Source organism: Ignavibacteriales bacterium (assembly GCA_026390815.1).
Lineage (GTDB): Bacteria > Bacteroidota > Ignavibacteria > Ignavibacteriales > SURF-24 > JAPLFH01.
This window is the reverse complement of the sequence record JAPLFH010000015.1, coordinates 57,672-106,086: the sequence shown is the minus strand read 5'-3', so window position 1 is coordinate 106,086 and position 48,415 is coordinate 57,672. Positions and strand designations below refer to the sequence as shown.

Annotated in this window: 44 protein-coding genes (1 of these 44 running past the window's edge); 3 read left to right on the top strand and 41 right to left on the bottom strand. The window is 31.4% G+C overall.

Annotated features, from left to right (window positions below; translation table 11 throughout):
* Positions 1-102: 102 nt before the first annotated feature.
* From NTX22_06600 to NTX22_06565, 8 genes are all read right to left on the bottom strand, one after another.
* A complete protein-coding gene (locus tag NTX22_06600) occupies positions 103-852 on the bottom strand; it encodes a hypothetical protein (protein MCX6150174.1) in 750 nt (249 codons plus the stop codon).
* The gene (locus tag NTX22_06595) at positions 849-1,118 is read right to left on the bottom strand and encodes a hypothetical protein (protein MCX6150173.1); all 270 of its coding nucleotides are present in this window, start codon (positions 1,116-1,118) and stop codon (positions 849-851) included. Before NTX22_06595 ends, NTX22_06600 begins: the two co-directional genes overlap by 4 nt.
* A 215-nt stretch (positions 1,119-1,333) precedes the next feature.
* Positions 1,334-2,302 (bottom strand): hypothetical protein, encoded by a 969-nt coding sequence (locus NTX22_06590; protein MCX6150172.1) that lies wholly within the window; start codon positions 2,300-2,302, stop codon positions 1,334-1,336.
* A gap of 131 nt (positions 2,303-2,433) precedes the next feature.
* Complete coding sequence (locus NTX22_06585; GenBank protein MCX6150171.1) at positions 2,434-2,631, bottom strand: hypothetical protein; 198 nt, start codon at positions 2,629-2,631, stop codon at positions 2,434-2,436.
* A 149-nt stretch (positions 2,632-2,780) separates the two neighbouring features.
* Positions 2,781-3,797, bottom strand: coding sequence for a tyrosine-type recombinase/integrase (locus NTX22_06580; protein ID MCX6150170.1), 1,017 nt, complete (start codon positions 3,795-3,797; stop codon positions 2,781-2,783).
* Positions 3,798-4,020: 223 nt separating this feature from the next.
* A complete protein-coding gene (locus NTX22_06575; protein ID MCX6150169.1) occupies positions 4,021-4,710 on the bottom strand; it encodes a tetratricopeptide repeat protein in 690 nt (229 codons plus the stop codon).
* A gap of 180 nt (positions 4,711-4,890) precedes the next feature.
* Entirely contained in the window at positions 4,891-5,391 is a 501-nt protein-coding gene (locus tag NTX22_06570) for a thioredoxin fold domain-containing protein (protein ID MCX6150168.1), read from the bottom strand.
* 32 nt (positions 5,392-5,423) lie between these two features.
* Positions 5,424-6,461, bottom strand: a complete 1,038-nt coding sequence (locus NTX22_06565) for a glycosyltransferase family 9 protein (protein ID MCX6150167.1) — start codon at positions 6,459-6,461, stop codon at positions 5,424-5,426.
* 29 nt (positions 6,462-6,490) lie between these two features.
* Between NTX22_06565 and NTX22_06560 the strand changes: the two genes are divergently transcribed.
* Positions 6,491-7,618, top strand: a complete 1,128-nt coding sequence (locus tag NTX22_06560; GenBank protein MCX6150166.1) for a glycosyltransferase — start codon at positions 6,491-6,493, stop codon at positions 7,616-7,618.
* A 34-nt stretch (positions 7,619-7,652) separates the two neighbouring features.
* Here the strand turns inward: NTX22_06560 and NTX22_06555 are convergent, their stop codons facing one another.
* The 14 genes from NTX22_06555 to NTX22_06490 form a co-directional block, all read right to left on the bottom strand.
* Positions 7,653-9,068 (bottom strand): oligosaccharide flippase family protein, encoded by a 1,416-nt coding sequence (locus NTX22_06555; protein MCX6150165.1) that lies wholly within the window; start codon positions 9,066-9,068, stop codon positions 7,653-7,655.
* Positions 9,069-9,076: 8 nt separating this feature from the next.
* On the bottom strand, positions 9,077-10,153 hold the full coding sequence (locus NTX22_06550; protein ID MCX6150164.1) for a hypothetical protein: 1,077 nt from the start codon (positions 10,151-10,153) through the stop codon (positions 9,077-9,079).
* A 25-nt stretch (positions 10,154-10,178) separates the two neighbouring features.
* The gene (locus tag NTX22_06545) at positions 10,179-11,150 is read right to left on the bottom strand and encodes a GNAT family N-acetyltransferase (protein MCX6150163.1); all 972 of its coding nucleotides are present in this window, start codon (positions 11,148-11,150) and stop codon (positions 10,179-10,181) included.
* A 3-nt stretch (positions 11,151-11,153) separates the two neighbouring features.
* Positions 11,154-12,056 carry a PorV/PorQ family protein gene (locus tag NTX22_06540; GenBank protein MCX6150162.1) on the bottom strand — a complete coding sequence of 301 codons (903 nt, stop codon included), beginning with the start codon at positions 12,054-12,056 and terminating at the stop codon, positions 11,154-11,156.
* A gap of 48 nt (positions 12,057-12,104) precedes the next feature.
* A complete protein-coding gene (locus tag NTX22_06535; GenBank protein ID MCX6150161.1) occupies positions 12,105-13,097 on the bottom strand; it encodes a hypothetical protein in 993 nt (330 codons plus the stop codon).
* A 76-nt stretch (positions 13,098-13,173) separates the two neighbouring features.
* Positions 13,174-14,772: a hypothetical protein gene (locus tag NTX22_06530; protein MCX6150160.1), complete on the bottom strand. Its 1,599-nt coding sequence runs from the start codon at positions 14,770-14,772 to the stop codon at positions 13,174-13,176.
* Positions 14,769-15,563, bottom strand: a complete 795-nt coding sequence (locus NTX22_06525) for a hypothetical protein (protein MCX6150159.1) — start codon at positions 15,561-15,563, stop codon at positions 14,769-14,771. The genes NTX22_06530 and NTX22_06525 overlap by 4 nt, the downstream gene beginning before the upstream one ends.
* Before the next feature lie 44 nt (positions 15,564-15,607).
* The gene (locus NTX22_06520) at positions 15,608-16,621 is read right to left on the bottom strand and encodes a site-2 protease family protein (GenBank protein ID MCX6150158.1); all 1,014 of its coding nucleotides are present in this window, start codon (positions 16,619-16,621) and stop codon (positions 15,608-15,610) included.
* Position 16,622: 1 nt separating this feature from the next.
* Positions 16,623-17,450, bottom strand: coding sequence for a DUF1207 domain-containing protein (locus NTX22_06515; protein ID MCX6150157.1), 828 nt, complete (start codon positions 17,448-17,450; stop codon positions 16,623-16,625).
* A complete protein-coding gene (locus NTX22_06510; GenBank protein ID MCX6150156.1) occupies positions 17,447-18,448 on the bottom strand; it encodes a radical SAM protein in 1,002 nt (333 codons plus the stop codon). Before NTX22_06510 ends, NTX22_06515 begins: the two co-directional genes overlap by 4 nt.
* A complete protein-coding gene (locus tag NTX22_06505; protein ID MCX6150155.1) occupies positions 18,448-19,539 on the bottom strand; it encodes a glycosyltransferase in 1,092 nt (363 codons plus the stop codon). Before NTX22_06505 ends, NTX22_06510 begins: the two co-directional genes overlap by 1 nt.
* The gene (locus NTX22_06500) at positions 19,527-20,162 is read right to left on the bottom strand and encodes a polysaccharide deacetylase family protein (GenBank protein ID MCX6150154.1); all 636 of its coding nucleotides are present in this window, start codon (positions 20,160-20,162) and stop codon (positions 19,527-19,529) included. The genes NTX22_06505 and NTX22_06500 overlap by 13 nt, the downstream gene beginning before the upstream one ends.
* On the bottom strand, positions 20,163-21,299 hold the full coding sequence (locus NTX22_06495) for a glycosyltransferase (protein MCX6150153.1): 1,137 nt from the start codon (positions 21,297-21,299) through the stop codon (positions 20,163-20,165). It lies immediately after the preceding gene.
* Positions 21,296-22,273, bottom strand: a complete 978-nt coding sequence (locus NTX22_06490) for a lysylphosphatidylglycerol synthase transmembrane domain-containing protein (GenBank protein ID MCX6150152.1) — start codon at positions 22,271-22,273, stop codon at positions 21,296-21,298. The genes NTX22_06495 and NTX22_06490 overlap by 4 nt, the downstream gene beginning before the upstream one ends.
* A 165-nt stretch (positions 22,274-22,438) precedes the next feature.
* Here NTX22_06490 and bshC point away from each other — a divergent pair, with 165 nt between their 5' ends.
* Positions 22,439-24,064 (top strand): bacillithiol biosynthesis cysteine-adding enzyme BshC, encoded by a 1,626-nt coding sequence (bshC, locus tag NTX22_06485; GenBank protein MCX6150151.1) that lies wholly within the window; start codon positions 22,439-22,441, stop codon positions 24,062-24,064.
* Positions 24,065-24,138: 74 nt separating this feature from the next.
* Here the strand turns inward: bshC and aroA are convergent, their stop codons facing one another.
* From aroA to NTX22_06455, 6 genes are all read right to left on the bottom strand, one after another.
* Positions 24,139-25,419: a 3-phosphoshikimate 1-carboxyvinyltransferase gene (gene aroA / locus NTX22_06480; GenBank protein MCX6150150.1), complete on the bottom strand. Its 1,281-nt coding sequence runs from the start codon at positions 25,417-25,419 to the stop codon at positions 24,139-24,141.
* On the bottom strand, positions 25,419-26,009 hold the full coding sequence (locus NTX22_06475) for an RNA methyltransferase (protein ID MCX6150149.1): 591 nt from the start codon (positions 26,007-26,009) through the stop codon (positions 25,419-25,421). Before NTX22_06475 ends, aroA begins: the two co-directional genes overlap by 1 nt.
* Positions 26,006-26,233, bottom strand: coding sequence for a hypothetical protein (locus NTX22_06470; protein MCX6150148.1), 228 nt, complete (start codon positions 26,231-26,233; stop codon positions 26,006-26,008). The genes NTX22_06475 and NTX22_06470 overlap by 4 nt, the downstream gene beginning before the upstream one ends.
* On the bottom strand, positions 26,233-26,991 hold the full coding sequence (gene deoC, locus NTX22_06465; protein ID MCX6150147.1) for a deoxyribose-phosphate aldolase: 759 nt from the start codon (positions 26,989-26,991) through the stop codon (positions 26,233-26,235). Before deoC ends, NTX22_06470 begins: the two co-directional genes overlap by 1 nt.
* A gap of 6 nt (positions 26,992-26,997) precedes the next feature.
* Complete coding sequence (locus NTX22_06460; GenBank protein MCX6150146.1) at positions 26,998-27,885, bottom strand: bifunctional 5,10-methylenetetrahydrofolate dehydrogenase/5,10-methenyltetrahydrofolate cyclohydrolase; 888 nt, start codon at positions 27,883-27,885, stop codon at positions 26,998-27,000.
* Between the two features lie 137 nt (positions 27,886-28,022).
* Positions 28,023-28,826, bottom strand: coding sequence for a TIGR00282 family metallophosphoesterase (locus NTX22_06455; protein ID MCX6150145.1), 804 nt, complete (start codon positions 28,824-28,826; stop codon positions 28,023-28,025).
* A gap of 195 nt (positions 28,827-29,021) precedes the next feature.
* Between NTX22_06455 and NTX22_06450 the strand changes: the two genes are divergently transcribed.
* Positions 29,022-30,728 (top strand): exonuclease domain-containing protein, encoded by a 1,707-nt coding sequence (locus NTX22_06450; GenBank protein MCX6150144.1) that lies wholly within the window; start codon positions 29,022-29,024, stop codon positions 30,726-30,728.
* Positions 30,729-30,734: 6 nt separating this feature from the next.
* On the opposite strand, the gene htpG is transcribed toward NTX22_06450, so the two are convergent.
* From htpG to NTX22_06385, 13 genes are all read right to left on the bottom strand, one after another.
* Entirely contained in the window at positions 30,735-32,642 is a 1,908-nt protein-coding gene (gene htpG / locus NTX22_06445; protein ID MCX6150143.1) for a molecular chaperone HtpG, read from the bottom strand.
* Positions 32,643-33,217: 575 nt separating this feature from the next.
* Entirely contained in the window at positions 33,218-34,867 is a 1,650-nt protein-coding gene (locus NTX22_06440) for a S41 family peptidase (protein ID MCX6150142.1), read from the bottom strand.
* Positions 34,867-35,496, bottom strand: coding sequence for a dTMP kinase (gene tmk, locus NTX22_06435; GenBank protein MCX6150141.1), 630 nt, complete (start codon positions 35,494-35,496; stop codon positions 34,867-34,869). The genes NTX22_06440 and tmk overlap by 1 nt, the downstream gene beginning before the upstream one ends.
* A 3-nt stretch (positions 35,497-35,499) precedes the next feature.
* Positions 35,500-36,411, bottom strand: a complete 912-nt coding sequence (locus tag NTX22_06430) for a hypothetical protein (GenBank protein MCX6150140.1) — start codon at positions 36,409-36,411, stop codon at positions 35,500-35,502.
* A 116-nt stretch (positions 36,412-36,527) separates the two neighbouring features.
* On the bottom strand, positions 36,528-36,965 hold the full coding sequence (ruvX, locus tag NTX22_06425; protein ID MCX6150139.1) for a Holliday junction resolvase RuvX: 438 nt from the start codon (positions 36,963-36,965) through the stop codon (positions 36,528-36,530).
* A gap of 17 nt (positions 36,966-36,982) precedes the next feature.
* Positions 36,983-39,139, bottom strand: coding sequence for a bifunctional (p)ppGpp synthetase/guanosine-3',5'-bis(diphosphate) 3'-pyrophosphohydrolase (locus tag NTX22_06420; protein ID MCX6150138.1), 2,157 nt, complete (start codon positions 39,137-39,139; stop codon positions 36,983-36,985).
* A gap of 92 nt (positions 39,140-39,231) precedes the next feature.
* Positions 39,232-40,251 carry a tetratricopeptide repeat protein gene (locus tag NTX22_06415; GenBank protein ID MCX6150137.1) on the bottom strand — a complete coding sequence of 340 codons (1,020 nt, stop codon included), beginning with the start codon at positions 40,249-40,251 and terminating at the stop codon, positions 39,232-39,234.
* Complete coding sequence (upp, locus tag NTX22_06410; GenBank protein ID MCX6150136.1) at positions 40,238-40,864, bottom strand: uracil phosphoribosyltransferase; 627 nt, start codon at positions 40,862-40,864, stop codon at positions 40,238-40,240. Before upp ends, NTX22_06415 begins: the two co-directional genes overlap by 14 nt.
* A 140-nt stretch (positions 40,865-41,004) precedes the next feature.
* Positions 41,005-42,315, bottom strand: coding sequence for a ribosome biogenesis GTPase Der (der, locus tag NTX22_06405; GenBank protein MCX6150135.1), 1,311 nt, complete (start codon positions 42,313-42,315; stop codon positions 41,005-41,007).
* An 11-nt stretch (positions 42,316-42,326) separates the two neighbouring features.
* Positions 42,327-42,716 carry a hypothetical protein gene (locus tag NTX22_06400; GenBank protein MCX6150134.1) on the bottom strand — a complete coding sequence of 130 codons (390 nt, stop codon included), beginning with the start codon at positions 42,714-42,716 and terminating at the stop codon, positions 42,327-42,329.
* Between the two features lie 20 nt (positions 42,717-42,736).
* On the bottom strand, positions 42,737-43,618 hold the full coding sequence (locus NTX22_06395; protein MCX6150133.1) for a hypothetical protein: 882 nt from the start codon (positions 43,616-43,618) through the stop codon (positions 42,737-42,739).
* A gap of 67 nt (positions 43,619-43,685) precedes the next feature.
* Entirely contained in the window at positions 43,686-46,796 is a 3,111-nt protein-coding gene (locus tag NTX22_06390; GenBank protein ID MCX6150132.1) for a biopolymer transporter Tol, read from the bottom strand.
* A 120-nt stretch (positions 46,797-46,916) separates the two neighbouring features.
* A protein-coding gene (locus NTX22_06385; protein MCX6150131.1) for a T9SS type A sorting domain-containing protein crosses the window boundary here: on the bottom strand, positions 46,917-48,415 show its final stretch. 1,537 nt of this gene lie beyond the right edge of the window; 1,499 of the gene's 3,036 nt are visible here — the last part of the coding sequence; the start codon falls outside the window, past its right edge; the stop codon is at positions 46,917-46,919.

The following is a 48,415-nucleotide window of genomic DNA, read 5'->3' as shown; positions in this document are numbered from 1 at the left end:
AAAGGTTTTGAGAAATATTCTTTTTGAAATTTACCTGCTATTGCCGGAATGCTTTTAATATCATTCAGCATGCATGATAAAATCTGCTTTTCTAAAATCTGCTTAATTTGTTTCTTGGTTTTCATAAAAACGTAACTCACTTAATTTATTTTCTTGGTTTATTTGCTGTGGGTTACCCGCAGCTTTTTTGTTCTTCTTATAATTATTTTTTGCAATTTCTAAATCAATAAAGTTTTCAAGCCCTTTGGAAAGAAAATCTTTGAGCGTCCATTTATAAGTGAAATAATAATCTTCACTTTTTAGAATGATGTTGTAATTGTCTATTGCTGTTTTTATTTCTTCGATGTTATAATCTTTTAATGTTGCCTTGATTTTACTTTCAGTTTTGGAATCTAAGTTCTTGTGAACCATTATTTTCTTATCATTCCAAAAATTAAAAATCTGTGTATATATGTTATTTTCATTATTACCATTATTGTTTGTGTCCCTTCTGTTGTCCTTCTGTTGTCCCTTCTGTTGTCCAGTGTCCTGATATAAATTCCAGTTTAGTATTGATATTATTGTGGTTAAACGTGTTTTTCTGTTGTCCACCATTTCACGGTTTTCTAAAATCAATAAAAATTTATCAACTGTTTTTCTATTCCATTTCCATCTATCAGCTAAAGACAATTGACTCCAGCACAATTGACCTGGTTTTAAGTTTATTTCATTTCCTCTTATAAATATTGTTCTTGGTTTATGAGTTGCTAAAAGTAGCAAGTCAATCCATGCCTGTGCTTTTGTAAACCTTTCAGAAAGCCAAATTTCGTTTTCTGTTATTTGCCTATGTAAACTTATCCAACCTTCCATCATTCCGAATCTTCCAAATCCAGCAAATCATTCAAAAGTAAAAAGTCACCATCGCAATTTTCAATCTCTAAAAGAAAATCATAGAAAATCACGTGATCTGCTAAAATAGTTTTCAAATATTCAAGTGTTCTTAATTTTAATCTTTCATTTGTTCTTGTTGAAGTGGTTAGATTTTCTAATCTTATTCTTTGTGCATCAAGCGAACCTAAATGAACATTAATTCTTTCACTAAGGTCTTTATGGAATGCTAATAAATCCTGGTTTGACATATATACCACCATTGATAAAAATAAAAGCCTAACAGTGTAAAGATTAATATCGGTGGTGATAACACTAATCCTGTTAGGCTAAAATTAAATTTCTTGCTATTTGTGTTTTTTTCTTTCATCGAATATTAATTCTTTACGAAAGAAAACTACGAAGTAATAAGTAAGGTTTCTGTAACTATATTTACACAAAATTTGTGTAATCCTTTACACAAAATTTATTGAAAGAGTTGTCTCCATTCTGGAAAAAATGTTTTATAATTTGTCTTCCAATTCCTAAATCTTATATAAAGTCCCGGAATTATGTTATAAAAATATTTTTCAGAATGTAGATGACATTCCTCATCTTTATTAGCATCGGTTAAAGCATCCTTTAATTCATATTTTCTTTTACTTATTTCTTTTATTTTTTCAAAGTACTTAAACTGTGCAAATAAAAATAATTTATATTCTGGATTTTCTTTTGTGATTCGTAAAATATATTGTTCTTTATTTTTTTCTACTAATTCATTTTTTTGTTTCTCGAATATAACTTCAGCATCCTTAAATCTTTTACTAGCAACTGCAAATATAAACTCATATTTACCTAAAACATTATCTAAAATATTATAAAGTTCGGGTGTTATCATTAATGGCTTTTTAAAATCAGGATGTTTACTTTTTCCTAACAGCAATTCATTATTTAATTCCTTTACTCTCAATATTATTTCCCTCTTATATTCTTTTCCACTAATTCCTAAATCAGAGGGATTAAGTTTATTGTATTTATAAAAAATGCTCTCAATAACTTCATTAATTATGTTGTAAATTAATCCAGCATATAGGTTATAACTTTTATCGTCATCAAGTTTAAACTTAACATCTTCACAAAAAAGCCCAATTCTTTTATCAAAAATCTGAATGAATTTTTTCAAGTCGAAATATTGCAAAAATGTTTCATCAAAAGAATTGTAATAATTTATAAAAATACCTTTACTGAAATAGTTAAGGAAAGTATCTTCATAAACTTTTGTAAGGTCTCTTTGATATTCTGCAATCCTTTTTTTTCTTTGTTCTATTTGCTCTGAGTATTCCGCTCTCCTTTTTTTCCTTTGTTCTAATTGATCTTTGTATTTTGCAATCCTTTTTTCCTTTTCTAATAGCTTTTTAATTTTTACCCGCTCAATATCTGATTTTTTATTTTTCATTTCTATCACCAAATAAAAAAACCTTTACCCGCTTGCTAACCTATTGCTGTAGGTTTCACCTGTGAAGGTGAACGGATAAAGGCTTCTTAAAAAATCTTATTTAGCAATTATTAGCAAATTTATAACACAAATTATTTTATTAAATCTTTGTTGTCAAGTAATATTTTTTTTCTTATAAAGTAACCTACTGGTTTTTCATTTTCACCCGATACGTCAAGGAAGAAACCAACTGTAAAACCAAGTTTCTTAATTTGTTCAATTAACTTATCCGGTAATTGATATTCTTTAGGCAAGGTTTGTTTTGTATTATCCTGGTTTGTAGTAAACATTTGAAACTCCATATTTGTGTTTAAAAATTAATTATAAGCGATTTAAAAGGCTTTCTATTCCTAGTGGTTAGTTTATACGAATCCAGTATAATAGTGCCTTGTAGCCCTGTTTCCATTCGTTCTCATTAATTTTAGCCCTCTATCTGTTTTCAATATTCCAATACCTTAACAGCTTCTCTCAAATTTTCTACTTTTAAGTGTGAATAGATTTGAGTTGTTTTAATATCCGAATGTCCTAACAATTCCATAACAGTATAAATCGGGATTCCTTTCATAATAAGGTTTGATGCAAATGAATGTCTTAAGCTGTGGAAGTGAAATTTTGAATCGATATTAATTTTCCTAACTGCTTTCTTAAACTGCTTACTAATAAATTCATCATTGTATTTAATGCCATTCCTATTGAACAAATAAACGTCCTTGTTAATATCCATTATCTTAGGAAGCCTATTAGTCAACATTAAAAACATTCTTTCGTTTATCGGAATGATTCTTTCTTTCTTTCCCTTCGTTGTAAAGTCCGCTGTATTAGTAACCTTGATTATTCTTTCAACTAAATCAATTTGATTCCATTTAAGATTTGTAATTTCTGCTAATCTCATTCCAGTATGAAAGGCAAAGGAATAAACATCTTTAAGCTGTGGGTTATCTTCTTTGCCGATTATTAAATTTAGTTCCACTTCATTAATAAATAACGGATTGTTTTTCGGAATTTTTGGAAGTTTAATTTTACTTATCGGATTTTCTGAAATATAATTCCAGCTTATAGCTTTATTGAATGCACTTCGTAAAGCAATATAATAAGTTCTTGCTCCCTGTTTTGTTCTTTGATAGGTATCGGCAAAATATTTTTCTAATTGTCTTACTGAAATTTGAGTAATAGGAATATTACCAATTCCTTTTTCAAGTAAAGCAAAGGATATTTTTACAATCGCCTTATAATTTTGGGAATGAGTTTTTTCAAGTTGCTGGAGATATAGATTTGAGAAATCGTGTAGTAATATAAATTTCAATTTGGGCTTGTTACTTAATTTCCTATTGAAATCCGTTAAGAAAGAAATAGCTTCGGTTTTCTTTTTACACCTTGTAGAAATTCTCCTAATCCGATTTTCAACCTCATCAAAGTATTCAAGATGATAATAACCATCACGTAAAAATAGAAACATAACTGCCTCCTCTCATTCTCCGAAATGCAGTGTTAAAATCGATTTTTACTGAACGAATTACTTAATGATAAGCTAAAAAGATGTATTTTTGATAGAAATTTGAACTATACCTGTTCGTTGCGAACGAACCGCTCTCCCAACTGAGCTATAGCCCCAGTTTTGGTTAGCTAAATATCCCCATTTCCAAAATAATTTCAAACACAAAATAATTTCAAACACTTTATTACTTGCAATATTTTTGTATTGCAAGTGCTGCTTCAGGATAACCTAATTGAGATGATTTTTTCAAATCAATGCATCCACCCAATTTGTCTCCAATTGCAATTTTGCAAATACCACGGATGTAATAAGCAACCTGGTGATTTTCAGAATATGAAATAAAAATATTAAAATCCTCAATTGCTTCTTTATAGAATTTCAACTTAGCTAAGGCATTTCCTCTGTTAAAATATGCAATAGTGAGCTTTTTATTAAATTCAATTGCCTTAGAAAAATCATCTACAGCTTCCTGATACATTCCTAATTTTGCTTTTGCATTTGCCCGATGAAAATAAACATTTATTAGCATAGGATTCAATTCAATCGCTTTATCAAAATCCAAAACTGCTTCTTCAAACTGTTTTAATAAGTATTTTGTAAGTGCTCTTCGATTATAGGCTTCAGCAAACATAGGATTTAAGGTTATTACACTTGAGTAATCCTCAATAGCTTCAACATGTTTTTCTAAATTATCCTTTGAAATTCCTCTATAATAATAAGCTTCAAAATAATTTGGATCAATAGTTATTGCTTGAGATAAATTTTTTAAAGCACCATCATAATCACCGGTTAAATATTGCTTTTCTCCCTGGATACAATATTCTTCAGCATTCTCTGCTTTTAAGAAAAACTTTGAATTGAAAAAAAATTTCATCTTTGCATTATAATTTTAATAAGTTAATTACAACTTAGAAAAGAAAAAAATCTTTTGGTGTTTAGAGATGCCCCAAAAATCACAATAAAGCATTTAAAACACAGCCGTAAAGTATGGAATTTTAAATTCAACATCAATTTATGCAGATTCTAAATACAAACGGATCCAAATTAATTTTTATCAGGAACCCAAGGATTTCAAGTATTCATCAAAACTTTTTGACTTATAAATATCTTCACCGATAAATTTAAGAATTTTAATAAACTCAGCTGGTTCCAAATAACCGGGTACAACGGTAATTAATTTCCCTTTTTCATCAACAAATAAAGTTGATGGATAACCACTGATTCCAAGATTCCGCGAAAATTGCTGTTCACTATATTCTTGTCCTTCAAAAGTTAATTTGGTTGAGGATTCCGCATTCAATTTAACCGGAATATATTTTTTACTTATATAATCAACAACATTTTGATTTTGGTATGTGCTCTTATCCATTTTCTTGCACCATCCGCACCAATCAGTATAAACATCAATAACCAGTTTTTTATTTTCTGATTGACCTTTAACTATTGCTTTATTGAATGAATCCCATTTAAGTTCCGATTGCGTTGAACTAAAAAGAATTATTCCACCGGCAATCAGAATCATTAAAATAGAACCGAACAAAATATTTATTTTCATTGATTTGTATCCTTCATTTTTCAACATATGATTCAATTTGCATTTAAAAGATTCTGCTTTCCAGAATTTACTTTGTTCATTATTCTTTCGAAAATAAAAGAATAGTTAATTCCTCCGCTACCTGTAAATGAACACCTTTTAGGATCACCAGGACATATAGTCTGACAATATCCATCTTTAGGTAAAATAATTTCTGCTTCATTTCCTAACGGTCCCCATAACTTTGGAGAACAGGCAGTTAGCGGACAAAACATAGAAAGAGTATCCACTTTTAATGCAGCAGCAATGTGCATTGGTCCTGTACTTGAAGAAAATAATAAATCCAAAGCAGCAATATTCAAAATCGCTCTTCTTAATTGAACGGATTTATTGGGATATTCAATTCCAGGAAGATTATCTAATATTTCGGCTGGATTATTATCCGTTACAACCAACTTAATATTTTTAACATCATTTAATTTTAATATCAGTGCAAGGTATTCTTCCGGTTTCCAGTTTGGTGCAGAATTTCCGCTTGATGAATGAATGCCGAGGACAAATTCATCATTTGGGGCAAGCTTTGCTTTCATCTCCTTAACAATTGCTTTTTCGATATCAGAGAGATGAATTTCAGTATCCAAACTTCTCGGATTTACTCCAACCTTTCTTGCAAGCTCCATACAATAATCAGCTTCGTGCCTAAGTGGAATGTACTTTTTTCTATTAACATATTTTGTAAAAGTTAAATACTGGAAAAGCTTATGACCAACTCCAATTCTTGTTTTGATTCCAGCAAAAAATAATACCCAGTTTATTCTTTCATTTGGCAATAACATTAAAGCGTAATTGAATTTATACTTTCGGATTTTCTTAACCAAACTCCAGAAGGAACTATCTTCGTTTTCTGGATTAATAATTATTATTTCATCAACATTGGGATTGTTAACATAAACATCCTTAGTGTACGATCTGAGTAAAACAGAAATAAAACTATCCGGGAATTGTCTCTTTATTTCCCTTGGAAGTGGTGTTGAAAGAACAACATCCCCAATTCTGTCAGGTCTGGAAATTAATACACGTAATTGCTTCATCAGTAGAATAAAATTTGTTATTTTCAATTATGCAAAAAATAGCAATAGTAACTTCTGGTCATCCACCTTTTGATGAAAGGATCTTTTACAAATTTGGCAGAACCTTGGCAAAAAAAGGATATACAGTTTCTATCATTTGCTCAACCAAAAAAACAGATACTGTTGAAGATACTATGCATATCATCGGCTTTGACGGTGAAAACATAAATAAAAGAGAAAAGATTTCCAAGTTATCAGCGGAAATTGAGAAATTTAATCCGGAGGTAATAATATGCTGTGAACCTTTAACAATTCTGGCAGCTCGAAAAGCTTCAATATCAGTTTCGCAAAAAATAAAAATATTTTATGATATAACTGAGTGGTACCCTGAAAATGTTTCTTTCAAAATGAAGGGATTAAAAAAAATATTTTCTTACATCTTACTATTTCTCTTTAATATTTATTCATCAAATCTTGCTGACGTTCTCATTTTCGGAGAGAAACTGAAGAAGAAAAGATATCAATACATTGCCCCAATTAAAAAGAAACACATTATTGAATATTACCCGGTTTTAGAATTTTTCCAATACTCACCTCCCTTATTCGATGGTAAAACTTTTACAATAGCCTTTACTGGTTTAATTACTGTCGATAGAGGAATCCTTAATATTCTGAAGACTGTTGAATTACTTGCAGAAAGAAATCCAAACGTTAAAATAAGATTGAAGTTAATTGGCAAATACACAAATCTTCCTGAAGATGAAATGATAATCAAGAAAATAAATTCACTTACAAAAGTACTGGTTGAAATTATTGACTGGGTTGGCTATAAGGATTTTTCTGCACAGTTTACTGATGTTGATCTTTGTCTCGACCTAAGAGAAAAGAATTTTATTTACAACAATTCCCTGCCGATTAAATTATTCGATTATCTCGCTTGTGGTAAACCAGTAATTTATTCTAATATTAAAGCAATTAGAGAAGAATTGGATTTTACAAAATTTGGTTATTTAGTTGAACCATCAGCCGCTGAAAGTATTGTTTCCAAAATTGAAAAATATATTGAGAATCCGAATTTGCTCCGGGAGCATTCCACAAATGCACGATTTGCTGCCGAAAATTATTTTAACTGGGAAAAAGTTGAAGGTAAATTAATCAAACTGATTAAAGAGAACTGATTAAAGAGAACTGACTTACTGAAAATAATCTTTTTTATTTCATTACATCTCTGTACGAGATTCGATTCAACTTTAAAATTGAATTTATTAGGTAGAAGTAAGAAAGTAATAATGCAACATCAACCAAAAACATATTGAAATAGCTGCCTATAAAAAAGAAGATCACCCCCAAACTAACAATAGAGGCAATCTCAATTTTCTGAAATTCCGTTTTAATCCCTTTCGAAACAATCATCATGTATAAAAAGCTAAATGCAAAACTTAGTGTGGTTGCTAACGCCGCACCTGTTAAATGCCAAACAGGAATTAACAACAGGTTAAATACAATGTTGCTAACAAATGCTATTCCGTCTGAAATTAGGAAATGATAACTCTTTCCTGATAAATATGGGTATACAGAATAATATGAAACTAATCCACTAAATATATAGCCTAACATAATAAATGGGATTATCCCAATTCCACCAATATATTTTGGATTAAGGAGACTCAGATGATAAACTTTAGCAGAAAATAAATCATCAGCTAAAAGAGAAACAAAAAGAAAAATAAGGAAGGAAATAGCTATCAGCTTTGTTAAATTGGCACCGAAGTATTCAGCATACTTTGGTTCGGTTTTATAAACTCTTAATGAATATGGAGTCCACGCAGTTCTGAATGATATTATAAACACGTTCATTATTAAAGCAATTCTGTAAGCAAAGCTGTACAAACCAACTGCTTCTTTATCCATTAGATTATTTAATAAAAACCTATCAGCAACATCAACCAGGGTGGATAATATTCCAGAGAGAAGTAATGGAGCCGAAAATAATAATATTTTTTTTAACAGCGGGTTGTCAATCTTGAAATGATAATTCTCCTTTAAGACTGGCAGAACGATAAATAAAGAAAATATTCCAGAAATAAGTTGAGCTTCGAAAATGCCTTTTATTCCATGATGAAGAAAGAAAACTAATACAATATTAAAAATAAGATTGATTATAGCTGAGTAAGATGAATAATAAATTACTCTCTTTGCTTGTTCTTTGGATTTTAGTAAATGCAACACTGTATAGAATAGATTATCGAAAAATAACATCCATATCGAAATTAAAATTATATCAAACCTGTCAGCATTATTTAATATCAGTGATGAGATTTCTTTTGTGAAAAATGAAAGAAGAATACTTATGGCTAAGCTGAATATTAAAATAGAATTCATTAGTGTAGAAAAAATATATTTACGATACTCTTCATCAGACTTTTCAAAATAGACTTTAGAAAAGCCAGCATGCAGACCGCCCTGGTAAATAGCAGCAAGAATAACATAAGCTGACATTATCAAAGAGTAATTTCCGAATTCTCCAATTGGAATCAGGTAGGAATAAAGCGGTAAAAGCAGAAAGCTAAGTGAGCGTGAAAAAATATTCCCGATGGTATATAAAAATGTTGAACGGAATAAACTCATTTAACTACTCAAATAATTTTGGCTTCTTTGTAAAGTTGATACAGTTTTCTATTAACGCTTTCAAAATTGTGATAGTTTTGAACCCACAATTTTCCCTTCTCACCAAATTCATTTCGAAAATTTATATCAGCAATCAGCTCATTCAACTTTAAATATAATTCATCAGCATTGTTTGCTACAACAAAAGGATTTTCTGGCAACCACTTTTGATACTCAACAGTCATATTTGTGATTGTTGGAATTCCCATTGCCAGGGATTCTAATCCAGCTTTACCATAACCAGTACCACCCATTGTTCCGCCAACCTGGTCAATGCATATATCGCTTTTGCTTTTTTCTTCAAGAACTATAGAACGCGGCGTATTTTCCAGAAGTATAAATTCAATCTTCTTTTCTTTATTGATTTTTTCAATTACAGAAATAATTAATTCTGTCCCTTTGTACTTTCTGTTTGTTGGAGTATGAATAATTCTGATTTTATCATTTTGTCCATTTTTCTTTTTAGGAAGCTCGCTTGAATCATAAGGATAAAACAAATATTGCAAATCTTTCTTCAAAGCAAGATGATCAAATTCCGAAGTTATATTCAAATCAGAAATTTCATCCAGCTCTTTTATTATTCCACGCGTCCTTAAATCGCTTCCAAAGTAGCAGCATACAATTTTCTTTCCTTCATTTTTCCATTTCTTTGCCTGGGAGGAATCGCGATAGAAATCTAAACCTGCATCGTAATGAATTATATCAAAATCATTAAGATTGTATTGCTCAATTGTTTTCTCAATTATATTTCTTTTCAATTTATCATTGAATTGAAAATAGTATTTCTCCAAAATATTTTTTGGTTCGAAAGCTGGAACAATTGATGGATTCTCTGCTTCCCTTGAAACCATTTTCTTTCTGCGCCAAAGCTTTGCTAATTTATAATTAGGTAATGGCAGATTAAGACAAATATCTTCCGGAAATGTGTTAGGATTTTTGTGAAGAGTAATTAGCCGCGATTCGTCTCCGCACTCGATATGCATTTTGTAAAAATCATAAGGAACACCGGCATAATTTTGTGGAGCAATGTGGAGAATTTTCAACATAATTTTAAGTTAACAATTATAAGTATTACAAATCCTTATAAAAATAATCTCTAAAAATTCCACGCGATCCAAAATTTTCTTTGAAGCGAGCTAAGCCCCAATTAGGATCCATATTCACAGTAAAAATACCAAAGTCTAAAAACTTATAACCTTCTTCCTGGTATCGTTTCATTATCTCATAGAATAAAAGATTAACCGCTCTGTACTCCTGGTAATCATCATCGTGACTTATATAAAAAGCCAGAACAACTTTTGGATTAGCGCTGAAGTTACAAACACCGGCAATAAGCTTATCGCCAAGGAAAGCGCCCCATAACCTAATTCTTGTTGGAAACATCTGCTTCAGTTTCAATAACTCATCCAAAGTATGAGTTGGATTTACATTGTGCCGCATTCTTAAGTTCTTTTTTAAGATTGCATAATATTCTTCAAACCTTTCACACTCAACTATTTCAATTCCCATCTTCTGCGATTTTTTTAATGCCGTTCTTGCTTCCGGTCGATATGTATAAATCAGTTTATCTTTTTCAACATCAAGCTGAACTACGCTTGATACTTCCCTTTTCAAATATTGGAATCCGTTGCTTACCAAAGCAAAATCGATGTAGTTGCTAAGCTTTGACTGATAAATTATTGGCGGTGGAGTAAGCTGGATTCTATCGCATTTCAATTCCTTGGCATAAGCTAAAAGAATTTCAACTAAATCGAATGCTTCCCTGAAATTCAAATCGGAATCATAAGCAAAGCTGCCATAAGATGCTCCTGCATGCGAAGAAAGAATTTTCTTATCATCCCGTTCAATAACTACTGCAGGAAGCAAAGAAAAAATACTATTCTTCTTTTTTATTACTAACGAAACATCCTTGAATCTGTCTTTGGGATGATAGGATAAAAATTTTCTTGTGTGAAAGATAGTTCCGTTATCAGAAGATTCAATAAATTCATCCCATTCTTTGGGAGAAATATTTGCTGATTTTAATGGTAAGTGATCTAACATATTTCAGAATATAAATTTTATTGATATTGTGTGTGCTATTCCAAGGTTATATTTGAAAGGTACAAAAGCATAATCAAAGTTCAGACTTCCCCACATAAGTCCAAGTCCTGCAGAAATATTTCTTGCATCATCTTCGGATTGTATCCGGTACCCTAAGCGAATCGCTATTAAATTATCGTATGAAAATTCTCCGCCAACATTTATATGATTGCCGCTTTCCCTGGTATATTTTTGATATTCCGCTCCAACAGTAACTAATGATTTCAAATTTTCCACAGGAGTTGAATACAATGAACCAACACTAAATTCAGTAGGAAGTTTTGTTGCATCGTGTCTTAGTTCATTCATACTACCAAGATTTTTAATTGCTGCACCAAATACTAATCCTTCAACGGGACTTTTATAAAAAGCTCCGAAGTCGAATCCCCAGCCAGTCGCTTCATCAGATAACATTCCCTCGTACAAATATTTTATTGTCATACCAAAAGAAATATCATTAATGATTTCAAATCCAGTAGATAAGCTGCCATTGAAATAATTAGCACTAAATTTTGAAAGCGGTTCGCCAGGTTTTGTTCTTGATTCAATATCAGAAACAGTTGTTGTGTTTAAGCCAACCGCAAATGGTAGATTGAATGCTTTAAAACTAGCTCCAAGCAATTCGCTTCTAACATCTTGTATCCATTCGTTGTGTGTAAAAACTATTTCTGAACTTTTAAAGTTGGAAAGTAAAGCTGGGTTATAATTCAATGCAGTTACATCATTAGAATTTACAACTCCAATTTCTCCCATTGCAATGTTTCTTGCGCCAAAGCCAAACTTTAGGAAAGACAATCCATCATTACCTGCTCCTTGAGCATAAAATGTAGATGAAATAATAATCAAACAAACAAAAATCTTTTTCATAATTCTCAATATTTACTTTTCAAAAATATGTCTTGAACAATCTATTTCCTAAAAATTAAAATTTACCCCAACAATATGCTGATCTGATGAAGAATATGGTTCAATTACAAATGCATAGTCAATTCCAAAAGTCAAATTATCAACATTCTTAAAATAAGAGAAACCAAAACTTGGTCGTGCTGGAAAGTCGGAATTACTTAAATTCCATTTATCCAAACCGCCGCGTAAATAAAGCTGGTCGTAAATATTATACTCAACCCCAAACCGTAAAATATTTGTTTCAGCATTGCTGTTTTCAAATTCTACTGAAGCAATAAGTTTCGGATTATCCATCCTGTAGCTCATACCAATCTTTTTTAACAAAGGGAATTTGTTTTCTGATGTATTTCCCGAAGTTTCATAAATCGGAGATGTATCCCATTTATATTTGGAATTTAAATCTGATAACATAAATGAAATATTTATGTTAGAATTTATATTGTAAAGAAGTCCAAGATCAACACCAAGTCCGTTGGAAGTAATTTTCTCATATAATTTGTAGTAATAAAACTTAACTGCAATTCCTATTGCCAGCTTAGCAGAAAACCTATTGGCAAAACTTAGAAAGAATTGATTCTCTGAAGTAGTAAGATCACCAATTTTAATTCCCTGGTTATCTCTTCCATCAATTTTTGTTACGCCGGCGTTAATTATCCCTGCACTTAATCCAGCAACTGGAGTAAATTTTCTTATAGAATTTGTATCACTGCTTTTAAATTGAAATCTTTTTGTAAAATTTATAAAGTTAAGTTTTCTATCAAAAGATAAAAATGAATAAGAAGCCTGGAATGAGTTATCTTTTTGAAAAACTGATAGCGCCGGATTATAATATGAAACCAAATTTCCATCAACAATGGATGAAACTGCATTACCCATCCCCATTCCTCGTGCGCCAAAACCCAGGCGACTAAATGCACCCGGTGTACTACTTATTTCGCTCGTTTTAGGTTGTGAGCAAATAATAGAAGTAAACAGGAAAATGGAAATAATAACTTTTCTCAACGCTTCCTCAAATTAAAAATCAGACTACTTTAAATTAAAGTCTGGAAATTGGATGAACATTAGTTAAAATTATTTATTACATCAGCACTATAATCTTACCAAACACTGGATCGCCGGAATCAAAATCAACTCTATAAAAATAAACTCCATTCGGAACTATGTTTCCAAATTCGTCTTTCCCATCCCAATCATCAACTACACCTCCTGTAGATGAACCATCAAATCCATCAACAGTATGAATTAAATCTCCGCGCTCAGCATTCTGGATAACAGTTTTTACAAGGTTCATTCCGAAATCTAAAATTCTAATCGTAACACTTTTGCGTTTACCGCCAGTGCTGTATTTTATTTTAATAGTTTCAGCATCTGGTGAAAAGGGATTTGGATAAGCATACGTTTCAGTTTGAGAAGATAATGATTTTGAAGCGAGATAAACTTTCCACTCACCTTCCCACATATTTCCCGTTTCACTCAACTTTGCTAATCCGGTTTCAGAACCAACCCAAATATCATTTCCCTGGCTTGCTGCGGAATAAAAAACTTTTGTACTTAAAGAAATTTCTGTTTTACTATCAATTATTGAAATAGGCAAAGTCCAGGTAGAACCATTATTATTAGTTCGGAACAAACCATTGTCTCTTGCCGCCATTACTTCTTCATTCTTAAATCCAAAATTATGTGTTTTCTGTCCTTCAAGCGCAACTTCCCAGGATTCACCATCATCAGCAGAATAACTAACGGCATTAAACTCACCTTGCAGTTCAGCCATCCAGGTTGCAGCCCAAATAGTTTTAGAGGACTGATTATATCTCAGTGCAACTACGAAGTTTCCACTAATCGGTTTAGATTGATTTTGATGACTTACTTTTTTCCAGCTTTTACCACCATCTACGGATATATTTATTCCTCCGGCTGTTCCAACTATAATTGTAGCATCATCAACAGCGATAACCGAAAATACACGGTGGTTTAGGTAACTTTCCTTTCCAAAATTTCCAGCAACCGGCTGAAGAGAAAATTTTAATGTATCGGTTGGCTTTATAGAATTTAAGTTATCAGGTGGAAGAACAATTCTTTCCCATTTTGCATTTTGATTTGTAATAAGACTATCAATTCGGATTCTTCTTAATCCACCTGCAAAGTTTGCTGTCCAAACATAATTCGTGGTCAAAGCAACATCATATGAAATATTATTTACTGCTACGGTTACTGGTAATGCACGAATTTTATTTATACCATAAGTAATTACAGAATCTCCGTTGTTATCCAATGATTGTGGGATAGAGAACCAGTTGTTTCCATCATCAGTTGAAAATCTAATTCCACTTCCAACTGGAAACGAAGAATTATCTTTTTCAATTGAGTGCGCAGTAGTTGCACAAAATATTCCCTTTCTGTATGCGATTCCGGAAACATCTTCTTTACCGAAAGTTTCAGTATCAAAGTAGTTAATCCAGGATGCTCCTCTATCTGTTGACTTGCTTACTCCTTTACTTGTGGCAATCCAAACAGTATCACCAACTGTAATGATGTCGTTAATGCTATTGCTTACCGGAGTTTCAGCAGAAATTTTCTTCAGTTCATTTTTTTCGAGATGAAATGATTTTGGAGTAAACTGAGCAAATCCAATATTGGGCACAGATATTAAAAAAAGAATTATGATACTTAATTTCATTTTATTAGTAAATTATGAATAATAATATTACTTAAAGAATCACTCCTATCCTTAGCCTGAAATTCCCATCTATAGATTCCTTTTGTAACTCCCGTTGCCGGTAATCTGACTTGTGTAGTAAATAGCCCATCACTTGATGCAATGTCTCCATGGCTCCCATCATCATACATAATTATTGGATTTGACTGGGACGGTCTTCCATCCGGTGGAATATAAGAATTAAAAAAAGCAGTTTTTACATCACTTAATCCATTATAATCCACAACTAAAAGTGATAAGGTAATAATGACTTCTTGGTTTGTTAACTGAATACTATCTGGTGCCGATAGATTAGAAATAATTGGCGGATAATTTTGCTGGTTATTAAAATATACCAGATTATGCTCACCAATTTTGGTGTAATGATTCAAGTTATCTGTAATAAAATATTCAATCAAATATTTTCCATTTGGATCATATTTGCTTAAGCTCAATTTTACAGAAAAAACATTATCTCCACCTGTAGAATCACCTTCTGAAAGATTACCGCTATCAACAAGGTTAATTGGATTTGAATTTATCTTCTTACCATCAGAAGAATAATAATCCAGCCATACTTGCCTAATATTATCGGAATAATTCATCTTAACCGATGTTGTGAAGGATGAATCATTTTGATTATAAACAAAAATCTCAGGAGCTATGATCTTATAAGCCTGAAAATTAATTGGTTTGGAATCTACTACCCCTGATGGAATTTTATCACATCCAAAATAAAACAATGGAATTATCAGCAAAATTATTTTTTTCATTGCTTCAATTATATTTTCATGTTGATTGTTTTTCAAGTGCAAAATTATATACCTAAAGATAAAGATATTGGTGAAGGTGAGAAAGAAATTATTAGAATGAAAATGCTCATATATCCAATAAACATTCTCTTTCTATCCAAAGGATAATATTCAGCTAATGTTGGATGTTTAACTTTTATAAATAAAAAAAGAACCAGACCCCAAAATAACCAGCCAGTCCAGCCAAATCCGGTATTCCAGTTTAAAAATGAGTCTCCTATTCCAATCAAACCTAAGATCACAAGAATTCCCATTGAAACCTGTGCAATCATAAAATGTTTTTTTTCTCCAAACATACTATAAATGATATGACCACCATCCAGCTGCCCAACAGGAATCATATTCATTGAGGTTACAAAAAGACCAAACCATCCTACACAAAGAAACGGATAATGATATATCTCTGACATTGGTGGTACAAACTGCGAATGGTTTGTAAAAACAGTACGTAGGAAAGAGAATAAAATTGAATCTCCGAATTTTAATGCTAAACCAGATTTACCATAAGTTGGCAGGAAGTAATCCGGATGAATAGAAAGAATAAAACCAACACCGGGTAAATGAGTAAATCCATAAATTAAGATTGCAACACTGGCAATGAACCCGGCAATTGGACCCGCAACACCAATATCAAACATTGCTTTATTATTTGGTACTGCTGTTTTAGTTTTAATTACGGCACCCATAGTACCAAAATTAATAAAAAATCCTTCAACCGATGGAAGCGGAATAAAAAAAGGCAATGTAGCTTTTACTTTATGGTACATCGCTGCAAAGTAATGTCCAAATTCGTGGCTGGCTAAAACAAACAGGATAGAGATTGAATATGGAAGACCAATAACAAATGAACTTATTTCGTATGGTCCCCCAAAACCTTTAATCCATTGCATCCCTGAGATTGTAGTTGTTACAAAAGTTATAATAAAAAGGAAAATATGAAGTACAAAATTGTGTTTCTCTTTTTTCTTTTCTCTTGGTTCGTTAGTAGAAAAATATGGTTCGCTGAAATAATCCGGCATATTATAAATCCAAATTGAAACCTACAGCACTGTAGGTTTTGTAATAATCAAAATATTCCCCGTGAATACTTCTTCCAGAATAATAGTTGTAATAAATACTAATTCCTCTCCCTCTCGAATTGCCAATTTTAATTCCAGCAACAAATGAATTATTACCGGTGTATTTATCTATTTTAGATATTTTCAAATCATACCCTGCATACGGATGTAAATAATCGCTTAAAATATTATTAAAAAAGTAATCAAAACCAAACTGGTAGCTGTTCCTGCCAATATAAGTTGGATCGACATGGAAAAGATAGGAATAACCTAAATATACCCGTAAATCGCTTAGACTATAGTAAGGCGCTATTTCTATAAATTCCCTGCTATAAACCCTGGGATCTCTTCCATCGCGCCATATAGCTTGCCGGTGATCGAAATGCCCATCAACAAAATGTGCACTAATGTGGCTTAATCTTAACCTAATACCATAGTCTGAAAAATCAGCCTTTGCTTTAATTCCAATATTAATTCCAAATAGATAATCAACGGCATCAACTGGAAAGTGAAATTCTTTTTCACCTCTAAGTAAAGTATAAGTAAAAAAATCGGCTCCGGCTGAATATGTAATGGAATTTTCCGTAGAATAATGTAGTATATCCAATGAATTTCCAATGTCTAATCTTAGTTCATTATTATTTAGCTGGAAAAGTGTTCCTACCCGTGGTTCCAATGTGTTAGCAGCAAACGGATGTATATTCAGCGCACTCGGAAATAATTCAAACTTAGATTGCGAAAAACTTCCAACAGAAAGAACAACCAAGAATAATATCAAATTAATTTTCAATTATGTGTTCCAATATTTTTTTCAAAGATCTTCTTTTTAATTTTTTGTTTAATCAGCTTCTGATAACCGTATTTAAATTTTGAAATTAAGCTTTGAACAGCATAAATATTTGTTGGAAATGCGAAAGATGGCTCAAAGTAACAATTGATGGTACAACCCTCACAAAAATTAAATCTTCCTTCCATCGATTTATAATATTTTATTTCTGCCGAATTTCTTATTTCATTAATTGGTCTATCAATTTTAATCGCCTTGTTTGACAAATGATAGCAAGGTAAAATTATTTTATTATCAGGTGAAATTACAATAACACGTGAGACAGCTTTACATGAAGGATTATTTATTTTATTTCCTCCATCTCGCCTCAATTTAATGTATGCTGAATTTAAATAAACATCAGGTTTTCCAGCAATAAATTCTTCGATGTAATCAAGAGCAAAATTATTCAAACCTGGATTTCCAAAATAGGAAAATACTGGGTTTACAATAAGTACAAGTTCGTTCTTTTTTGCAATCTCATACATTTCCGGCAGCTTTTGAAATGTATCGTTAGTTACAGTAAAAATGATATCCGGGTATTCTCCAATCGATTTAGCAATTTTTATGCTTTCCATAACAGATTTATAACCGTTTACTTTCCTAATTCTATTATGTTCTTCTTCATCGGGAGAATCTAATGAAAAGTGCAGCAAGTTAATCTTTCCAGCAAGAGCTTTAGCATATTTAGGATAAAGCAATGCATTAGTTGTAATACTTGTTTGAATTCTTAAATCTCTCGCCAGACCTGCCATCTCTACTATATTTTTATTCAGCAGAGGTTCCCCACCTGTCAGATCAATAAACTTTACACCAAGTTTAGCAAGCTGAATTATATTCGATTTATAATCTGTTATACTTGCATCGGAAGAATTTTTATATCTTTGATGATCTGCAAAGTGGCAAAATTCGCAAGATGCATTGCATCTGTAAGTAACATAATAATTGCAAAGAAGAAGCATTAATAATTCCTGCCTTTCCAAAGAACTTTTCTATTGGGCAGTACTACAAAAGGCAGAAGTACAACATAAATGATGAAGAATAATTCAAATGCAAAGAAATGTTTTAAAGTTGGAGTTAAATTAAATTGTTTTAAGATTGGATAAAGAAAAAGAAAATCAGTTGCTAATTTAAATACAGTTATATAAACGGCAGAAGCAGTAAAGAAAAATGCTAATAATAAAATACAAATATGAGCTACAAAACCACTTGCCATAACAAGAAAACCAATAATACCGCTGTCTAACCCGCCAACTCCCCACCGTTTTTTTTGCCAGAAAACTGATTTAAGATTTTCGCAAGGTTTAGATACAACATGAGCTTCTGGTTCAAGAGGGAAAATAATTTTGTACTTCTTTAGATTAAAAAATGTTTTAAGAAGTTTGAAATCTTCTGTTACGCTGAATGGAATATTTTCATAACCGCCAACTTCATCATAAACTGATTTTCGATAAGACATATTGTTACCGATACAACTTAACGGCATATTTAGATTCATCGTTCCGGCTGCAACTGTAAGCAAGTACATAAAATCAAGGGATTGCATTCCAGAGAAGGAATTATAAACTTTCTGGGAAGTATAACCACAAACCATTGCCACATCTTTTTGGTAATATGAAGCGATAGCTTTTGCCCAGGTTGGTGAAACAGCACAATCAGCATCAGTAGTTAAAATTATTTCTCCGGTTGCTATTTCTAATCCGTTAGCTAATGCGTTTGTTTTTCCTTTAAGGTTGCCAATAATCTTTTTAGTTGTAAGACATTTGAAACGGGGTTTGTTTAAAATAAATTTTTCAATTAACTCTAAAGTTTTATCAGTGGAATTATCATTAATAAGCATAATTTCAATTCTACCATTAGGATAAATTACTTGATCAAGTGACTTTAAACACCGAACAATATTATCTTCTTCGTTCCGCGCAGCAACAATAATACTTACAGTCGGCAACTCTGCTTCAGAAATTCTTTTAAATTTTCGGATAGATCCAATTAAAAAAATAACCGATTGCAGAAAATATATACTTACTGCAATTAGAAAAACTATCTCAAACATTCTGAAGGTTCTCCAAACTCAAAACCTCTTTGCTTAGCTTCTTTAATTATAAAACGAATTGAATCTACTATTATTTGTTGACATTTTGGGTTATCGTGCAGAACAATAATAGAATCCACATTCAAGTTTTTTTCTACTGCAAATTTAACAATATCTAAGTTATTTTTATAATCGTAAGTTAGTAAAGACCACATTACCATCTGCAGATTTCTTTGATCCATAAATTTTTGTGTTCTAAAACTAAATCTACCGTCTGGCGGGCGAAAATAATTAATTTGATAACCATATTTTTCCAATAGTAAAGTCGTAACCCAGTCAACTTCATTCTCTCTTTCTAAATGATTCAGATTTGCAATTCGTTTATGGCTTAATGTATGGTTTCCGATAGTGTGACCATTTGCCAGAATATTTTTTACTAGTTCAGGATATTTTTCAATATTCTCACCTACACAAAAGAACAAAGCTTTAATTTTATGCTTATCTAACTCTTCTAATATTTTATTTGTAATTAATGGATTTGGTCCATCATCAAATGTAAGAAGTATTTTCTTGTTAGAGGAATTCCAATAAAATTTTGAAAAACATTTTTTGATAAACAAAGGTGGATTGTACTTAATTTTCATTTACCTTTTTATTTTCCTTTCTTTCCAAGTAAAATTACCAAATGCTCCCGCAATTGCGGCGATTACGATGTAAGGGACATGGAATAATTCGGCAATGATAAAATATTTCATCAAATTCTTTGTGAATAAAAATTCTTTTCCATTAAGGAGAATTGAAAACTCTACCCAACCTTTAATAATTAAAGAAATTATCAGGGAAACAAAAAACAATGGGGACAAAACTATTCCTAGTAATGCTTGCAATAATAATCCTAGGTAAAATGAAAATATTATAATAAGTTTTAACATCAGCAGTTTGTCAAAGTAAAATAGTCCTTTGCTAGCCCATCTTTTTCTTTGTTGAAAGAAATCTGAAATAGAATTATTGGAAGTTGTAAGCACTAAAGCATTCTTATTCCAACAAAACTTTATATCATAAGAAGTATACTTAGCTATTTTCTGCATTAACAATTCATCATCACCGGATGATAGATTTAGTGTATCATCAAATCCACCAACTTCCTTAAAAATCTCTTTACGAAATGAAAGATTTGCAGCATTACTGATAGTAGGTTTGCCACTACCAATTAAACCAGCCCCTGTTAATATAAGACCGGCAAATTCAAGTTTCTGAAGTTTAGTGAAAAGTGTATCATCATTAAAATACGCGACTGGTCCGGAAACAAAACCAGTGTTTTTATCATAACTTTTTAAAAGAGTACTTAGCCAGTTACTGTTATAAGTGCAATCACAGTCCGTAGTTACTATTATTTCACCCTTAGCTTGTTCTATGGCAAACTTTAGCGCTTTCTTTTTATGCCCACAAATTGATAAATTCTTTGCAACAGAAATGATCCGGACATTATCTGGTTTGGCAGCATTACAAATCTTTTCAAATGAATCGTCATCGGAAGAGTCATTCACATAAATAACTTCATACTTCTCTACTGGCAAATCTTGCTGAGCAATACTTTGTAAGTTTCTTAAAATATTTTCACTTTCATTTCTAAATGGAATAATAACTGAAACATATTCTTCAGGCAAATAACCAGTTATTTTCTGAAGTTTAAGCCGTCTTAAACCTCTATGAATTCCAAGTAGAAAAAAAATATAGCAAAGGAGTAAGGCAATAAAAAATAATATTACAGCAATTATCACTGGCGATCCCTCTTTAGTAAAAAGAATATTCCAACTATTGATGGAATAAGAATATTAATAAGAAAAAGAAATATTGCAGCATTAAATCCAACCGCGGCAACTAACCCCATCTTAGTAATATAAAATACTGAAGCACTTTCCCTTATCCCGAGCTCCCCGAATGTAATTGGTGGAATAATTGTTTTTGCAAATATTACAAGGATACCTATCCAGACATAATTTATAAAATTAAATTGATGCGAGAATGCAGAAATTAGTAATGCAAATTGCATTATATAACATCCAAAAATTAGCAATGATAGAAATATAATTTCTAAAATTAGACCTTGAGAAATATTTTTTAGTATTTTCAATTCATTAAAATACTTTGTGAACCATTTGAATTTTTTAATTCTTGTTTTAAAAATATCTCTAAAATTCCCGTTTATAATTAAAAGAAAACATAAAAAGAAAAGAGAAATTAGTAATGTTGCGATTAAGAGTACAAAATAAATTGAAAGATTATAATAAAATTGAACGAACAATAATGTGGCAAAAGATCCTACCAAAAGTATAATAAATAGGTTACAGATTTTATCCACAAATGTTGCTAAAGATATTTCAATAACAGAATTGTTTTTAAAAGGTAAATTCCTGCCGATATATTCTCCTGCTCTAAATGGAGTAACCAATCCACCAGCAATACCAATTAAAAGAGATGATAAAATCTTTCGATCACTTTTTTCATCAATTACTTTGTTACAAATAATCTTCCATTTGAAAAATTGCAAAAGAATATTTGCAAAACTCAATAGAAAGGAAATAATAATTAATAAATAATTAGCTTCTTTCAACGAAGCTGAAATCTTTTCCACCTTTATATAATTAAAGAGAAAGTAAAGAAATGTAGTTGCTAAAACAATTTTAGCAACCCAGAACAAATTATCTTTGTTAAGGATTTTTAATGTATACGTTTTGATGAGAATTGAATTCAAACTAATGTTTATTTTTTCAGTTGAAAAATAGTAAAGTCAACCTTAAGAAGCACTACGGAAATCAACACAGAAATAAAAATTATAAAATGATAATCTATTTTACTTTGAAGACTTTATTACCAACCTATTTTTATCTATTTTTTAATAAGATATTTTGGAGTAGCGATGTTTATTAATTTTAGCGATATACCTGGTCATCAGAATCTTTTTCTCGATTATCTTTACGAATTTAGTAATGTAAAACGTTTTTACGGAAAAGATTTTAGGGATAAAACCTTTTATCCACAACATTTTAATTTGCTTGCTCAAAAAGAAAAGCATCATACCTTAGAACTTTTAGAAATTATTCACAATCAATATTCTAATCTTACTCCCGATGAAAAAACAATTAGAAATATTGAAAGTTTGAAACAGAAGAATACACTTGCTATTGTAACTGGTCAACAACTCGGAATATTTGGTGGACCGCTTTATACGTTTTATAAAATTCTTACATCAATAAAACTTAGTTACGCGTTAAATGAAAAATATAGTAACTACAATTTTGTTCCAGTCTTTTGGCTTGAGGGGGACGACCATGATTTTGAGGAAGTAAAATCATTTAATTTGATTGACGAAAATAATGAATTAGTAACTATGGATTATAACGATGGAATTGGTGAAGAAATTAATAGAGGTAGTGTTGGTAAGATTAAATTTAATGGAGCAGTAGAAATTTTATTAGATGAATTACAAAAACAATTAAGAGATACTGAATTCAAACCGAAATTAATGGACTTACTAAAATCATTTTATAAAGTTGGAAGTACTTTTAAAGACGCATTTAAGGAACTTATCTTTTACTTCTTTGATAAATTTGGAGTGATAATCTTTGATCCATCGGATCCAAAAGTTAAAAAACTTTTAAAACCCATCTTTAAGAAAGAAGTTGAAGAATTTAGAGAACACGCAAACGAGGTTGTCAGTATAAGTGCTAAACTTGAAGAATCATATCACGCCCAGGTAAAAGCAAGACCAATCAATCTGTTTATGTCTGAAGAAGATGGACGGCATTTAATTGAACCAATTGAATCCGAATTTAGATTGAAAGGAAAAAGAAAAAAATTCTCTAAGGAAACACTTTTAGAACAAATTGAAATATCTCCAGAAAAATTCAGCCCGAATGTTCTGCTTCGACCAATATGCCAGGACTATTTATTCAGAACGGCGTTTTACGTTGGTGGTCCTAGCGAGATAAGTTATTTTGCACAGGTAATACCGCTTTATAAAATGTTTGATATTGAACAGCCAATTATATATCCACGATCCTCATTAACGATTGCTGAAAAAAACATCCAGAAATTAGTAGAAAAATTTAATTTGTCTTATTCGGATTTTTTTAATGATAAAGAATCAATTACTAAAAAAATAATTGGCAATCTTTCTGAAGTCAATTCGGAACAAGCGTTTGATAATTGTTCAAAAGAAATTACAATTGCATTGGATAATCTTAAAGAAAAACTTTTTGCAATTGATAACACTCTTGTTGACTTAACAAACAAAACATCAGAAAAGATACTTCAAAATTTAGAATTGCTGAAAGAAAGATCATCAGATGCGCAGAAAAGAAAACACGATGTAACTATTCGCCAAATAAACAGAGTTTCCAACATCCTTTATCCCAATTCAAACCTCCAGGAAAGAGAACTGAACTTTATTTACTTTGCAAATAAGTACGGTTTAGACATTGTGAAGTGGATGTTTGATCAAATTGAAATTGAAAAGTTTGAACATCAGGTAACGGAATTGTAAAAATCAAAAAGGTTTCTTTTTTTTTCGCTACAAAAGAAACCTTCAAATGAATTATTGTTCGGCTAAGTTGTAAATTATTTTAGAATCGATTTAAGCTGTGATAAAAAATTTGGATTAGAAATACTTACACACTCAAAATTATTTACATTTCCTCCATCTTTTAACAACATAGAAAGAATGCTCATCGCCATTGCAATCCGGTGATCATCATAACTTTCAAATTTAATAGCTTTGTTTTTTATATCTCCATAAACAGAAAATCCATCATCAAATTCCTCCGCATTAAGACCTAACGCTTTGAAGTTGTTGCATAAAGCTTTGATTCTATCAGTTTCTTTAAATCTTAATTCCATCGCGCCGGAAATTTCGAACTTACCCTCGGCAAATAGTCCAGCAATAGATAAAGCAGGAATTTCATCAATTATATTTGGAATAAGATTTTCTTCAATTTTAACATTCTTTAAGCGACTGCTTTTAACCATAATATCGCCAATGTGTTCTCCCATTTTTCGTTTTTCATTTTCTATCGAAATCTTTGCACCCATGGCTTTAAGAATATCCAATATTCCAGTGCGGGTTGGATTTAAGCTAACATTCTTTACTTTCAATTCAGAATTTTTTGATAACAGAGTAAGAACAATAAAAAATACAGCAGACGATATATCAGAAGGAATTATGTATTCCCCTTTTTCCGGATAATCCTTTTTAGACACAAATATTTTTCTCTGATTCTCTTCATAAATTGTCTTCAGATTCAATAAAACTTCAGTATGATTTCTGGAAGGAATTCCTTCAATAACAGTTGTAGTTTCTTCAAGATGAAGTCCTGCAAGCAGAACAGCACTCTTTACTTGTGCACTTGGTACCGGCAGTTCATATTCAATTGGATGAAGTTTTGCTGAAGGTTTGATCGACATAGGTAGAGTAAAAGTATCTGTGGCTTTTATCTTTCCACCCATTTCAGTCAATGGTTCAATTATCCGCATCATTGGTCTTGCAGAAAGTGAAAGATCTCCAATAATTTTTGTTTCAAAATCTTGTGCAACAAGAATTCCGCTTAACAATCTTGCAGTTGTTCCTGAGTTATCGGTATTCAATGGTTCGATAGGTTTTTTAAATTTTTTAAATCCTTTACCGGTTATCTTTAATAGATTTCCATCTTTCTCAACTTTACATCCAAGCTGCTTAAAACAGGAGATCGTAGAATTGACGTCTTCTGCATTTGAGATATTTTCTATAGTTGATGTTCCTTTTGCAAGTGAAGAAAACATTACTGCACGATGAGAAATGGATTTATCACCAGGTAAGTTTAATTCACCTAATACTTTTTTTATTTTGTTGAATGATTGCACCATTATTTTTTACACCACTCCTCTATTAATTTTTCTAATTCAGTTTCATCCATTTGGTTTTTTGTATAAAAACCTTTCTTGCGTCTTTGTCGCAATATTTCATAAAGGATTACTGCGGTTGCTACAGAAACATTCAGGCTTTGAACCATTCCAAACATAGGAATTCTGAATATTTCATCCGCTTGTTCTACGGCATCCTTGGTTACTCCACGATGTTCGTTGCCAATTACAATTGCTGTTTTTTTTGTAAAGTCTAAATCATAAAAATCTTTTGAGTCACCATTTAGCGAACTGGCAAAGATTCTAAATCCATCCTTACGTAAAGAGCCATAACATTCATCAACACTTTTGAACTTTTCTTTTTCCACCCACTTATTGGCAGATGCAGAAGTAATTCTACTTAGCTTAGGAAATTTTTCTACCGTGTAAAGCAAAGAAACTTTTGGTACACCAACAGCATCACACGTTCTTAATATTGCGCTCACATTATGCGGATCGTGGATGTTTTCGAGAACGACTCTTAAAGAAAATTGCCGCGCTCTAACAGTTGAGGTAATTTTATTTATTCTTTGTTCTGTCTTAAATGCCTTCACGGCTTTTTATTAAAAATAATTTTGTAAAATATTTTTTCATCAATCTTCCTCGATCTCTCAATTGCAAAGTGAGGCAAAGGAAGTTTTAAGTAAAAAGCAACCAAATCAAGCATCTTATCAATTACAGTTTCTTCGTCGTGTGCCCAGGTTTCGCATCCTTTTATTGTTGGAACTTCAGCAGAAAAACCATCATCAGTTTTTATAACAACCATTGTAAGAACCATCAGTAACCAACCGCATTGCTTTTAGAACCATTAACTATTTGAACGCTTGCGCTGGCACCGATGCGGTTTGCTCCGCTTTCGATCATTTTAACAGCATCTTCGTAAGTTCTAATTCCACCGGAAGCTTTTACTCCAATCTCCTTTCCAACTATAAAACGCATTAAAGAAATATCCGAAGCAGTTGCACCACCTTTGCTAAATCCGGTAGAAGTTTTTACAAAATCGGCTCCGGCTGATTTTGCAATTAAACAGGCTTTTACTTTTTCTTCATCACTAAGCAAAGCCGTTTCGATAATCACTTTACAAATCCCATTATTTTTTTTTGCAACCAAAACAATTTGGTTTATTTCTTCAAAAACATATTGATATTCATTTTGTTTTAATCGTCCAATATTTATAACCATATCAATTTCTTCAGCACCATTTTGCATGGTTTGCTCTGCTTCAAACTTTTTTACGTCTGTAATTGTTGCACCAAGTGGAAAACCAATTACTGTACAAACTTTTACCGGCGAATTTTTCAATAATGTTTTACAGAGCGGAACGAATGATGGATTTACACATACAGTTGCAAATGAAAATTCTTTAGCTTCGGAACAAATTTTTTCTACTTCTATCCGAGTAGCTTCTGCTTTTAAAATAGTATGATCGATCATGGAAGAAAGTTTTTCTTTGTCAAAAGGAAAAACTTCAGGAGATGTTTTTGAATATGCGTTCATTAATTCATTAGTTAATGAATCTAAGTTTTCTAATTTCATTATTGCTTATACCTTCATATTATTCTGCATTAAATAAGCTTTGTATGTATTCATTAAAAGCATTGCTCTTGTCATAAGTCCTACACCACCAGGTACCGGAGTAATAAATGAAGTTTTAGGAGCAACATTTTCAAAATCAACATCGCCAACAATTTTATATCCTTTTGGCAAACTTTTATCTTCAACCCGGTTTATGCCAACATCAATCACAACTGCATTTTCCTTAACCATATCTGCCGTTATGCAATTTGGTTTACCTATGGCGGCAATAAGAATATCTGCCGATCTGGTATATTGGGATAAATCTTTTGCGGCTGTATGGCAAATAGTAACTATTGAATTTGCAAAATCTTTTTTCTGAAGCATAATGTTTGCGATTGGTTTTCCAACAATGTTGCTGCGCCCAACAACTACAACATGTTTCCCAGTTGTTTCAATGTTATATCTTTTCAATAGTTCTTGGATACCGGCTGGTGTACAGGGATAAAATGTTTCCAGCCCAATAACTAATTTACCTACACTAATCGGATGAAATCCATCCACATCTTTAGCCGGAAGAATGGCTTCAATAATTTTATTTTCGTCAATATGTTTTGGTAAAGGTAGCTGGACTAATATACCGTTAATATTTTTATCCTGATTATATTTTTCAATTAAAGCTAAAAGTTCATTCTCGCTAATTTCTTCTATTAATTTTTCAACAACTGAAAACATACCAAGTTCAATACAGTCTTTGCTTTTACTATTCACGTACGATACTGAGGCGGGATTTTGTCCAACGAGAATGGTTACTAAACCAGGAACACCCTTTCCATCTTTAATTAATAATGCAACCTTTTCTTTCAATTCCGCTTTTATCTGATCGCTAACTTTTTTACCATCAATCAAATTCATCAACAATAACCTTTGTTTTACTGGAAGAAAATATAATAAGAATACAAACTAATTTCATTCAGTTAAGAAAAAATATTGAGCGGGTTGTATTTCTACAAAAACTTTTTATTGGAAAGAATTTATCAATTAAAATATTATCAAGAATTTTGGCGTGTGAATTCTGGTAATAAAATTCTCTCAATCTCAACAGTTTTTCCAGAATCTGTATCAATTTTATAAACCATTCCACACAGATGAACATCATTTTCTGCTGTTTGATATTTTTGCGGAGTCTGGTAAACGAATCGATTTATTGCAGCTTCTGTTTTCATTCCAATTACAGAATCATAGGGACCAGTCATTCCAACGTCAGTTATATAGCCGGTACCTTTAGGTAGAATTCTTTCATCAGCAGTTTGGATGTGAGTATGCGTTCCAACAAATGCACTAATCTTTCCATCAAGATAGTTAGCTAAGGCTAATTTTTCGGCTGTAGCCTCAGCATGAAAATCGATTAGGATGACTTTTGTTTCATTTTTAATTCTTTCAAGCACCCAATCTGCTGATCGAAATGGACAATCAATTGTAGCCATAAATGCTCTGCCTTGTAAATTAAGAACAGCAACCTTTCCCTTTTTAGATTCAGATATTCGGAAACCTCTGCCAAATGTTCCTTTGGGATAGTTTTGTGGACGCAAATAACGATCTTCTATTTTTAGATAATCCTGTGATTGATGTTTATCCCATGTATGATTTCCGCCAGTAATTACATTTACACCCAGATCAAAAAGAATCTTCCCTTCTTTTTCTGTGCATCCTTTACCGTCGGATACATTTTCCCCGTTAGCAATAATAAAATCAGTTTTGTATTTTTTTACTAAACTTGGCAGCCAGGTTATTACCATATCTAGACCTGGTTTTCCAATTATATCACCAATAAACAAAATGTTGATTGAATTCATTTTCCTCATTCTTTTTTCAAAATATATGCAATTTATTTTGCTGAACCAATTTTAGATTTATTTTAACACAATTGATTCTTAATAAACCGTATGAAAACCAAGACAAGTAAAAAGATTCATTAAAGTCGTTAAGAAAATAAATCTTTAAGGGCAATTTAATGTTAAATGCTTTATTTTTTGTTTAGGTAAATATATATGACGGATAAAAACATATTTGATTTAATTATAGATGAAGCGGAATTCTGCGTTCTTGATGTTGAAACAACTGGAATGAGTCCTAATAACTGTAGAGTTATTGAAATAGGTATTGTTAAGATTAATAATTTAAAAGTTACGGACAGATTTCATTCATTAATAAACCCGGGGACTGAGATTCCATACTTTATAACACAGTTAACTGGTATTTCCAATTCCGATGTTTACGATGCGCCATATTTTGATGAAATTATTTCTAAAGTACAGGAATTTATTAAGGATACAATTATTGTTGCTCATAATGCCCAATTTGATCTTTCATTCCTTAAACGAGAATTCAATCAATGTGGAATTGATAAAATACCAAACCCATCTTTATGTACACTAAAACTTGCAAGGAAATTATATCCGCAATTTAAAAGTAAATCGCTTGGCGCTATGGTAAAAAATTTAGGGATCACTCATAAAAATGTACACCGTGCTTTGGGAGATGCATCAGCAACAGCTAAAATACTTTTAAAGATGCTAATTGAATTGCAGGAAAATCAAAATGTGCATGTTGTCTCCGATTTACTTAACTACCAATACATTCCATTACTTAAAGAAAATTATAAACTGATAAAGAAAAAATTATTAAATGATTTTACCAGGTTACCAGAAGCACCAGGAGTATATTTCTTTAAAAACTCAAAAGATGAAATATTGTATGTTGGAAAAGCAAAATCCTTAAAAGATCGGGTAAAAAATTATTTTTCTTCCACAGCATTGAGCAAATCGCGCAAAATAGTTCGCCAGGCAAGTAAGATCGAATTTGAAACAACTAATTCTGAATTAACAGCTTTAATAACTGAAGCAGAACTGATTAAAATCCACAATCCCAAGCATAACTACCAACTAAAGAAATACGGGCAGACTTATTTTATCCGTGTAAATAAAAATACCAGGTTTGCTAATATAGAAAGCAGCAGTCATTTTGATTTAGATGGTAATGATTATTTTGGTCCATATTCAAATCAGGATACATTAAAAAACTTAATTGAATTGATAAATAAGACTTTCAATTTGCGGGAATGCGATGATAAAGAATTTGCAAAATTAAAAGAATGCTACTTACATCAATTACACCGCTGTATGGCTCCATGTATTAATCAAAATATTTCTGAGCACTACATAGAAGAATTAAAACTTGTCTACGATTTTTTATCAGGCAAAAATCAAATTGCATTAAATAGACTCATAAATAAAATGAAGGATTTATCCGAGAAAAGGAAATATGAGGAAGCAGGACAAATTAGGGATCTTGTTAATTTGATATTAGCTCAAATCCATAAAACTTCTGTAATTGCTGAGCCCATCAATACTGCAAACGTTTTAATTATTGTTAGTGGAAATGGTAAAAATGATTTTTTGCTTCTTTCTTCCGGAAAACTTTTTATAAAAGATTACTTGATGAATGATCTAAATCTTTTCGATACTGCAATTGAAGATTATTACAATGGAACAGTTTCACTTTTTCAGGAGGTTGACAAAAAAGATCTTGAAAAAATTAAAATTACACTTGGCTGGTTAATAAGAAACAGAACCAGCGTAAAAGTATATTATCTTAAAGACTATACTTCCAGGGAACAACTATTTAATTCAATAACACAAAATCAAATTATACATTCTGAACAACCGGTTGAATATTTTGACGATGTAAGCGAGTAACCTTTCTTAACTTCTAACTGCAATATGCCATTCACTCGATTTCTCTAAAATATTTTTAATCCTGTTAACAAGATTATGAGGATCAGTCAAATATCCTTCAAGTAAAAGCGAAGATTCATAAAGTTGCTCAGCAACGAGTGTGATATAGTCATCCTGCGGGTTGGCGGAATAAATCTTTAGCAAATTTCTAAAAAGTTTATGGTTCTTATTAACTTCTAATATTTTTTTCGGAATTGTAGAATCTTTAGTTACTATCTGAAGCATTTTTTGCATCTGGGATGTTATCCCGTCTGCCGGATTGACGAGGCAGGAAGGGCTGTCTGTTAACCTGCTTGAAATCCGAACCTCTGTAACTTTGTCACCTAAAATTTCTTTTATTCTTTTAAGCAGTTTGTCAAATTTCTTTTCTTCATCTTTCGATAATTCTGGTGAACTATCTTCCTTTTTTATAATATCATCAAATTGTTTTAAAGTGTTTGTATCAACTTGTTCTACAGCTTTAAGCGCAAATGTTTTATATTCTCTTAGTGAATCCATAACGAATTCATCAATTGGATCGTATAAATATAAAACTTCCAGACCTTTGTTTTTGAATATTTCTAAATGTGGATTTGAAATAATAGCGTCCCTGCTTGCACCGGAAAGAAAATAAATTTCCTTTTGTCCGGACTTCATCCTTTCACAATATTCTTTCAGAGATATCAAGTCATCAGCATTATTTAAATTTGATGAATTAAATCTTAACAACTCGGAAACTTTTTCTTTGTTCGCATAATCTGAATAACCGAGTCTGAATATTTTGCTATGTTCTTTCCAGAATTCTTTATACTTCTCCAGATCATCAACAGCCATTTTAGACAAAAATGAAAGAATTTGGTTAGCGACTGTTTGAGATATTTTATTAAAAATAATATTTTCCTGAAGAGTCTCGCGGGAAATATTTAGCGGTAAATCTTCAGAATCAACTACACCTTTAACAAAGGAAAGATATTCTGGGAGCAAATCTTTATTCTGATGTTGTATCAAAACTCTTTTCACATATAAATCCAGCCCATATTCATTTCGGTTATAGCCAAAAATACCCTGGTTTTTTTTAGGAATGAAAATCAAAGTATTAAACTGGATCGGAGCATCAATTGTAATATGAATAGTATCCAAAGGCTCTTCCTGATCATAGGTCATAAATTGATAAAATTCTTTATACTGTTCCTTGGTTATGGAGGATTTCGGTTCGCGCCAAAGTGCTGCAATCGTGTTTATTCTTTCACTTTCCAAATAAATTGGAAACGAAATAAAGTTGGAGTGCTTTTTAATTATACTTTGCAATCGGTACTTATCTGCAAATTCAGTTGCATCATCTCTTAAATGAATTTCGATAGTAGTACCGCGTTTAATTTTTTCAAATAGTGGTACAATTTCATAACTCCCTAGCCCATCCGATTGCCATTGAACCCCAGCTTCATCTTCCATAAAAGATTTAGTTTTTATAATTACTTCCTTTGCAACCATAAATACAGAATAAAATCCAACGCCAAACTTTCCAATAATGTTGGAAATATCTTTATTCTCACTAGAAATTTTTTCAAGAAATTCAGCGGAACCGGATTTAGCTATTGTTCCAACATTGGAAATCAATTCATCTTTTGTCATTCCAATACCAGTATCAGAAACTGTAATAATATTTTTATCTTTTATAAAATCTATCTTGATTTCCAATGGAAGATCGCTATCTGCAATTTTGTTTCCACTCACTGATTCAAATCTAAGTTTGTCCAAAGCATCAGATGAATTTGAAATAAGTTCGCGAAGAAATATTTCTTTATGCGTATATAAAGAATGCACCAATATATTTAGTAGCTGTTTAATTTCAGCTTTGAATTCATACTGTTTTACAGTTCCATTTTCAGTTGCCATATAGTTTCCTCCAGCTAAATAATATTAATCTAAAATTATTAAACGAAACCGAATTGATTTTTCTGTTAAAAGTGTTTAGAAAATATTTTTAATCTACAAATTCCATTGCGATGATTTTAATATTGATTTAATAATATACGCAGCAATAAAAATTAAAAATAAATAAAACGCTAAAACTTTTATTGATCTTGAGGTTATTGTAATTATTGATTTATATCCACGCCATCCACAAGCTTTGCACCGATAGATTTTCCAAAATGATAATTTTTTTATTGCATTTTCTTTAAAACTTCTTGTTCTCGATCTATGGAGCGAACCAATTTCTTTGCATTGGGGGCACTTGTCAAATATTGGATTCTTATTTACAATAAAATTTAATTTTTTCATTTTGTAAAAGCGGAAGGTTTAAGTTAAACCTTGGAAATATATCTTAATTACTTTGTCTGATAATATCAATTTCCCAAAATCAATTTGATTAACAATAAACTAAAATTTGGTAACAAAAAAATACGTCTAAATTTTTATAATTAAAACAATGGCTCCAATAATATTAAAAATAAAAAATGTTAATTAATTCAATTATGAGTCAATAAGTGCGAATAAAGTTTATCATCCTTTAAAATTGATAATGCTACTTGGAATTGCTTGTCATACGATAGAGAATTTCTAATTCTGCCAGCCAGTCCCTCAAATCTTGTATACAATTCGTTTTTTAAAGCAACAACAATTTCATTCTTATGATTTTCCATTTCCTGATCTCTAATCCCTTTCAATTTATTTTTTAAATTGATTAATTCATCAAGAATTTTAATACTGTACTTTTCTTTTTCGGAAGTATTAATTAATTCAGTAATTTGTTTTTCTGCGGAAGTTGAGTATTCAAACTTTTCTTTTTTAATAAAATCAGCAAATAACCTATATAAATTATCATTGGAATCGTTAATAAAATTATTTTTGTTAGTCTGGCTAAAATAATCTGTAGCAAATTTAAATATTATACCCTTTGAGCTAAGCTCTTTTAAAATTGCAGACTCATCTTCGGATTTTACAATTGTATCTGGTTTTATTCCCCCTGAAGCAAATACAGTTCTTTTATTATCAGTTGCAAAATCTTTATTCGTTGAAGACTGACTATTCTTTACAACTTTATTACTCTTTGAATAATCAATTTTTTGAATACATCTACCACTTGGGGTATAATAACGAGCGGTTGTAATTTTAAGGGAAGTATTGTAGGATAATGGAACAACCGTTTGAACTAATCCTTTCCCAAACGTTTCTGTACCTAAAATTAATCCTCTGTCGTGATCTTGTATTGCGCCAGCTACAATTTCGGAGGCAGAAGCTGAACCATTGTCCACAAGAACAATTAATTTATTGTTGCTTGCAATTGGTTCTTCATTAGAATAATATTTTTTATAACTTGATGAATCGCGCCCCATAACCGAAATTACAAGTTGGCTCTTCTTTAGGAATTTTTCACATACATCAATTGCTGCATCTAATAATCCACCTGGATTACCCCGAATATCTAAAACTATAGATTTAATTTCCTTTTGCTCATTCAAATCTATTAGCGCTTTTTTAATTTCGTCTCCTGCGGTTCTTGTAAAGCTAATCAATTTTAAATATACTGTATTACTATTTTCTGGTACAAAATCACTAAAAGTTAGATTTTTAATCTTGACTTCTTCCCTAATTAAATTGAATACCAGTTTCTCACTTCCACCATCCCTTAAAATAATTATTTTAACTTCGGTACCAGGTTCTCCTTTAACAAAAGAAGAAATATCATCAAAATTATCTTTAGTAATTTCGGTTCCATTTACACTATAAAGAACATCACCAATTCTTAGTCCCTGGCGTTGAGCAGTATAACCTTCAATCAAATCAACAATTGTAACTTTATCATTTCTCAATCCAATTGAAACACCAATACCACCGTATTTTCCGTTTGTTAATAGATCAATATCATCTTTTCTTTTTTCGTCAATAAAGACTGTATAAGGATCCAGTGAAGACAACATCCCATTAATTCCGGAAATCATAAATTCTTCTGGATTGATTTTATCTGTATAATTAAAAGTAACTTCCTTATAAATTTTACCAAATATTTCTATGCTTTTAGACACTTGCAAATAAATGTCGTCATCACCTTTAAAAAAACCTGAAAACAAAATTATTGTAACAGGAATTAAAAATATTTTATATTTTCTTAGAAACATCATCGCTCCATGTTCAATTTTTCTTTGCTAAGTATTTCATTAATTATGATTTGATGAATTTCTTCAACTGAGAGAGAGCCATCAATTAATCTAAACCTTTTTTCATTCTGCGCAAGGAAATAATAACCTTGTCTAACTTTTTCATAAAAATTATTTTTAGATACTTCAATACGATCTAATTCAGCCCGGCTTCTTGAGTTTTTTCTTTTCTCGGTTTCTTCAAGTGTTAAATCAATAAAAAAAGTCAGATCTGGTAATGTATTTCCGATAGCAAACTGATTTATTTTATTTACAAAGTCCAGCGGTATTTCTCTGCCAAATCCCTGGTAAGCGATTGTTGAATCGTGAAATCTATCGGCAATTACATAGTAGTCCATTTCTAAATGTGGACGAATAATTTCACGTACAACTTGAGCACGGCTTGCTGAGAATAACAATATTTCTGTTTCAATCAGCATTTTATCATTCATTTTATCTAAAAGAATATTTCTGATTTTTTCAGATATAGCTGTACCTCCAGGCTCCCTAATTATTTTTACTTTCTGATTTTTTTTGATAAGATATTCCTCAAGCAGAGTTACCTGAGTAGATTTACCACAAAAATCCAATCCTTCGAATGAAATAAACATAGGCTAAAATTTTTTAATTATATATGTTAATCGTGCTGGTTTAATATCAATTGTCTTCGTAAATCCTGCTATATTGATGGTTGGTTCTATAGTACCAGTAGTATCCTTAATCAGGCTTTGATAATCAACAAATGGATGAATATTATCATTACTCAATTTACTTAATATATTAATTCCACCTCTCAAGACTACAGAAATTTTATTTGGAAAAAGAGAAACTTCTCTTGACTTTGGCAGATTCACAATTTCAACTTCCAGGTTTTCAAACGATTTATCTACAATTTTCTGAACATCAAAAATAACATTTACTATGTTTGTTGAGTATGTAACATTTTCAATTGGTTGAAGTTCCACTTTCTCATCAACATTATTTTCAAGATTATCAAATTGTTTTTTCAATGTAGGAATACTATCTAATTCATTTAAAATTGCTTTTGGACCACTTACAGTAATGGATTCTGGAATAATTGTAATTTTTGAAGCGATCCCATATTCAGGATTAAAAATTAGGTTTAGAGCGGAATAGATTCTAACTTTTTTTTCTTTCATCTTTTCAACTTTATACTTAAAAGAAGTAGGATACATATCAAACACCTGGATACCATTCGAGAGCCATTCATTTTCTTTTAGCGCGTCTTTTAGATAAAATGTTTCATCCATTTCATCCTGGCTTAATGCAATAACATAATTAGGTTTTTTCCCCCAAAGCAAAGATAAAATTTTCCAACCTTCTCCTCTTAAATTGATTGTAATATCTTTTACTGAAACAGAGCCGATTATATATCCGTCTGGCAAATTAGTAACTTTAATTGGTACTCTTACTTTTATAACATAATAATAAGAAAGAGTTACTGATCCCCAAATAATAATTGAAAGGATGAATGCTGCTAAAATTGAATAAAATTTTTTATTCATTAAATTTTTGAAAATAATTAAAAAAGAATATTGCTTAAAACGATGATGACATTAATTTCAGAACTACATTTATTAAAATTGAAAAATCTCTTCCTGAAATCTAATTAAAATGATAATTATGTTTTTGAATTAATTTCTTCTAAATACTCTTTTAGGATAATACATGCGGCAGTTCGGTCTACCAAACCTTTATCCCGCCGATTCTTCTTTTTTTTCACAATTTCTATTATATCTGCTTTCGCTAGTTCTGAAGTATACCTTTCATCCCAATAAATTATTTCTAAACTGATTCTGGATTTTAGTCGCTCACAAAATTTTTCCACAAGATAAGTAATGTCAGATTTTCGACCATCTTCTCTTAGTGGATAACCTAATAAAATTTTTACAACATTATTGCTTTTAACAATTGTTGATATTTCATCAATCAAATTATTATTGTTTTCAAGAGTTTTAAAAGGATAGGCAAACATTTTCAACGGATCGGTTAATGCTAATCCAACTCGTTTAGAGCCAAAATCGATTGCTAAAATTCTTTCTTCTTGAAAATTATTCATTTGTTCAATTCTAAAGTTTATAAACTCGGAATGCTGGTACTATCAAATCTTTCCACAGAATATATTCCTTTATTTTTTTTTAACCGTTCAATTATTCTTGATAAATGCTCGAGATTCATAACATAAAGAGTTATTGTACCTTTAAACATTGAATTATTTGCGGAAATATTTACTGATTTAATATTTGTATTTTGAAATGAAGTTATACTGTGAGAAATGTCTTTGAGTATACCTGGCGAATCTTCCCCAACAATAGAAAGTCCAGCAACAAAAAGAGAAGTATCAGTAGGTGGCCATTGAACAGGTAGCAGGCGGTTTTCATCCTTTTTGACTATGGTTATTAAGACACTACAATTTTTCCTGTGTACTTTTATTCCTTCACCAATTGTTATGTAACCAACTATTGGATCACCGGGAATTGGATTGCAGCATTTGGCAAATGAATATTTTACGTTATCAATCTTTCCTTCTACAAGAATACCACCAACATCTGTGCGTGCAATATTTGCAAAATTATCGAATTCTAAATCGTTTGTACTTTCTTTAATTTCTTTTTCTTTTTTAGGAATTAAAAGATCATCAATGTTAACTTTGTCCTGTGCTATCGATTTAAATAATTGATTTGGATTATCGAATTTAAGGTTTGAAGCAAAACGAATTATGTCATCTAAATTAAACGTTAGTTTATATTTCTTTATTTTTTTATCCCAAATTTCTTTTCCATTAGCAATAAGCTTTTCTTCTTCATTGTTTATCCATTTTCTAACAGCAGATTTTGCTTTATGAGTTTTTACAAATAAAAGCCAGCTTCTGTTGGGATGTTGATTTTTAGATGTGATTATATCAACTTGATCTCCACTATGGAGTTTGGAATCAAGTGGAACTATCTTCCCATTTACTTTGGCGCCAATGCAATGAAAACCAACTTTACTATGGATTTCAAATGCAAAATCAACTGGAGTTGAATTAACAGGTAACCTTCTTAAATCGCCTTTAGGTGTAAATACATATATCTCATCCTGATAAAGATTTAACTTAAAACTTGCCAATAATTCTTTGCTCGCTTCATCCTTAGAAACATTTTCGAAAACCTCTCTTACCCAATTAACCCACTTTTCAAGTTCAACATCATTTGATAATTTATTTTCCTTGTATTTCCAGTGAGCAGCCACACCTCTTTCTGCTATTTCATGCATCTTGCGAGTTCTGATTTGTACTTCTACTAATTTTCCATCAAGTCCAACTACTGTTGTATGAATCGATTGGTAATTGTTAGTTTTTGGAATTGAAATATAATCCTTAAACCGATCCGGTACAGGAATATAGATTTGATTAATTACGCCTAATACATAGTAACATTCATTCGAATCGTTACTTTCCAATAGTATTCTTACTGCAAACAAATCATAAATTTCTTCAAATGGTTTGTTTCTTTTTATCATTTTACGATAAATGCTATATAGGTGTTTTGGTCTGCCACTGATATCAAATACAATATTGTGTTCTTTCAGTCTTTCAATAATGGGTGCATTAAATTTAGAAATATAAGTTTCCCGTTCCTTACGTTTATTTTTTATTTTCCTTACCAAATCATCGTAAGCTTCCTTATTCAAATACTTAAAGGCAAGATCCTCCAATTCCATCTTAATACGAGCTAGACCAAAACGATTTGCAAAAGGTGCGTATATTTCTAATGTCTCACGGGCAACTCTTCTCTGCTTTTCAGGATTAACGAATTCCAAAGTGCGCATGTTATGAAGTCTATCAGCAAATTTAACAAGTATAACTCGTATATCTTTTACCATAGAAAGAAGCAGTTTCCTATAATTTTCTGCTTGCGTTATGTCTTGCCCTTTAAAAATACCGCCAATTTTTGTAACACCATCAACAATTTCTGCAACTTCCTTTCCAAATTCTTTTACTAAAAATTGTAAGTCAAATTCTGTATCTTCAATTACATCGTGGAGCAGCGCACTAATTACAGAAATATCATCTAGAGGAATTTCTTTAGCTACAATCATAGCAACTTCGTAAGGATGACTGAAATACGGTTCACCAGAGGCTCTAAAATCATTTTTGTGGGCTTCAACGCTTAATTCGAAAGCTTTAGTTATCAATTCTTCATTAACGCTTGGCAGATTATGCCGGCATAATTCCAATAAATCATCTAACATTTTTTTATTTTTTAATGAAGTAATCACAGTCTTATTGTTCTAATTGTTTTGCTAATATATAATAATAAAGGGAAAATCAATAATAATATCGTTCATTTATTTTCTTTAAGAATTAATTCTCTTTGTAAAGTTCTTACCTTCTCAAGTCTTTCTTTTGTTTTTTTTGCCACATAGTTATCCAAATCTTTTATACTTAAAATATCATTACATAGTTTCAGTGCTGATTTTACATCACCAATTTTAACATATTGTTTGGCAATTATATATTTTATTACTATTTCATAATAGTGATTGTTTCCCTTTATTTCAGTATAAGATTTTAGAAGTTCATAATAAATTGATATAGCCTTCTTTATATTAATTCTTGCATAAGCACTTCCCAAACTCCGTTTAAACGTTCTATTTGATGGATATTTCTTTAAGACTTCGTTACACAAATTTATTGCATTTGTATACTTACCAAGATTTATATAAATCCAAACTAATGAATTCACTCCGAGAAAATGATTATAGGTTGGAATTTCTAATCCTTTTTTAAGTGTTTTTATTCCTAATTGTCTTTCATCAGAAACGAAAGGAAGCCAGTTAAGGAATTCAGTTTTTTCACTCTTCCAATATTTGTAACTTCCTATTGCAATGTAAGCTTCAAAAAATGAGGAATCAATCTCTATACTTTTTTCAAAAAGCTTAATCGATTTTAATCCATCTGATAGAGCAGAAAGATAATCTTTGTTTAACAAATGATAATAAGCGAGATAACCTTTTGACAAAGCTAAAAAATATTGATTCCAGAGATTATTATTTTTTTCAAATAATACAGCGGATTGTTGTTCTGCTTGATTCAGATAAACTTCAATTTGGGATCGGTCAAATTCTTTACCATAATCTTCTGCCCTGGTTATATAAACAGCTGCGGAATAAATTTTTCCTAATGGTAATTCTGGATATTCTATGTTTAATCGATTAAATATTTGAAGAGCTTCATCATAATCCTGTTCCATAATAGAATTGATTCCACTTGAAAGTAATTTATCAACTTGTGGATCTGGATATTTTTGAGCCCAGATTATAACAGGTAATAAAATAAATAGGAATATTTTATAGTGTACCAAACGTTCTATCCCCTGCGTCCCCTAAGCCTGGTAAAATGTAACCTTTATCATTAAGAGTTCTATCTAATGATGCGGAAAAAATTCTAACTTCTGGGTGAGTATTATTTATTTTTTCAACCCCCTGTGGTGCTGCAACTAAACAAGCAAAAATACAATTTTTTGCTCCTCTTTCTTTAAGAAATTTTAATGCAGCAGCACTACTTCCACCAGTTGCAAGCATGGGATCAACTAAAATCACAATTGATTCCTTTATATTCGGCGGCGTTTTATAATAGTAATCCATAGGTTCAAGCGTAATTTCATTTCTTTGAATACCAATATGACCAACTTTTGCTTCTGGCAATATCTCAAGAAATGAATTTACCATGCTTAATCCTGCACGCAATACTGGAACTAACACTACTTCCTGAACTAACTCATATCCCTTTGTTTTTTCTAATGGAGTTTCTATATCAATTTCGTTCAGATTAAAATCTTTACTTATTTCCATAGCAAGAACCGAAGCTATTCTTTGCAATGCTAAACGAAAGAAATATGGAGAAGTATTTTTGTCACGCAGTGTAGTCATATCACGTTTTATTATTGGATGATCAACCAGGGTAAAATTTTTCATTTTAATTTAGAATGCTGTGATTATTTTTTTAAAATCATTATTTATTAAACTGGATTTAAATTTAACAAAATCAGTTAAATAAAAAAGGCGGGCGGTAAACTAATTACAGTTTTTAGCTAAAAATGTTAATGCAATAAATATTATTTAGACCTAAAACTCATTGTAAAAGGTACGCCAGCAAAACCATAATGTTTACGGATTGTCTTTTCCAAATAACGTCTATAATTATCTGTTATATATTTGGGTTCATTTGTAAAGAAGAGGAATATCGGGTAGTTTTGACCAACCTGAGTAACATATTTTATTTTTATTTCCTTTCCTGTTGGACTTGATGGTGGCGGAAAATTCAATATTTCCTTTAGCATAATCTCATTTAATTCACTAGTCGCAATTTTTTTATTTTTTTCTTCATATACTTTTTTTGATAGATCAATCAAACTATAAATACGCTGTTTGGTTAACGCAGAAATAAATACGAATGGAACATAATCGATTGAACCAAGCTTTTCCCGATACAAATCTTCTTGTTTCCGTGCTGTATTAGAATCTTTTTCAATTAAATCCCATTTGTTAATAGCGATTATGATTCCCTTTCTTCTGCTAACAGCCTCATCAATAATTCTCTGGTCCTGTTTTTCTAATCCACTTTGTGCATCTATTATTATGATTGATATATCGCAATCACCAATAGCTTTAAGCGTTCTTACAGTTGAATAGAATTCTATACTTTCCTGTATTTTGGCTTTCTTGCGTAAACCTGCCGTATCAACCAGAATATATTCTTCTGAGTAATATTTAAGAATTGAATCAATACTATCTCTGGTAGTTCCTGGTATGTTGGTTACAATGCTTCTATCAAAGCCGAGTAACGCATTTGTAAGCGAAGATTTGCCAACATTTGGTTTACCAACAATTGCAATTTTTATTCTTGCATCTTTTTGTTTTTCTTCTGGAAATTCTAATTTATCAATTATTTCATCAAGAAGGTCTCCAATCTTTCTGCCTCCTTGGGCGGAAATATCATAAAGATCCGTCAATCCTAATCTGTAAAAATCTGCCAGGCTTGGTTCATCTTTGGCGGAGTCAACTTTATTTATTATTAGAATTGTTTTTTTATTTGATGTCCGCAGAAGGTCTGCAATTACATAATCAAACGGTGTTACCCCTTGCTTTACATCAGCAATAAATAAAATTAAATCAGATTCTTCAATTGCAATTTCAACCTGTTCTCTAATCGCTGTTTCAAAAAGATCGGGAGAGGCAGGTACATATCCACCAGTATCAATAATTTTAAATTCTTTTCCAGCCCATTCAACTTCACCAAACTTTCTATCCCTTGTAACACCGCTTACGTCATCAACTATAGCTTCATTCTTACCAGTAAGCCTGTTAAATAAAGTAGATTTGCCCACATTTGGTCTTCCAACAATTACAACAATCGGTTCTTTCATTTTAATTATTCTTATTTAAGATTACGAATTTTCAATTTTCTTTTTTTTGTTATTTCATTTTCCAACCAACGAAGATCTATTTGATTAATCTCAGCAACTTTCTTTAGCCAGTTCAATTCCTCTGCCGGATTTTCAGTATCGCAAAAACAAATTGCTAATCCATCACTAATAAATGTCTCAGCCATTTCCTTATTTGAAAATTGAATTGGTTCTTCCGCAATATTTTTGTTTTGGAGTAAATTAAATAATGATTCATTAATGAAATCAGAAGCAAATCCTAGCCTGTTTCCAGCTTCCTTAACTATTGTTCTTTCTTCAGAAGATAAACTTCTATCCTTTTTGGACAAAACAAGAAGTCCTTTTAAGTAATCGCTTTTATCTTTAATTGATGTTTGAATCATTTTAAGCTCTAACATTTAATTCATAATGTAAATTTAACATTTAATTGAGGATAATATTCTACAGCAAATTGATTTTCCATTTTTTTAATCTCAAGATTTGCGGTCAAATTTTTATTATACCTGCTTGTCGTCCAAACTGCATCAGCAACACTTATAAGGTGATTTATTACTATGGCTACAATAGTAATTGAAGCATATTTGTAAAATGTGTCATCTGGTTTAATATGCATTGCAGCATACTGATCAAAGCGTGGTGATAAGTTATTTATCCACTCAGAAGAATTTGGATCGGAATCATCCCAACCATGATTAAACTGGTGGTACTTACCAATTAGTTCATAATACTGCTGCGAATGATAAGACGGTAGAACGTGTGAAAAAGCTAATTGTTTTCCATTTGCGTCCGTCACTTTCACCTGGCTCTCTGCTGCATTAAGCGTGGAAAATTCATGTTGTTCAACTTTTGTTAAATTAATGGTAGTTGTAATTCCAAGTTCTGCGGAATATTTAGTTAACCAATCAGCGTACCGACTTGCATTCCAATGCTCATCAGCAAATTTTTGAAACTCTAATGTAGCATCATCACCTTTTTTATTATAAATAATATTTGCATAAATTGCTGCGGCTTCTATTGCCACAAATATTGCAGCTTTCCAATAGCTGCCGGCATATACTTCACCAGCACCTGGAATAACAGCAGACATTGCACCTGCAAGAAAAGGTGATTTTTTATTTTCGCTCTCAATTAAAACTGGTTTTGGAATTACATCCATATTATTTGCCGTAATCCTGGAATCAATTCTTAGATTGCCAGAAAGGAATAATTTGGTTGAATCACCTTGTTGTGGAAATAATGATATTCCAGAAGTAAAAAAAAATAATACAATTATTAGATTTTTCATTTTATCTGCCTTACGAAAATATTTTTAGCTGAACCCGAAAGCACCGGTAAATTATTCTTGAAAATACTTAAAAACTGAAATCGAAAAGGATGCCGCCATAAAACTGCCATTCTTTTCCGTACTTAACTAATTCATTTCTAACTGTTCTATTTGCTTCATCGAATGCATAGGATGCATTTACAAATACACTTGTTGGAAACAAATAAAAGGAATTTAGCTTGAAACGAACTTCTGCACCAGCACCTTTTTTAAATGTATTTAAACTTGGCATTTTCTCATTCCATGCATTTCCCAAATCTCCATATACTGAAAGAAATATTTTATCCAAATAAAACATTCCGAACTTATAATCAATATTTTTGAAAAGTGGGAACCTGTAAGTTAAATTTAACCATCCAACTCTATTTCCGTTGATTGAATAAAACGGATACGATTTCATTCCAATTAAACCGCCAAGATAATAATCAAAAAAGTCTGGCATTGTTTTACCTAAAATTGAACCAGCCCTAAAACGTGCAGCAATTGTGTGTCCTTTCCATAACTGAACATTTTCTTTCCAATTCAATTCCAGGCGATGGAAATTATATTTATCATAAATGGATTTTATTACTCCATCTTTAATCTCATAATTACTATTGGGATTAAAATTATTCATCTCATAGTTATACTGCAATTCAACTTCTCTACCTACAGGATTTATATCATCATCAACGTAAGGAAGCCAGGCAGTATGTTTGTACTTTGCCTGGAAATTCCGACCAATTAAATACGTATCAATAAATTTTTGGGATAATTGAGCATTTTGATCTACATCTTTGTATACAAAACTTCCAATAGTGCTTTTGTACTGACTGAAAATAAACCTAAACTCCAAATCGTTTCCTCGGCTAAATATTCTATGGCTGGCAACAATATCAAATTCAAAAAGATCATATGTAACATCGATTGGAATTTTAAGATCATATGTCACAACACCTGTACTGGTTGTATCAACACCATCAAGCAAATCCGCACTTGCTTTCCTGGAAATGCTGTAAACTTCCAAAGATAGTTCTGGTTTGATTCCTATATTAAAAAGCAATGGTAGTTTGTTTCTATAATTGAATGTTAGAAAAAGGTCGCGCTCCCAACGTGAGTTTATTGAGCCGCCTGCAAACAACGAAAATCTATCGAGCATATCTGTAGATGAAATGTAAAGTCCCGGTTTTATTTTTTCGTAAGCTTTATTGGAAGTGTTGTAGTTGTCGTATCGAATGAATGGAAAAAATGTAAGCTTTGTAAATGCTCCGGAATATTTCTCACTCTTGTAATCCTGGATTTCTTTATCATTATAATTAACAAGTCCATTTAGATCGAAGTTCTGAATATCACTATTTTTCTTTTGTACTGATAATTCGGATTCTTCAACTGAATGATATTTTTTTGAGGAATCAACTTTAACTTGTTCTTCAGTTGGGAGCAAAAATATTTTGTATCCTTCAGAAGTATAGCCGGAATAAACAATTTCACCTTTTGAATTAACATCCGGCATATACGCGCCGCCAATAACATTTGTAAGTTGATGTTTTTCTTTGGTGATTAAATCCATTGAGTAAATATTAAATATGCCAGTTTCATCGCTTGAATAATAAAGCTTTCCATCTTTTCCAAAAACAGGATTTCGTTCATCAGTTTTTGATTGCAATAAAAAATCAAATCCAGAACCATCTGGATTTACTTTGGCAATATCGCGTCCGTTTGTATAAGCATAATCGAATACAATAAATTTGTCATCATTAGAAAATTTTGGATTAAAGACTTGTTCGCCGTTTTCAAAAAAAGTAAGTCGTTTAAAATTCTTACCGTCAATATCAACCGTTCCAATGTTTGTTGTTCCATCCTTTTGGAAAACAAAAACTATTTTGGAACCATCTTTAGAAACAGATGGTTGATTTGTTCGCATCCCTTTGGTCAATCTTGTTTCATCTTCCTTATCAAGATCATAGAAATAAAGATCATGAATGTTCGTCCAGGAAGGATTATCTTCACTTAATTTGGCATAAACAATTTTATTAATGTTTGGGATCCAACTTAATGTTGAACGAATTTCCGGTGTAATCATTTTCTCTTTTTTTGTTACCAGATCATAAAGATAAAGCGAAGATAGACTGAAGTAATCGTTAGTTTTATTCGAGCAATAAATAATTTTGCTTCCATCGGATGAAAAAGCTGGATAGAAATTTCCAAATCCTTCTTTACCAATCATTTCTCCAGTTACCAAATTTGTTTTAACATCAAAAATTTTCTTTTCATAATCTTTTGTAAGATAATCTTTCCATTCATCATAAACTTCCCTGCCGTCTTTCCCAATTGCATCCTTAATAGCGGCATCGATGGTGAAATTACCGAAGCTACCAAGAGCTTTGCTGATTTGTCTTAATTTATCTTCTCCGTATTTTTCTGCTATATAGCGAGTAAGTGAAAAACCAGAATTGTAAACTGATTCATTACCAAGACTCGTTTTATCAAACACACCCATTTGATTCCAGGTTAACATATTCCCATCGAGGGAATAACTTCTTAAAATCATATCGCGGTGCGTATCCCAGTTATCATAATTAAATTCCTTCCGCATATATTGGGCTGTACCTTCCGCAAACCAAGCTGGAACGTTTATTCCCGCTAAAGGAAAAGAGGCAATAACATTTGGGAAACCGTAAAGAATATCTGGTCTTCTTTTGTCTTCATAATTTAGAAACTGAAGATACAATGCCGGGAATGAGCGGGAAGTTTTAAGCGATGACTGAATCTGCACCATGTGAGTAAATTCGTGCGAGATAACATTCCGCAACCAGTTATGCGAACCACGCAAATCAAAATCCAATGCTGAAGCCCAGATTTCAATTTTGTTATCGAAGAAATAAGTAGCACCATTAGAGTAATCATCAATATCTTTTATAACAAAGTGAACTGTTTCAGGTTCATACTGATAAAGCGATGTAATCGGACCCCAAACTTCTTCAGCAATTTTCAAAACTGTCCTTGCAGATCTTTCAGCTTCCTCGTGGTAATGAACCACAACGTGCTTCCCTTTTATCGTCTGCCAATTCAATTCTGGATGAAACTCAGTGAATTGCGAAAACAACTTTAGGTTAATTAGAAAAATCATGCCGGGAATCAGGAATAAAAGTTTTTTCATACTTGTTTTATATCGATGTTTATCCGCTCAATCTGTATCATCAATTTTTATTTGTAGATAAATAAAAATTATAACACAGATTATTTTATCTTGTGCAGATGGAATTTGTAAATGTATGTATTATTTGATGACTGCAATTTTAATTATGTTATTTTCTGTTTTGCCGGATGAACCTGACGCTTCAACTCTTGCAAAATATACTCCGCTCTGTATGTCTTTAACATTCCATACTGTTTCGTTATCAAATCCACCTCGGGCAAAATCATTCAACTCAGTTACAAAGCCGCCAGCCAGATCAAAAATCTTAATATTTATTTTAGAATCTTCTCCAACAAAATATCTTATGTTTGTAACATCTTCATAAACAGGATTAGGCCAGTTGTAAGCTCTTTCTTTTGGAAAGAAAGAATTAATAGCGTTTGCAGAACTTGCCGCTGGAACGAAAGAAGAATTTAAATTATCCGCATTCTCACTTGCCCAATATGGTGTTCCTGCAACTAAACTAATATTCCAAACATAAAGATGATTGGTGTTAGTTATAGCTGCAAGTGATGCCTTACCATTATCATTAAAAAATACTGGTGTAGAACTTAAAGATTCTCCTACAGAAATTGGAAAACCATTAACTACTTTCCCACTTCCACCATCAATTGCAAAGATTCTTCCGTCCTGGGTATAGGTTATAATTTCTGAATTATTATCACCTGCAAAATCAACAATCAACGGAGTTCCTTCAAAGCCAATACCTTGAGGATCAATAAATGGGAAATTGTTTGCCTGCCCGCCGGTTAAATTTAATGCTTCCAGCTTTCCGCTATTAACGGAAAAAATATAATTATTTCCATCTCCTAATAAATCACCCATTGAAAAAACATTGCGACTACCTGTAGGTGAAGTTGCCGAATTAAAAGTGGTTGTTTGCTTTCCATTTTGGATCAAATAAAATTTGTCTTCATAAAGACCAATTATTGTTTGATAGTTCCCTGATTTATCCTTAGTCAAAACTAAATCCCCTTCCTGTCCATTTAAAAGAAAATATTTTCCCGAAGATTCATATAAAGTTGATGAAGGAGATCCTTCCACTCTATTGTCCGATAATAAAAGAGAATAAAAATCTTTATCCGCTGCTATTCTAAAGATATTGTAATATGGTTCCAGAATTAAACTATCTGTTGGAACTGGAACCTGATTGCTAATCAAGCTTTCTAATGAATAAAAATATACTTTGCCGTTATCCGTACCTAAAACCACTTCATAATTTCCATCCGAGGTATTTCTAATTACAGGTAGAGATGAAAAAGATTGAATTATCGGATTGTATAAACTTCTTTTATTACTTTTAATATCATCAACAAGTATGGATAATATTCCTTTGCCCGTTGAATTTTGGAATGAAGAAAATAAAATAATATTTGAATTATTATTATTAATCAATGCGGAGTAGCTGAGATTAATAGATCCAACAGTAACAGAATCTATAATACTTCCGTCATTTGCTAAAACTAAAATGTAATTATTGGAAATTGAATATATTCTTGGATTACTCTCATCAGAAACAATAATTGAATTATTATTAAGTAATCGCCTGCTAATAACCGGTTTGATTAGAGAATCCCCCC

Coding starts and splice junctions, on each gene's coding strand:
- NTX22_06510 (MCX6150156.1), bottom strand. CDS start 18,448: ATGCTTCTTCTTTGCAATTATTATGTTACTTACAGATGCAATGCATCT.
- NTX22_06530 (MCX6150160.1), bottom strand. CDS start 14,772: ATGAAATTAAGTATCATAATTCTTTTTTTAATATCTGTGCCCAATATT.
- NTX22_06520 (MCX6150158.1), bottom strand. CDS start 16,621: ATGCCGGATTATTTCAGCGAACCATATTTTTCTACTAACGAACCAAGA.
- NTX22_06420 (MCX6150138.1), bottom strand. CDS start 39,139: ATGTTAGATGATTTATTGGAATTATGCCGGCATAATCTGCCAAGCGTT.
- NTX22_06575 (MCX6150169.1), bottom strand. CDS start 4,710: ATGAAATTTTTTTTCAATTCAAAGTTTTTCTTAAAAGCAGAGAATGCT.
- bshC (MCX6150151.1), top strand. CDS start 22,439: ATGTTTATTAATTTTAGCGATATACCTGGTCATCAGAATCTTTTTCTC.
- NTX22_06580 (MCX6150170.1), bottom strand. CDS start 3,797: ATGTTTCTATTTTTACGTGATGGTTATTATCATCTTGAATACTTTGAT.
- NTX22_06595 (MCX6150173.1), bottom strand. CDS start 1,118: ATGTCAAACCAGGATTTATTAGCATTCCATAAAGACCTTAGTGAAAGA.
- ruvX (MCX6150139.1), bottom strand. CDS start 36,965: ATGAATAATTTTCAAGAAGAAAGAATTTTAGCAATCGATTTTGGCTCT.
- NTX22_06460 (MCX6150146.1), bottom strand. CDS start 27,885: ATGAATTTGATTGATGGTAAAAAAGTTAGCGATCAGATAAAAGCGGAA.
- NTX22_06470 (MCX6150148.1), bottom strand. CDS start 26,233: ATGGTTCTTACAATGGTTGTTATAAAAACTGATGATGGTTTTTCTGCT.
- htpG (MCX6150143.1), bottom strand. CDS start 32,642: ATGGCAACTGAAAATGGAACTGTAAAACAGTATGAATTCAAAGCTGAA.
- NTX22_06505 (MCX6150155.1), bottom strand. CDS start 19,539: ATGTTTGAGATAGTTTTTCTAATTGCAGTAAGTATATATTTTCTGCAA.
- tmk (MCX6150141.1), bottom strand. CDS start 35,496: ATGTTTATTTCATTCGAAGGATTGGATTTTTGTGGTAAATCTACTCAG.
- NTX22_06550 (MCX6150164.1), bottom strand. CDS start 10,153: ATGTTGAAAATTCTCCACATTGCTCCACAAAATTATGCCGGTGTTCCT.
- NTX22_06390 (MCX6150132.1), bottom strand. CDS start 46,796: ATGAAAAAACTTTTATTCCTGATTCCCGGCATGATTTTTCTAATTAAC.
- der (MCX6150135.1), bottom strand. CDS start 42,315: ATGAAAGAACCGATTGTTGTAATTGTTGGAAGACCAAATGTGGGCAAA.
- NTX22_06500 (MCX6150154.1), bottom strand. CDS start 20,162: ATGAAAATTAAGTACAATCCACCTTTGTTTATCAAAAAATGTTTTTCA.
- deoC (MCX6150147.1), bottom strand. CDS start 26,991: ATGAAATTAGAAAACTTAGATTCATTAACTAATGAATTAATGAACGCA.
- NTX22_06555 (MCX6150165.1), bottom strand. CDS start 9,068: ATGAGTTTATTCCGTTCAACATTTTTATATACCATCGGGAATATTTTT.
- NTX22_06565 (MCX6150167.1), bottom strand. CDS start 6,461: ATGAAGCAATTACGTGTATTAATTTCCAGACCTGACAGAATTGGGGAT.
- NTX22_06600 (MCX6150174.1), bottom strand. CDS start 852: ATGATGGAAGGTTGGATAAGTTTACATAGGCAAATAACAGAAAACGAA.
- NTX22_06430 (MCX6150140.1), bottom strand. CDS start 36,411: ATGAATAAAAAATTTTATTCAATTTTAGCAGCATTCATCCTTTCAATT.
- NTX22_06560 (MCX6150166.1), top strand. CDS start 6,491: ATGCAAAAAATAGCAATAGTAACTTCTGGTCATCCACCTTTTGATGAA.
- NTX22_06440 (MCX6150142.1), bottom strand. CDS start 34,867: ATGTTTCTAAGAAAATATAAAATATTTTTAATTCCTGTTACAATAATT.
- NTX22_06525 (MCX6150159.1), bottom strand. CDS start 15,563: ATGAAAAAAATAATTTTGCTGATAATTCCATTGTTTTATTTTGGATGT.
- aroA (MCX6150150.1), bottom strand. CDS start 25,419: ATGGTGCAATCATTCAACAAAATAAAAAAAGTATTAGGTGAATTAAAC.
- NTX22_06545 (MCX6150163.1), bottom strand. CDS start 11,150: ATGTTAGATCACTTACCATTAAAATCAGCAAATATTTCTCCCAAAGAA.
- upp (MCX6150136.1), bottom strand. CDS start 40,864: ATGAAAAATTTTACCCTGGTTGATCATCCAATAATAAAACGTGATATG.
- NTX22_06450 (MCX6150144.1), top strand. CDS start 29,022: ATGACGGATAAAAACATATTTGATTTAATTATAGATGAAGCGGAATTC.
- NTX22_06570 (MCX6150168.1), bottom strand. CDS start 5,391: ATGAAAATAAATATTTTGTTCGGTTCTATTTTAATGATTCTGATTGCC.
- NTX22_06455 (MCX6150145.1), bottom strand. CDS start 28,826: ATGAATTCAATCAACATTTTGTTTATTGGTGATATAATTGGAAAACCA.
- NTX22_06590 (MCX6150172.1), bottom strand. CDS start 2,302: ATGAAAAATAAAAAATCAGATATTGAGCGGGTAAAAATTAAAAAGCTA.
- NTX22_06540 (MCX6150162.1), bottom strand. CDS start 12,056: ATGAAAAAGATTTTTGTTTGTTTGATTATTATTTCATCTACATTTTAT.
- NTX22_06395 (MCX6150133.1), bottom strand. CDS start 43,618: ATGAAAAATCTAATAATTGTATTATTTTTTTTTACTTCTGGAATATCA.
- NTX22_06400 (MCX6150134.1), bottom strand. CDS start 42,716: ATGATTCAAACATCAATTAAAGATAAAAGCGATTACTTAAAAGGACTT.
- NTX22_06585 (MCX6150171.1), bottom strand. CDS start 2,631: ATGTTTACTACAAACCAGGATAATACAAAACAAACCTTGCCTAAAGAA.